55 protein-coding genes and 1 pseudogene (1 of these 56 only partly in view) are annotated in these 56946 nt (G+C 62.8%); 37 read left to right on the top strand and 19 right to left on the bottom strand.

Going from position 1 to position 56946, the window contains the following annotated elements; all coding sequences use genetic code 11:
• A pseudogene (locus tag BEMPMBAN_RS32525) lies at positions 1-47 on the bottom strand (alpha/beta hydrolase family protein); its annotated part reaches 77 nt to the left of the window's first position; the annotation flags it as partial.
• Positions 48-133: 86 nt separating this feature from the next.
• On the opposite strand from BEMPMBAN_RS32525, the gene BEMPMBAN_RS08050 reads away from it, so the two are divergent.
• Positions 134-742: a TetR/AcrR family transcriptional regulator gene (locus BEMPMBAN_RS08050; RefSeq protein ID WP_159229836.1), complete on the top strand. Its 609-nt coding sequence runs from the start codon at positions 134-136 to the stop codon at positions 740-742.
• Positions 743-987: 245 nt separating this feature from the next.
• Here BEMPMBAN_RS08050 and BEMPMBAN_RS08045 read toward each other — a convergent pair whose 3' ends face one another.
• Genes BEMPMBAN_RS08045 through BEMPMBAN_RS08035 form a run of 3 tightly spaced genes read right to left on the bottom strand, consistent with a single transcriptional unit; the run spans position 988 to position 2720 of the window.
• The gene (locus tag BEMPMBAN_RS08045; protein WP_200845914.1) at positions 988-1503 is read right to left on the bottom strand and encodes a CAP domain-containing protein; all 516 of its coding nucleotides are present in this window, start codon (positions 1501-1503) and stop codon (positions 988-990) included.
• A 22-nt stretch (positions 1504-1525) separates the two neighbouring features.
• Entirely contained in the window at positions 1526-2149 is a 624-nt protein-coding gene (locus tag BEMPMBAN_RS08040; RefSeq protein ID WP_159229835.1) for a hypothetical protein, read from the bottom strand.
• On the bottom strand, positions 2130-2720 hold the full coding sequence (locus tag BEMPMBAN_RS08035; protein ID WP_159229834.1) for an Rv1363c family protein: 591 nt from the start codon (positions 2718-2720) through the stop codon (positions 2130-2132). The genes BEMPMBAN_RS08040 and BEMPMBAN_RS08035 overlap by 20 nt, the downstream gene beginning before the upstream one ends.
• A gap of 365 nt (positions 2721-3085) precedes the next feature.
• Here BEMPMBAN_RS08035 and BEMPMBAN_RS08030 point away from each other — a divergent pair, with 365 nt between their 5' ends.
• From BEMPMBAN_RS08030 to BEMPMBAN_RS07970, 13 genes are all read left to right on the top strand, one after another.
• Entirely contained in the window at positions 3086-3844 is a 759-nt protein-coding gene (locus tag BEMPMBAN_RS08030; RefSeq protein WP_234897363.1) for an MlaE family ABC transporter permease, read from the top strand.
• The gene (locus BEMPMBAN_RS08025) at positions 3841-4695 is read left to right on the top strand and encodes an ABC transporter permease (RefSeq protein WP_425294945.1); all 855 of its coding nucleotides are present in this window, start codon (positions 3841-3843) and stop codon (positions 4693-4695) included. Before BEMPMBAN_RS08030 ends, BEMPMBAN_RS08025 begins: the two co-directional genes overlap by 4 nt.
• On the top strand, positions 4692-6143 hold the full coding sequence (locus tag BEMPMBAN_RS08020; RefSeq protein WP_159229833.1) for an MCE family protein: 1452 nt from the start codon (positions 4692-4694) through the stop codon (positions 6141-6143). Before BEMPMBAN_RS08025 ends, BEMPMBAN_RS08020 begins: the two co-directional genes overlap by 4 nt.
• Positions 6144-6183: 40 nt before the next feature.
• Positions 6184-7212: a virulence factor Mce family protein gene (locus tag BEMPMBAN_RS08015; RefSeq protein WP_159229832.1), complete on the top strand. Its 1029-nt coding sequence runs from the start codon at positions 6184-6186 to the stop codon at positions 7210-7212.
• A complete protein-coding gene (locus tag BEMPMBAN_RS08010; protein WP_159229891.1) occupies positions 7209-8507 on the top strand; it encodes an MCE family protein in 1299 nt (432 codons plus the stop codon). Before BEMPMBAN_RS08015 ends, BEMPMBAN_RS08010 begins: the two co-directional genes overlap by 4 nt.
• Positions 8507-9838: an MCE family protein gene (locus BEMPMBAN_RS08005; RefSeq protein ID WP_159229831.1), complete on the top strand. Its 1332-nt coding sequence runs from the start codon at positions 8507-8509 to the stop codon at positions 9836-9838. The genes BEMPMBAN_RS08010 and BEMPMBAN_RS08005 overlap by 1 nt, the downstream gene beginning before the upstream one ends.
• 2 nt (positions 9839-9840) lie before the next feature.
• Entirely contained in the window at positions 9841-10968 is a 1128-nt protein-coding gene (locus BEMPMBAN_RS08000) for a virulence factor Mce family protein (protein WP_159229890.1), read from the top strand.
• 1 nt (position 10969) lies between these two features.
• Entirely contained in the window at positions 10970-12469 is a 1500-nt protein-coding gene (locus BEMPMBAN_RS07995; RefSeq protein ID WP_159229830.1) for an MCE family protein, read from the top strand.
• A gap of 72 nt (positions 12470-12541) precedes the next feature.
• Positions 12542-13411: a haloalkane dehalogenase gene (locus BEMPMBAN_RS07990; protein WP_159229829.1), complete on the top strand. Its 870-nt coding sequence runs from the start codon at positions 12542-12544 to the stop codon at positions 13409-13411.
• 199 nt (positions 13412-13610) lie between these two features.
• Positions 13611-14822 (top strand): acetyl-CoA C-acetyltransferase, encoded by a 1212-nt coding sequence (locus BEMPMBAN_RS07985; RefSeq protein WP_159229828.1) that lies wholly within the window; start codon positions 13611-13613, stop codon positions 14820-14822.
• Positions 14823-14833: 11 nt separating this feature from the next.
• Positions 14834-16984, top strand: a complete 2151-nt coding sequence (locus BEMPMBAN_RS07980; protein WP_159229827.1) for a 3-hydroxyacyl-CoA dehydrogenase NAD-binding domain-containing protein — start codon at positions 14834-14836, stop codon at positions 16982-16984.
• A 23-nt stretch (positions 16985-17007) separates the two neighbouring features.
• The gene (locus BEMPMBAN_RS07975; protein WP_159229826.1) at positions 17008-18099 is read left to right on the top strand and encodes a CaiB/BaiF CoA transferase family protein; all 1092 of its coding nucleotides are present in this window, start codon (positions 17008-17010) and stop codon (positions 18097-18099) included.
• Between the two features lie 49 nt (positions 18100-18148).
• Positions 18149-18913 (top strand): 3-hydroxyacyl-CoA dehydrogenase, encoded by a 765-nt coding sequence (locus BEMPMBAN_RS07970; protein WP_159229825.1) that lies wholly within the window; start codon positions 18149-18151, stop codon positions 18911-18913.
• 102 nt (positions 18914-19015) lie between these two features.
• Here BEMPMBAN_RS07970 and BEMPMBAN_RS07965 read toward each other — a convergent pair whose 3' ends face one another.
• The 5 genes from BEMPMBAN_RS07965 to BEMPMBAN_RS07945 form a co-directional block, all read right to left on the bottom strand.
• On the bottom strand, positions 19016-19237 hold the full coding sequence (locus tag BEMPMBAN_RS07965; protein WP_159229824.1) for a cupin domain-containing protein: 222 nt from the start codon (positions 19235-19237) through the stop codon (positions 19016-19018).
• Positions 19238-19287: 50 nt separating this feature from the next.
• Positions 19288-19530, bottom strand: a complete 243-nt coding sequence (locus BEMPMBAN_RS07960) for a hypothetical protein (RefSeq protein WP_159229823.1) — start codon at positions 19528-19530, stop codon at positions 19288-19290.
• Positions 19531-19555: 25 nt separating this feature from the next.
• Positions 19556-20296 carry a cysteine hydrolase family protein gene (locus tag BEMPMBAN_RS07955; protein WP_159229822.1) on the bottom strand — a complete coding sequence of 247 codons (741 nt, stop codon included), beginning with the start codon at positions 20294-20296 and terminating at the stop codon, positions 19556-19558.
• A gap of 204 nt (positions 20297-20500) precedes the next feature.
• On the bottom strand, positions 20501-21301 hold the full coding sequence (locus BEMPMBAN_RS07950; RefSeq protein WP_159229821.1) for an SDR family oxidoreductase: 801 nt from the start codon (positions 21299-21301) through the stop codon (positions 20501-20503).
• A gap of 11 nt (positions 21302-21312) precedes the next feature.
• Positions 21313-22026 carry a TetR/AcrR family transcriptional regulator gene (locus BEMPMBAN_RS07945; protein ID WP_159229820.1) on the bottom strand — a complete coding sequence of 238 codons (714 nt, stop codon included), beginning with the start codon at positions 22024-22026 and terminating at the stop codon, positions 21313-21315.
• A 140-nt stretch (positions 22027-22166) separates the two neighbouring features.
• On the opposite strand from BEMPMBAN_RS07945, the gene BEMPMBAN_RS07940 reads away from it, so the two are divergent.
• The 18 genes from BEMPMBAN_RS07940 to lipA all read left to right on the top strand — a co-directional run bounded on the left by BEMPMBAN_RS07940 (position 22167) and on the right by lipA (position 41137).
• Positions 22167-22442, top strand: a complete 276-nt coding sequence (locus BEMPMBAN_RS07940) for a helix-turn-helix domain-containing protein (RefSeq protein ID WP_159229819.1) — start codon at positions 22167-22169, stop codon at positions 22440-22442.
• Between the two features lie 4 nt (positions 22443-22446).
• Positions 22447-23232: an IclR family transcriptional regulator gene (locus tag BEMPMBAN_RS07935; RefSeq protein ID WP_159229818.1), complete on the top strand. Its 786-nt coding sequence runs from the start codon at positions 22447-22449 to the stop codon at positions 23230-23232.
• Positions 23233-23427: 195 nt separating this feature from the next.
• Positions 23428-25029 carry an AMP-binding protein gene (locus tag BEMPMBAN_RS07930; protein ID WP_159229817.1) on the top strand — a complete coding sequence of 534 codons (1602 nt, stop codon included), beginning with the start codon at positions 23428-23430 and terminating at the stop codon, positions 25027-25029.
• Positions 25014-26237 carry a thiolase C-terminal domain-containing protein gene (locus tag BEMPMBAN_RS07925; protein WP_234897362.1) on the top strand — a complete coding sequence of 408 codons (1224 nt, stop codon included), beginning with the start codon at positions 25014-25016 and terminating at the stop codon, positions 26235-26237. The genes BEMPMBAN_RS07930 and BEMPMBAN_RS07925 overlap by 16 nt, the downstream gene beginning before the upstream one ends.
• A gap of 50 nt (positions 26238-26287) precedes the next feature.
• A complete protein-coding gene (locus tag BEMPMBAN_RS07920; protein WP_159229816.1) occupies positions 26288-27511 on the top strand; it encodes an acetyl-CoA acetyltransferase in 1224 nt (407 codons plus the stop codon).
• Between the two features lie 123 nt (positions 27512-27634).
• Complete coding sequence (locus BEMPMBAN_RS07915; protein ID WP_159229815.1) at positions 27635-28846, top strand: amidohydrolase family protein; 1212 nt, start codon at positions 27635-27637, stop codon at positions 28844-28846.
• 13 nt (positions 28847-28859) lie between these two features.
• Positions 28860-29294 (top strand): Zn-ribbon domain-containing OB-fold protein, encoded by a 435-nt coding sequence (locus BEMPMBAN_RS32925; RefSeq protein ID WP_159229888.1) that lies wholly within the window; start codon positions 28860-28862, stop codon positions 29292-29294.
• A gap of 178 nt (positions 29295-29472) precedes the next feature.
• Positions 29473-29901, top strand: a complete 429-nt coding sequence (locus BEMPMBAN_RS07905) for a limonene-1,2-epoxide hydrolase family protein (RefSeq protein ID WP_159229814.1) — start codon at positions 29473-29475, stop codon at positions 29899-29901.
• A gap of 126 nt (positions 29902-30027) precedes the next feature.
• On the top strand, positions 30028-31473 hold the full coding sequence (locus tag BEMPMBAN_RS07900) for an aldehyde dehydrogenase family protein (protein ID WP_159229887.1): 1446 nt from the start codon (positions 30028-30030) through the stop codon (positions 31471-31473).
• A 27-nt stretch (positions 31474-31500) separates the two neighbouring features.
• Complete coding sequence (locus BEMPMBAN_RS07895; protein ID WP_234897359.1) at positions 31501-33165, top strand: long-chain fatty acid--CoA ligase; 1665 nt, start codon at positions 31501-31503, stop codon at positions 33163-33165.
• 117 nt (positions 33166-33282) lie between these two features.
• A complete protein-coding gene (locus BEMPMBAN_RS07890) occupies positions 33283-34425 on the top strand; it encodes an acyl-CoA dehydrogenase family protein (RefSeq protein ID WP_159229812.1) in 1143 nt (380 codons plus the stop codon).
• A gap of 129 nt (positions 34426-34554) precedes the next feature.
• On the top strand, positions 34555-35772 hold the full coding sequence (locus BEMPMBAN_RS07885) for an amidohydrolase family protein (RefSeq protein WP_159229811.1): 1218 nt from the start codon (positions 34555-34557) through the stop codon (positions 35770-35772).
• Positions 35773-36104: 332 nt separating this feature from the next.
• On the top strand, positions 36105-37430 hold the full coding sequence (locus BEMPMBAN_RS07880) for an aromatic ring-hydroxylating oxygenase subunit alpha (RefSeq protein ID WP_159229810.1): 1326 nt from the start codon (positions 36105-36107) through the stop codon (positions 37428-37430).
• A 3-nt stretch (positions 37431-37433) separates the two neighbouring features.
• Entirely contained in the window at positions 37434-37781 is a 348-nt protein-coding gene (locus BEMPMBAN_RS07875) for a 2Fe-2S iron-sulfur cluster-binding protein (RefSeq protein ID WP_159229809.1), read from the top strand.
• Positions 37782-37914: 133 nt separating this feature from the next.
• Positions 37915-38889: a thiamine pyrophosphate-dependent dehydrogenase E1 component subunit alpha gene (locus tag BEMPMBAN_RS07870; RefSeq protein ID WP_159229808.1), complete on the top strand. Its 975-nt coding sequence runs from the start codon at positions 37915-37917 to the stop codon at positions 38887-38889.
• Positions 38890-38919: 30 nt separating this feature from the next.
• Positions 38920-39957 (top strand): alpha-ketoacid dehydrogenase subunit beta, encoded by a 1038-nt coding sequence (locus tag BEMPMBAN_RS07865; protein ID WP_159229807.1) that lies wholly within the window; start codon positions 38920-38922, stop codon positions 39955-39957.
• 7 nt (positions 39958-39964) lie between these two features.
• Positions 39965-40198: a biotin/lipoyl-containing protein gene (locus tag BEMPMBAN_RS07860; RefSeq protein ID WP_159229806.1), complete on the top strand. Its 234-nt coding sequence runs from the start codon at positions 39965-39967 to the stop codon at positions 40196-40198.
• Between the two features lie 6 nt (positions 40199-40204).
• Complete coding sequence (lipA, locus tag BEMPMBAN_RS07855) at positions 40205-41137, top strand: lipoyl synthase (protein ID WP_425294944.1); 933 nt, start codon at positions 40205-40207, stop codon at positions 41135-41137.
• A 35-nt stretch (positions 41138-41172) separates the two neighbouring features.
• Here the strand turns inward: lipA and BEMPMBAN_RS07850 are convergent, their stop codons facing one another.
• Together BEMPMBAN_RS07850 and BEMPMBAN_RS07845 are read right to left on the bottom strand one after the other, a co-directional pair.
• Entirely contained in the window at positions 41173-42651 is a 1479-nt protein-coding gene (locus BEMPMBAN_RS07850; protein WP_234897358.1) for a solute symporter family protein, read from the bottom strand.
• Positions 42652-42749: 98 nt separating this feature from the next.
• Positions 42750-43046, bottom strand: a complete 297-nt coding sequence (locus BEMPMBAN_RS07845) for a DUF485 domain-containing protein (RefSeq protein ID WP_159229803.1) — start codon at positions 43044-43046, stop codon at positions 42750-42752.
• Between the two features lie 420 nt (positions 43047-43466).
• Here BEMPMBAN_RS07845 and BEMPMBAN_RS07840 point away from each other — a divergent pair, with 420 nt between their 5' ends.
• Entirely contained in the window at positions 43467-44567 is a 1101-nt protein-coding gene (locus BEMPMBAN_RS07840) for an LLM class flavin-dependent oxidoreductase (RefSeq protein ID WP_159229802.1), read from the top strand.
• Positions 44568-44654: 87 nt separating this feature from the next.
• Here the strand turns inward: BEMPMBAN_RS07840 and BEMPMBAN_RS07835 are convergent, their stop codons facing one another.
• Positions 44655-45548, bottom strand: coding sequence for a helix-turn-helix transcriptional regulator (locus BEMPMBAN_RS07835; RefSeq protein ID WP_234897369.1), 894 nt, complete (start codon positions 45546-45548; stop codon positions 44655-44657).
• A 162-nt stretch (positions 45549-45710) separates the two neighbouring features.
• Here BEMPMBAN_RS07835 and BEMPMBAN_RS07830 point away from each other — a divergent pair, with 162 nt between their 5' ends.
• Positions 45711-46328: a TetR/AcrR family transcriptional regulator gene (locus BEMPMBAN_RS07830; RefSeq protein WP_159229800.1), complete on the top strand. Its 618-nt coding sequence runs from the start codon at positions 45711-45713 to the stop codon at positions 46326-46328.
• Between the two features lie 65 nt (positions 46329-46393).
• Here BEMPMBAN_RS07830 and BEMPMBAN_RS07825 read toward each other — a convergent pair whose 3' ends face one another.
• Together BEMPMBAN_RS07825 and BEMPMBAN_RS07820 are read right to left on the bottom strand one after the other, a co-directional pair.
• Positions 46394-48478: a carboxymuconolactone decarboxylase family protein gene (locus BEMPMBAN_RS07825; protein WP_159229799.1), complete on the bottom strand. Its 2085-nt coding sequence runs from the start codon at positions 48476-48478 to the stop codon at positions 46394-46396.
• A gap of 1136 nt (positions 48479-49614) precedes the next feature.
• A complete protein-coding gene (locus BEMPMBAN_RS07820) occupies positions 49615-49821 on the bottom strand; it encodes a hypothetical protein (protein WP_159229798.1) in 207 nt (68 codons plus the stop codon).
• 117 nt (positions 49822-49938) lie between these two features.
• Between BEMPMBAN_RS07820 and BEMPMBAN_RS07815 the strand changes: the two genes are divergently transcribed.
• Complete coding sequence (locus tag BEMPMBAN_RS07815; RefSeq protein WP_159229797.1) at positions 49939-50208, top strand: hypothetical protein; 270 nt, start codon at positions 49939-49941, stop codon at positions 50206-50208.
• Here BEMPMBAN_RS07815 and BEMPMBAN_RS07810 read toward each other — a convergent pair.
• Positions 50197-50736, bottom strand: coding sequence for a nuclear transport factor 2 family protein (locus BEMPMBAN_RS07810; RefSeq protein WP_234897357.1), 540 nt, complete (start codon positions 50734-50736; stop codon positions 50197-50199). The genes BEMPMBAN_RS07815 and BEMPMBAN_RS07810 overlap by 12 nt on opposite strands.
• 57 nt (positions 50737-50793) lie before the next feature.
• Between BEMPMBAN_RS07810 and BEMPMBAN_RS07805 the strand changes: the two genes are divergently transcribed.
• Entirely contained in the window at positions 50794-51873 is a 1080-nt protein-coding gene (locus BEMPMBAN_RS07805; RefSeq protein ID WP_159229795.1) for a Gfo/Idh/MocA family protein, read from the top strand.
• Positions 51874-51885: 12 nt separating this feature from the next.
• On the opposite strand, the gene BEMPMBAN_RS07800 is transcribed toward BEMPMBAN_RS07805, so the two are convergent.
• The 4 genes from BEMPMBAN_RS07800 to BEMPMBAN_RS07785 all read right to left on the bottom strand — a co-directional run bounded on the left by BEMPMBAN_RS07800 (position 51886) and on the right by BEMPMBAN_RS07785 (position 55097).
• Entirely contained in the window at positions 51886-52590 is a 705-nt protein-coding gene (locus BEMPMBAN_RS07800; protein WP_200845916.1) for a histidine phosphatase family protein, read from the bottom strand.
• A 400-nt stretch (positions 52591-52990) separates the two neighbouring features.
• Entirely contained in the window at positions 52991-53332 is a 342-nt protein-coding gene (locus BEMPMBAN_RS07795; RefSeq protein WP_159229794.1) for a hypothetical protein, read from the bottom strand.
• 146 nt (positions 53333-53478) lie between these two features.
• Positions 53479-54333, bottom strand: a complete 855-nt coding sequence (locus BEMPMBAN_RS07790; protein ID WP_159229793.1) for an ABC transporter permease — start codon at positions 54331-54333, stop codon at positions 53479-53481.
• A complete protein-coding gene (locus tag BEMPMBAN_RS07785; protein WP_159229792.1) occupies positions 54330-55097 on the bottom strand; it encodes an MlaE family ABC transporter permease in 768 nt (255 codons plus the stop codon). The genes BEMPMBAN_RS07790 and BEMPMBAN_RS07785 overlap by 4 nt, the downstream gene beginning before the upstream one ends.
• Positions 55098-55617: 520 nt before the next feature.
• Here BEMPMBAN_RS07785 and BEMPMBAN_RS07780 point away from each other — a divergent pair.
• On the top strand, positions 55618-56946 hold a 1329-nt coding region (locus tag BEMPMBAN_RS07780; protein ID WP_159229791.1), incomplete at its 3' end, for an MCE family protein.

Raw genomic sequence — 56946 nt, 5'->3', positions numbered from 1 at the left:
AGCGTCTCGAACGAGAAGGACTCGTCAGTGTCGGAAACGATCCGCATGGCGCTCCTCCTCTATCGCAACGCCGTGTTGCTATAGCATCAGGCTGCCACAGGACGATGGCTAAAGCAATTGAGAGAGGTATTAATTGGCAAATCGGCAGTTTAATCGGGGTGTGCGGACGGGCGGTCGTAGCGCGCGGGTCCGCGCAGCGATCCTTGCCGCCACTTTCGACGAGCTGCTTCAAGGCGGGTACGCAGGGCTGAGCGTGGAAGCGGTGGCGACCCGCGCCGGCGTGAACAAGACAACTGTCTATCGACGGTGGCCAACACTCGACGATCTACTGGTCGATGCGCTCACGGAGTGGTCGCTTGAGGCGCTGCCGGTGCCGGACACCGGCAGTATCGAGGCCGATCTCGTCACGCTCGGAAGGGAATTGGCCGACGTGCTGAACGAAGGAGTCGGACGCCAGATTGTCGCAATCGTGCTGACCGCAGGCCTGAAATCCGCTCGGCTCAGCGAAGCAACTCGACGCTACTTCGATCACCAGGCCCTGCGTGCACTTCCGACTGTAAATCAAGCGATCGGTCGGGGTGAGCTTCCTGCCACGTGCGATGCCAACGCATTGCTCACCGCCTTCCGAGCCCCCTTGTTCTATCGAATGGTCACGACCGGCGACCCCATCGACGAGGCCTTGATCACCCACGCCGTGCGAGTCGCCCTCAACGCGGCCCGCGCCGGGTTGCTGTCGAAGTGATGACGCGATCTACAAGCGAAAGCACCACCGGAATCGTGACACGGAGAGCATCAGCCAGTCCACCGTCTGTCTCACCGGACATCAAGTTTCGGGATAGACGGACTGCATGCCCAGTGCACACCCCAAATCGGGACACCGCCGACGTCGCGCGCTGCCCGGGCCTGTAGCTCGCCTTCGTGAAGGGGCGAGGCGCGACGTACATCGTGGTGAGCATCAATGGTGAACGAAGCCATCCGATCCCGACATCAGAAGGGTTGGCCGTAGACGGCGACCACCACAGTTCTGTCAAGTAGATTCTCCGACCACACACCTATTTCCGTGTTGGCACAGTTGCGCATGGTGGCGAGGTATCTGGGGTTCGCGTACCACCGGTTGATGAGCTCCATCCCGCTGATTGCGAGCGCGGGATTGATCGCGACGGTTTGCTCGACGTTGCCGTGGTAACCCGCTGCGGTAGCGCGGTCTTGTGGCGATGACCCGTCTGAACCCGCGTCCCCGTCGAGCCAGCGTTGGTTCAGCACGTCGATGGTGTGCCACTGCGCTGCCAGTTGCAGCTGGGGGTTGATCTTGATCGCGGTGGGGCAGCTTTCACGATACTGGACGATGGTGACCATCTGAACGACAGTGTTGTTGAGCCTGCTGTTGTCGGCATGGCTGTGAGGTGGGCCGGCCACTGCGGCCACCAGCGCAAGCGCGACGAGCAGCGCCACTGACCCGCTCGATCGGCCAAGGACAGATGCGGGGAAACTGAACGAACGCATAGACATTCACCTCTCGGTGCGATCAGAGGGGGGTGAAATCTGAGATGAGCCAGCGACCGTCGACGTTGTCCAGCGTGACCTTGACACTGGATGCGGTCTCTGTGGGCGGGTCATCTGCGACCGTTGTGGTCTGATTGACGAAGACGATGACCACGGCGTGGTGAGCGGTCGCTGAAATGGGAGCCGCTGCCGAAACAGCGGCGGTTGAGAAGATGCGTTGCTGTTTTGCTCCCGGGATGACGACATCGTCGGTCAGCGTGGTGAACGCGTCGAGAAAGCCACCGGTGAGATTCTGGCGTGCCGCTACCAGATCGGTGTCGACGGAGTCAGGTTCATAAGTGAGCAGTGCAACGGTCCCTTCGCTGGCTGCGCGCACCGACTCGTTGCTTGCCTTGAGTTCCGCCTGTGTCGACACCAGCTGCCATTTCAGGAATCCGGCGGCGGTTGCCAGTAGAAGAAGTACGACTGGCAGGACACCGAAAGTCAGCGCCCGGGTCACAGATCTGCGGCGTCGCCCCGCGCCGACGTCTGCGATGGCTTCGGCACCGTCGTCAGTCGGCGGAGCTGTGTCCTCGGACTCGTCGTCGGTCTCGAATGCGTCTCCTTCGGTCAGACGAGCCTCCCGGCTACGGAACGTACTGAACATTGGACACCTTCTCCCTTGACCCCACGCGCTGAACGCTGATCCGCATCCGCCACAGCCTTGCCGGCGCCTCGGTCCCCGCGAGCCACGTCTTCACCGATATCGCGACCAGCACATCGGCGTGGTCGCCGTCGACGGATTCCAATCCCGCTTCGATGACCGTCCCTTCTGTCCTGGACTGGGCACGTTTGACGGTCTCGACGAAGCCCGCCGAGCGCTGCTCGAAATCCTCGTGGAAGGGGCCGATCGACGATTCGAGGATCTTGGTCACCTCGGCGTCGGCATTGTCCGGGTTGATAGTCGTCAGATTCACCGCACCGTCACGTCCCGCCGCCAGGAACTGAGCTCGTTGATTCTGATCGCGCACTGCGTCATGGTTCTGCACACCCAGCCAGCCGACCAACACGGACAACGCCAGCAGGGCAGCCAGCCCGAACGTCACTGCCACTCGCGCGGTGTCACGGGGAGAACCGGCACTCGGAATACTGGCCGATTCGTGTGCTTCAGTGACAATTTCGGTATCGGAGATGCTTTCCCGCTCGGCTTCTCCGGAGCGGGTCTGGACCGCGGCCATACCGATTCCCTTCTCGTGAAGCATCTTCAACGACCCGAAGTGAGAAAACGCCGGATTCTGGACGGCGCCCTCATTCGTGGGATCTTCGTGCTCTGGCTACGCGAGGATTTGCTGCAACTACTCGACGAGCCTTCGTGAGGTGTTGCGTCACGTCAAGGTGGGTGTCTTCAAATGATGGAACCAGTGCGCTGGGCAGTACGGGTAGGCAACCCGAATACCTGCCAGCGGCACGTGCTCACCATATGAAATGACAGCGATTGTTGCTTGTCTCCCGCGGTGTTGGACTCTGCCCTAATGGTCACCGTAGTCCAACACGGCAACAAACCACCGTTGCTCGACCTCGAGAGGAGCGGTCGGTAGTAGTCATGGAAGCGTTTGCCAAACAGATGCGAGCCGTCGGTGGATTCTTTGCCACTGCGATCGACACGGCGGTAGTCGCACCGCGACCGCCGTTCGCATGGCGCGAGCTGATCTTCCAGATGTGGTTCGTCGCGCGAGTGTCCATTGCGCCGACGATCATGCTGGCACTGCCGTTCACTGTCCTGTCGGTGTTCATCTTCAACATCCTGCTCGTGGAGTTCGGTGCCGCGGACTATTCCGGCGCGGGCGCTGCGTTCGGCGCCGTCACGCAGATCGGCCCCATGGTCACCGTCCTCGTGGTCGCCGGCGCCGCAGCTACCGCAATGTGCGCCGACTTGGGGGCGCGCACCATCCGGGAAGAACTCGACGCGATGCGGGTGATGGGAATCAACCCGTTGCAGGCTCTGGTAGTACCGAGAGTCCTCGCCACGGTGGTCATTGCCCTGCTGTTGAACTCAGTCGTTGCCGTGGTCGGTGTCGTCGGTGGCTTCTTCTTCTCGGTGTTCGTTCAGAATGTGACGCCCGGGGCGTTCGTCGCCAGCATGACGCTGTTCACCGGGCTTCCCGAGATCATCATCTCGCTGGCCAAAGCGGCCTTGTTCGGTCTGGTGGCCGCGCTGATCGGTTGCTACAAGGGCATTTCCGTCGGCGGCGGGCCCGCCGGTGTGGGAACCGCGGTGAACGAGACCGTGGTGCTCTCATTCATGGCACTGTTCGTCATCAACGTCATCGTGACCGCAGTCGGCGTGAAGGCGACGATGTGACCGGCAATGCTCCGAGCACCCTGATGCCCAGGTTGCATCGCGCCGTCAAAGACTTCACCACGGGCTGGAACCGCGTCGGGGTCCAAACCCAGTTCTACGGAACGGCGATCAAGTCGATCGGTGACGCCGTCCTGCACTATCGCGGTGAGATTGCCCGCCAGATAGCCCAGATGAGCCTAGGTACCGGAGCACTGGCTGTGGTCGGGGGCACCATCGTGATCGTCGGATTCCTCACCCTTTCCACCGGTGCGCTCATCGCGGTCCAGGGTTACAACACGCTGGCAGGGGTTGGAGTGGAGGCGCTCACCGGCTTCACATCCGCGTATCTCAACGTTCGAATCATCGGTCCACTGACCACGGGTATCGGCCTGGCTGCGACCATCGGAGCGGGTGCCACCGCACAGCTGGGCGCCATGCGTATCGCCGAGGAGATCGACGCACTCGAGGTGATGGGAGTCCGTTCCATCGCGTACCTGGCATCGACCAGACTGCTCGCAGGAATGATCGTCGTCATCCCGCTCTACTGCGTCGCCGTACTGATGTCGTTCATCGCTGCCCGTGTCGGCACCACATTCATCTACGGCCAATCGACAGGTGTATACGACCACTACTTCAAGACATTCCTGAACCCGATGGACCTCGTGTGGTCTTTTGTGCAGGCCCTCGCCATGGCGGTGGCCGTGATGGTCATCCACACCTATTACGGGTTCACCGCGGCCGGCGGGCCCGCAGGCGTGGGAGAAGCCGTCGGGCGGGCAGTCCGCGCCTCGCTGATCGTCGTCGTGTTTGTGACCCTGGTCATCTCGCTGTCCGTCTACGGGCAGTCGGGCAACTTCAATCTTTCCGGATGACGACCGTGAAGCACCGCGATGAATCACGCATCCACCCCGCCTGGTGGACAGCCATCCTCATCCTCGTCCTCTTCATGGTCGTGGTGATGACCGCCGCGTCGTTCAGTGGCTGGTTTCGCTCAACGGTTCCCGTGACGCTGACCTCTGACCGCGCGGGGCTGGTCATGGATCCCGGTGGGAAGGTCAAGATGCGCGGACTGCTGGTGGGCCGCGTCGGAGAGGTCAGCCACGATCAAGGTGAAGCGGTCCTGCAACTGGACATCGACCCGGAGTACCTCGACTACATCCCGGCGAACGTTGTCGCCGAGATCGATGCAGCGACAGCGTTCGGCGCCAAGTACGTAGAACTCATCTACCCCGACGAGCCATCCGCCGAGCGGCTGAGCGCCGGTCAGTCACTGCAGTCGCGCAACGTCACCGCCGAGGTCAACACGGTGTTCCAGAGTTTGGTCGGTCTCCTCGACAAGATCGATCCGGCGAAGCTCAATTCGATTGTCTCTGCGATCGCCCAGGGCCTGCGCGGACAGGGCACCGCCATCGGTGAGGCCACCACGGCCACCAACGAAGTGCTGCTCGCACTCAATCCGCGTGCCGACTCCATCCGGGCCGATTTCCGATCCCTGAAGGGATTCAGCGACGCCTATGGAGTTGCCGCCGAGGACATCCTGCAGACCCTTGATTCGCTCAGCACGACCGCGACGACGATCAGCGACCGGGAATCCTCACTGGACGCATTGCTGGTCAACGTGATCGGCCTGGGAGACAGCGGCATCAACCTCGTCGCGGCAAGTAAGGACGACTTCGTCCACACCGTCAACACGCTGGAACCGACGACAGCGGTGGTCAACAAGTACAACCCGATGCTGACCTGCCTGTTGGTCGGCGCCAAGTGGTTCATCGACAACGGCGGTGCCGAGTCCATGGGCGGTAACGGCTATTCGATCGAACTCGACGCCGCACTGGCGTGGGGACAGGACCCCTATCGCTACCCGGACCACGTACCCATCGTCGGCGCCAAGGGAGGGCCTGGCGGAAGACCGGGATGCGGATCGTTGCCGGATGTCACCCAACAGTTCCCGGTGCGACAGCTGATCACGAACACCGGTTGGGGCACCGGCAACGACATCCGCGTGAACCCGGGGGTGGGCTTCCCGGGATGGGCGAACTACTTCCCGGTGACGCGCGCCGTTCCCGAGCCACCGAGCATCCGCAACTTCAACGGCCCGGCACCCGGTCCGATCCCCTACCCGGGTGCACCGCCGTACGGAGCCCCGTTGTATGCACCGGACGGCACGCCGTTGTATCCGGGGCTCCCACCCGCACCACCGCCCGGGGCTCCGCGCGAACCCGGGCCGTCGCCGGGATCTGAGCCCTTCGTGCCCCCGATCCCGGCCCAGATGCAACCGACACCGCTGCCGCATGCGCCACCGGCATCTGCTCAGCCATGACGTGCGCACCGCCAAATCGACCCATTACTAGGAGGTCCTGATGAGAAGCAACCTCAGCGCAGTGGTCTGGCGGCTCATGATCTTCGCAGCAGTCTGCCTACTCGGGCTGTTCGTACTGGTGGCGGTTTTCGCCCAGCTGCGGTTCGGTCCCAAACACGAATATGTCGCGGAGTTCACCAACATCGGGGGACTCAAGAACGGCGACATCGTCCGAATCGCAGGCGTGGAAGTGGGCAAGGTAGCTGACATCGCCATCCGGTCCGACGCATCGGTGGCAGTCGATTTCAACGTGGACGACACCGTGCAGCTCACGGAGACGAGTCGGGCCGTCATCCGGTTCGACAATCTCTACGGGGATCGGTACCTGACGCTGGAAGCTGGTGACGGCGGTGGTAAGCCACTACCACCGGGGTCGACCATTCCCATATCGCGCACCGCCCCGGCGCTGGATCTTGACACGTTGATCGGCGGCTTCCGCCCGCTCTTTCGTGCGCTTGATCCCGAACAGGTCAACGCGTTGTCGTCGCAGCTGATACAAGCATTCCAGGGGCAGGGCGACGCGATCGGATCAGTACTGACGCAGTCGGCAGCACTGACCAACACCCTGGCCGACCGCGATGAGCTGATCGGACAGCTCATCACCAACCTCAACACAGTGCTCGGCACACTCGGTGACAGCAACGAGGAGTTCGGACAGGCGATCACCGAGATCGCCTTGACCACAGAGGTATTAGCAGAAAGACGGGTCGACATCAGCAATTCCATCGCATACGCGGACAACGCCGCGTCCAACGTTGCCGACCTGCTGGCCCGCTCGCGTCCGGCGTTGCAGAAGATCACGAACGAAACCGATCGCGTGGGAACTATCGTGCTCAACGAGCACGACTACTTCGACGACCTGCTCAATACTCTGCCGGACGCGTACAAGATGCTCGGTCGCCAAGGGCTTTACGGAGACTGGTTCGCGTTCTACATCTGTGAGGCGATCATCAAAGTGAATGGCAAGGGTGGTCAACCGGTCTATATCAAGGCTGCGGGGCAGACTTCGGGTAGGTGCACGCCGAAATGAAACCCATGAGCGAACGAAACCTGATCGTAGTCGGCACGATCGGTTGTTCTTTGGTAGCGGCAGCGCTGATCGGTGCCCTCAACTACGACAAGCTCCCCTTCATCGATGGAAATCGCCACTATGCAGCGTATTTCGAGGATGCGGCCGGTCTGCGGCCGGATTCACCGGTGGAAGTATCCGGATTCCGGGTGGGACAGGTCTCCCGAATCACGCTCGACGGCAACCGGGTCTTGGTGAACTTCAATCTCGACGACGGTATCCATGTCGGCGACCGAAGTGAAGCAGCGATCAAGACCAAAACCCTCCTCGGTGCGAAGTTCGTCGAGATCACCCCGCGGGGTGAGGGCCAACAATCAGCACCGATACCCATGGAGCGCACGACTTCCCCGTACCAGCTTGCCGATACGTTGGGTGACCTGTCGATGACCATCAATGACCTCAACACAGACGAACTCTCGCAATCACTGTCCACCTTGGCCGAGACCTTCTCGAACACGCCGCCGGATCTGAAAGTGGCGGTGCAGGGTGTTTCACGCTTCGCGGACACCCTCGCGCGGCGTGATCAACAGTTGCGTTCGCTGCTGGTGAGCGTCAACGAGGTTTCGGGCGTGCTGTCTGAGCGCAGCGAACAGATTGTCAGGATCATCACCAACGCCAACGCCTTTCTGGCGCAGTTACGTAACCAAAGCCGGGCGCTCGATCAGATATCGGGCAACATATCTGCGATCAGTCAACAGTTGCGTGGCTTCATCGATGACAACAGCCAAACGTTCAAACCCGCGTTGGACAAACTCAACGGTGTGCTGACGATTCTCGACAACCGCAAGGCCAAGATTCAGGAGGCGGTGGTACGCCTCAACGCCTACTCGATGTCGCTGGGCGAGTCGGTCTCGTCCGGTCCGTTCTTCAAGGGTTACGTCGTGAACCTACCGCCAGGGCAGTACATCCAGCCGTTCGTCGACGCTGCTTTCTCCGATCTGGGGCTTGACCCGAATGTACTCATGCCATCGCAGATCAACGATCCGCCGACCGGTCAGCCCGCGACGCCGGCTCTGCCGACACCGTTTCCCCGGACCGGGCAGGGGGGTGAACCGCGGATGACGCTGCCCGACGCCATCACCGGCAAACCGGGAGACCCGCGCTATCCCTATCGGGAGCCGGTGCCCGCCCCTCCGCCGGGGGGACCGCCCCCCGGCCCGCCCGAAGGCTTGCAGGCGCCGCCCAAACACGGCCCGGTGTCCGTCCCGGCACCGGGTGAATCGCCCGCTGAGCCGCATCTGACAGGACAACAGTGATGACCAAACGCAGGTGGATGACCGGTCTGGCTGTGGCATTCGTGTTGATCCTCGTCGCAGGCGGGGTCTTGCTGTTCAGAACCTTCGAAAGGGCGGATCGCACCTATGCCACCGCCTACTTCGCGAACAGCACCGGCCTGTATCCCGGGGACGACATCCGCATACTGGGTGTGCGGGTCGGTGGAGTCGAAACCATCGAGGCCCAGCCCCAACAGGTCAAGATCACGTTCTGGGTCGACGACCAGTACAAGGTGCCGGCTGACGCCCAAGCGGTGATTCTGTCTCCGTCGCTGGTGTCGGCGCGTGCGATCCAGCTCGTTCCCGCCTACACGGAGGGGCCGCAGATGAAGAACGACGCAGTGATCCCGCAGACTCGGACGGCGGTGCCCGTTGAATGGGACGACCTGCGTGAACAACTCACGAAACTCGTCGAGGCGCTGCAACCTGTCGAGCCCGGCGAGGTGAGCACGCTGGGCGCGTTCGTCAATACCGCGGCGGACAACCTCCGCGGCGAAGGTGCCAATATCCACCACACCTTGGTCAAGCTGTCGCAGGCCTTTTCGGCGCTGGGCGACCACAGCGGTGACATGTTCGGCGCGATCAGGAACATCTCGCTCGTGGTATCGGCGTTGCAGGACAGTACCGATGTGATGCGCAGTCTCAATCGCAACCTGGCCGCCACCACAACGTTGCTCACAGACCAGCCCAATGAAGTGCGTCAGGCGCTTGCCGATATGAACGCTGTCGCCCGGGAAGTGACGGGTTTCGTCGCCGAGAATCGGGAGCCGGTCGGTATCACCGCCGACAAGCTCGCCTCTATCAGTGGTGCCCTTGATGAGAGTCTTGGCGATTTGGAGCAAACACTGCACCTCGCACCGACCCAGTTGTCGAATTTCGTCAACATCTACCCGCCGGCGATCGGCGGGTTTGCCGGTGCGTTCAGCCTCAACAACTTCGCCAATCCCATCCAATTCCTCTGTGGCGCAATCGAGGCTGCGTCTCGTCTCGGTTCCGAGCAGGCAGCGAAGCTGTGTGTCCAGTACCTCGCACCGATCGTGAAGAATCGGCAGTACAACTTCCCGCCGCTGGGTGTGAACCCCGTGGTCGGCGCCTATGCCCGGCCAAACGAGATCACCTACAGCGAGGATTGGCTGCGGCCCGACTACATCCCGCCCGGTCCGCCGCCGCCGGACACCGGTCCGGTGCCCGCGGGCATGCCCTCGCAGACCCCACCAATGCCTGACGGTGGAGCTGCGCTGCCAGCCGAGGCGCCGGAAGTCGGTTCCACAGACCTTCACGACATGATGGTGCCTGCTGGAGCCGGTTCATGAGGATGTCCCGGGCCGGCGCATGCGCGGCAGCGCTCATCGTGACGGTGGTCTCCCTGTCCGGTTGCGAATGGCGAGGCGCGAACTCCCTTCCACTGCCAGGAACCAGGGGCGGAGATCCCGATTCGTACACGATTCAGGCGCAACTCCCCGATATCGGCAATATCCAGCGGAATTCGAGGGTCCAGGTCGGTGACGTCAACGTGGGCACGGTCACCAAGATCGAGCGCCAAGGCTGGCATGCCCTGTTGACCATGACGATTGACGGCGATGTTGACCTGCCGGCGAACGCCACCGCCACCATCGGCCAGACCAGCCTGCTCGGCACCCTCCACGTCGAGCTGGAAGGCCCGAAGGTGGACCCGCCCAAGGGCAGGTTGCGCGACGGATCTGTGATCCCGCTGTCGTCCGGCCGCTCGTACCCGACCACCGAGCAGACGCTGGCGAGCGTCTCGATGCTTCTCAACGGCGGGGGGATCGGTCAGATTCAAGACATCACACAGTCGCTGAGTACGGCATTCGCGGGACGCGAGGACGATATTCGAAGCCTGATACAGCAACTGGATCTCTTCATCGGCAACGTCAACGAGCAGACCGAAGACATCATCGGCGCCACCGACAGCGTGAACAACCTGATGGGCCAGATCGCAGATCAGAAGCCGGTCGTGGACCAGGCGTTGGACACCATCCCGCAGGCGCTGACCGTGCTGTCCGAGCAGCGCCACAACCTCGCCGAAGCGCTGGACAAGGTCGGCAAGCTGAGCGCACTGGCGACGGATTCCGTGACGCAGACCAAGGAGAATCTGATCAAGGAGTTCGAGGACCTCGCGCCGGTTCTGGAATCGCTGGCCAACGCCGGACCGGCCATGGTCCGGTCTCTGAGCTACCTGTCGACATTCCCCTTCGTCAAGGAGAACATCGGCAAATTTTTCCGCGGGGACTTCGTCAACCTCACCGGCATCTTTGATCTGACACTCAGTCGGATCGACGCGGGTTTCTTCACCGGGACGAGGTGGGAAGGCCACCTGACCGAACTGGAGATGCAATGGGGTCGTACCTTCGGCCAGATGCCCAGCCCCTATACCGGCGGCAACCCACTCATGGTGCCGTACAAGGTGGATCAGGGCCGCTGAGATGAGATTGTCGAGGCGGGTAATGCTCCAACTCCTGGTTTTCACAGTGGTCTCGGTGATAGCGGGCATGGTGATGGCGGTCGGCTACATGGGTCTGCCGAGCTTGTTGTTCGGCGTCGGACGTTACTCAGTGGCAATGGAGCTTCCGGCCACGGGGGGACTCTACAAATCAGGAAATGTGTCCTACCGCGGTCAGGAAGTGGGCCGGGTCGTCGATGTGCGCATGACGGACACGGGTATCGAGGCTGAGCTGTCTCTGGACTCCGAGGTGGGCATTCCGGCCGATCTCGATGCCCAGGTACACAGTCGTTCGGCCATCGGGGAGCAGTATGTCGATCTGATCCCGCGGACCGATGCCGGTGCGACACTTCTGAAGGACGGTGACGTCATACCGCTGGATCGGACATCCGTACCTCCGGATATCGCCACGATTCTCGATGACACCAACCGCGGACTGAGCGCCATACCGCAAGAAAACCTCGAAATCGTGCTCGACGAGGGTGCCGCGGCAGTCGGCGGACTGGGCCCCGATCTCGCCCGTCTGGTGACCGGGTCCACCACGCTGGCCATCGACGCGAGAGCCAACCTGGATCCGCTGACGGACCTCATCGATCAGTCAGGGCCGATACTCGATTCACAGAGTAAGACGTCGGATTCGATCGCCTCCTGGGCGGCGAACATGGCGAATCTCACTGAGCAGATCAAACAAGGCGACGCGGATGTCCGAGGCCTTTTCGCGGACGCCCCGGCGGCAGCAGCAGAAGCCAGACAGCTCTTCGACCGGTTGCAGCCCTCACTGCCCATCATGCTGGCCAATCTGACAGGCGTGGCGGACGTCGCGCTGACCTACCACGCCGGAATCGAACAGGTTCTGGTCCTGTTGCCACAGGCCATCGCGATCCTGGACAGCTCGCTGGTGCCCGACCTCGGCCTCAAGACGGCTTACAAGGGACCCTTCGTGACATTCGACCTCAACCTCAACATCCCGCCGCCATGCATGACCGGGTATCTGCCGCCGAGTCAGCAGCGTTCTCCAGCTTACGAAGACTACCCGGATCGTCCGGCCGGCGATCTGTACTGTCGCGTGCCTCAAGACTCGCCGTTCAATGTCCGCGGAGCGCGAAATCTGCCCTGCGCCACCAAGCCGGGCAAGCGTGCACCTACCGCAGAGATGTGCAAGAGCGACGAGGTCTATGTGCCGCTCAACGATGGCTACAACTGGAAGGGTGACCCCAACGCGACGCTGTCGGGGCAGGACGTCCCCCAGGTGCGTCCAGGGGCGCCGCCGGCATCCGCGGCTCAACCCGCACCGGCTCAGCCGCCCTCAACGACGGTGCCGAATGCCGAACCGGCCGCACCACCAATAGCATTCGCCGAGTACGACCCGGCGACCGGCAGTTACGTCGGCCCGGACGGTCAGCTATACACACAATCGAACCTGGCCGATGACGGCAAGGATCAGACGTGGCAGTCCATGCTCGTGCCCCCGGGTGTCGGCTGAGGGTTGCCGATGTGCCGCGAGAACCTGCCGAAGAGTTGTTGAACCGAAGGCACCGAAAGAGGAGATGCGAGCGTGAACAGTGAGGCAACGTCGATCCAGGCCAAGCGGACTGTAGATGTCCTGGACTCCTTCATGGCATATCAGGAGGTTGGTGAGGGAGATCCGATCGTCTTCCTGCATGGCAATCCGATGAGTTCATTCCTGTGGCGCAACATCATTCCGCATGTCCAAGACCTAGGGCGTTGTATCGCACCCGATCTGATCGGCATGGGCGATTCCGGGCGTCCGGCGTCAGGAGACTATCGCTACGCGACTCACCGAGCGTATCTGGAGTCGTTCTGCGAGGTGCTGGACATCCGCGAGCGGGTGGTGCTCGTTGGTCACGACTGGGGTGGAGCGCTCGGGTTTGACTGGGCACGAAGCCATCCCGCAGCGATACGTGGCATCGCGTACGGAGAAACCCTTGTCCACCCGACAGTCGGCGATGAGCCTGCGGAGCGCACGGAACTCGTGAAGTTCTGCCGATCGGACGAGGGTGAGGAAGCAATCCTGTTCGGAGATTTCCTGCTCGACATCTTCCTCCGGCAAAGCACGCTCCTGCCGGTGGCCGCGGACGTGGAGCAGGAATACCGAAGGCCTTGGCTGGAAGTCGGGGAAGGCCGTCGTCCGATACTGACCTGGGTACAGGAAGTGCCCACCTTCGGCGACCCTGTGGACGTCTATAGAGTTATCGATCGTTATGCCGCATGGATGGCATCCTCATCCGTGCCCAAACTGCTCATCGTCTCGACCGAGGGGCAGCTTGCGGGCCGCCATCTCGAATTGTGCAGAACCTGGCCCAACCAGTCAGAGATCACCGTCGAGGCAAAGCACTTCTTTCAGGAAGATGCTGCCCAGATGGTTGGTCCCGCATTGCGTCGTTGGATACAGGGATTGGATTGATCCGTCGCCTTCGCTGCGCGGGCGAAGCTGAAACCATCTGCTGTAAGTCAGTTTTCAGATAGCGACTCGGGCATGCCCTCAGCTTGACACGCCCGACGGCGGCTGGCGATCCTGAACCCATCGAGGTACCGGGCGGCACTGTGCGCAGCCCGGATGGGGTCCGTGGGTTCCCATCACCCCTGGAATGAAAGGCAATGTCATGCCGAACGACGTTTTTGTGTACGACGCGCTGCGCACTCCACGCGGTAAGAATCGCGGTGGCGCGTTGCACGGAGTCAAGCCCGTGAGTCTCGTCACGGGACTGCTGCAGGCACTGACGCAACGCAATCCTGGCCTCGATCCCAGCCGTATCGACGACATCGTATTGGGATGTGTCACACCGCTGGGTGATCAAGGCGCGGATATCGCGAGGATCGCAGCGATCGCCGCCGGGTATCCCGACACGGTTGCCGGTGTGCAACTCAACCGATTCTGCGCATCGGGACTGGAGGCGGTGAACGTCGCTGCCCAGAAGATCGCCTCCGGTTGGGAATCGTTGGTGCTCGCTGGTGGCGTGGAGAGCATGTCCAGGGTTCCGATGGGTACCGACGGGGGAGCATGGGCGAATGACCCCGAGACCAACCTGAGAACCGGATTCGTCCCGCAGGGCATCGGTGCGGACCTCATTGCCACGCTGGAGGGCTTCAGCCGGCACGATGTCGACTCCTACGCTGTTGAATCACAGGCCAGAGCCGCAAAGGCCTGGGCCAATGGATCTTTCGAACGGTCAGTGGTGCCGGTGCTCGACCGAAACGGTCTGACGATCCTGGAGCGTGACGAGCACCTGCGCCCCGGCACCACCGTGGAGATGTTGGGCAAGCTCAAGCCGGCATTCGCCACCCTGGGCGGCCAGGCAGGGTTTGATGCGGTGGCGTTGCAGAAGTATCACTGGATCGAGAGGATCGACCACGTCCACACGGGGGGAAACAGCTCCGGAATCGTCGACGGTGCCGCACTTGTCCTGGTGGGCAGCGAGCGGATCGGTCGCGACCTGGGACTGCAGCCCCGCGCACGTATCGTGGCTACCGCCGTGAGTGGTTCAGATCCCACCATCATGCTGACTGGTCCTACCCCGGCCACCCAGAAGGCACTTCACCTTGCCGGGCTGGGTATCTCGGATATCGACCTGGTGGAGATCAACGAAGCGTTCGCCTCGGTGGTGTTGCGCTTCATGAAGGACCTCGGTGTGCCACACGAAATCGTCAACGTCAACGGTGGCGCGATCGCGCTCGGACACCCCCTGGGTGCGACGGGTGCCATGCTCGTCTCGACGCTCGTCGATGAGTTGGAACGCCGCGACCAACGGCGCGGGCTCATCACACTCTGCGTCGGCGGCGGTATGGGTATCGCCACGATCGTTGAACGGGTCTGAAAGGAAAATTCGTGACCGGCAACACTATTGAATGGGCCGAGGACTCTGGCATCGTCACCTTGACGTTCAACGATCCCGCACAGTCCGTCAACACCATGAATCTCGCATACGTCAGTTCGTTCGGCGAGGCGCTCGACCGACTCGCGGCGATGGGCGACACGCTGTCCGGGGTGGTCATCAGTTCGGGGAAGAAGACGTTCTTCGCCGGTGGTGATCTCCACGACCTGCTAGCAGCGACCCCGGCCGACAGTGCCGAGTTCAGCGCCCTCACCACGACCATCAAGAGCCAGCTGCGCTCACTCGAAAGTCTCGGCGTGCCGGTCGTCGCCGCCATCAACGGCACCGCTCTCGGGGGAGGTCTGGAGCTGGCGTTGGCCTGTCATCATCGGATCGCACTGGACAATCCCCGGATCCGGATCGGGTTGCCCGAGGTCACACTCGGACTGCTGCCCGGTGCCGGCGGCATCGTGCGTACCGTCCGGATGCTCGGCCTCGACACCGCACTGACGAAGGTGCTCCTATCGGGTAGCACCTACCGTCCGACAGACGCCGTCGCGCTCGGACTCATCGACGAACTGGCCTCCAGTGCAGAAGAACTGCACGCCAAGGCGCGCGTCTGGATTGCCGCCAACCCGCAGGCACGTCAAACCTGGGACGATGCCGATGCCATCCCCGGCGGCCGCGCGGATGACCCGGCCGTCCAGGCCGCCCTGCCCTCGCGGGCGGCCGCGCTGCGCGCCCACCACAAGGGCGCGCCGATGCCGGCGCCGGCAGCCATTCTGTCGGCGGCAGTCGAGAGCACCCAGGTCGACATCGACACCGCACTGGCTGTGGAGACGCGGTACTTCGTCGAGCTGGCCACCGGGCAGATCGCCACCAACATCATCCAGGGGACCTTCTTCGACCGGCAGACCGTGCTTCAGGGCGCCAGCCGTCCCGACGGTTTTCCGCAACACCGGGCCGAATCGGTGGCGGTCCTGGGTGCGGGGATGATGGGAGCCGGTATCGCTTTGTCGAGCGCGCTCTCGGGTTTGCGGGTGGCGCTGAAGGATGTCGATCTGGCACGCGCCGAAAAGGGAAAGGCCCACGCGGAGAGGGCACTCCGCAAGGAGTCTGACAAAGGTAGGCGCACCCAGGCGGAGGTCGACGAGATCCTCGACCGCATCACGCCGACCGCCGAAGTCGCCGACCTGGCTGGCTGTGATCTGGTGATCGAGGCCGTCTTCGAAGACCCGGACCTGAAGGCCGAGGTCTTCGGCGAGATCCTCGACGCGCTGGCACCGAATGCGGTGTTGGCGTCGAACACCTCGACACTGCCGATCACCGGTCTAGCCCGGGCCGTCGGCAGGCCAACCGATTTCATCGGTATGCACTTCTTTTCACCGGTCGAGCGCATGGATCTTGTCGAGATCATTGTCGGTGAGCAGACCAGTGAGCAGACGCTGGCCAAGGCATTCGACATCGCTGTGCAGCTGGGTAAGACCCCGATCGTCGTCGGCGACGGTCGGGGGTTCTTCACCAGCCGAGTCATCCTGTCCCGATTGCTGGAGGCAGCAGCCATGCTCGGCGAGGGCATTGCGCCGGCATCGATAGAGCAGGCATCGCTGCAGGCGGGATACCCGGTGGGCACCCTCGCGCTGATCGATGAGCTCACAGTGACGTTGCCCCACAAGATTTTCAGCCAGTTCCGGGCGGAGGCCCAGGTCAGCGGCACCTCGTTCGCCGATCACCCAGGCGATGCGGTGCTGGCGACGTTGATCGACGCGCAGCGCACCGGCCGGGCTGCCGGCGCCGGGTTCTACGAATACGACGATGCGCGGAGAGTGGGGCTGTGGAAGGGCCTGGAGGCACACTTCGGGCCCGGACAGCCGGCAGATGATCTGCAGGAACTCATCGACCGGTTGCTGTTTGCCGAGGCACTGGACACCGCGCGCTGCTTGGACAGCGGCCTGTTGCGATCCACCGCCGACGCCAATGTCGGGTCCATGCTGGGCATCGGTTTCCCGGTGTGGACGGGTGGCGCGGCACAGTTCATCGCCGGCTACCCAGGCGGCCGCACCGCGTTCGTCGCGCGCGCGACCGAGTTACAGGACAAGTACGGGCCGCGCTTCACACCGCCGGAATCGCTGTGCTCCGGTGATTTGCTGCTCACTGGCGCGTGACCGACATCACGCGAGGAGTGCACATGGCGGGACCCTTGCAGGGCTTGCGTGTCGTGGAACTTGCCGGGATCGGTCCCGGACCGCATGCCGGGATGGTGCTCGGTGATTTGGGCGCGGATGTAGCGCGCATCGAACGGCCCGGGGACAGCGTCGGTATCCCGGTCAACAAGCGCGATGCCACGCTGCGGAACCGGCGGTCGGTGGTCGCTGATCTGAAATCCGAGGAGGGACGCGAGTTCGTGCTCGACTTGATCGCCCACGCCGACGTTCTCATCGAAGGATTCCGCCCCGGCGTCACCGAACGTCTCGGCCTGGGACCCGGGGACTGCGCGAAGGTCAACGAGACGCTGATCTACGCCCGGATGACCGGGTGGGGGCAGGACGGTCCCCGTGCAACGCAGGCCGGACACGACATCAATTACATCTCGCTCAACGGTGTTCTACACGCGATCGGCCGACGTGGTGAGCGACCGGTGCCGCCGCTCAACCTGGCCGGGGATTTCGGCGGTGGGTCGATGTTCCTGCTCGTAGGAATCCTGGCCGCGCTCTACGAACGTCACACCTCGGGTAAGGGACAGGTGGTCGACGCCGCCATGGTGGACGGATCCAGCGTGCTGATCCAGGCGATGTGGAGTTTCCGGGCCAACGGCCTGTGGTCGGATGAACGCGGCACCAACCTGCTGGACACCGGCGCCCCCTACTACGACACCTATGTGTGTGCCGATGGCCGATATGTTGCGGTGGGGGCGATCGAGCCGAAGTTCTACGGGGTGCTGTTGCAGGGTCTGGATCTGGCCGACGCGGATCTGCCGGGCCAGAACGATATCGAGCGCTGGCCGGAGTTGCGCGCGCGATTCACGGAGAGGTTCGCCACCCGAGATCGTGACCATTGGGCCGGTGTGTTCGCCGCTGCTGATGCCTGTGTGACCCCGGTGCTGTCCTTCGGAGAGGTTCTCACCGAACCGCACATCGTGGAGCGCAACACCTTCTATGACGACGAGGGTCAGCTGCAGCCCGCGCCCGCACCCCGGTTCTCCCGCAGTGCGACCGGCCCACCGCGGCCGCCACGTCGACGCGGCGCAGACACCGACTCCGTCCTGCACGACTGGACATAGACCCGTCATCAGGTCGGCCGGGGCGGCCACCTGGAAAGGAGTACGGCACGTGGAGATCAAAGACGCGGTAGCAGTCGTCACCGGGGGCGCATCCGGGCTCGGACTGGCTACCACAAAGCGACTACTCGCAGCTGGCGCTCATGTGGTGGTGATCGACCTCAAGGGTGATGCGGTGGTCACCGGATTGGGCGAACGCGCCCGCTTCGTCGCCGCCAACGTGACCGACGAGCGCGGTGTGTGCGACGCGCTCGACCTCGCGGAGTCGCTTGGTCCGGTGCGCATCAACGTCAACTGTGCTGGTATCGGCAATGCCATCAAGACGCTGAGCAAGAACGGGCCGTTCCCGCTGGACGGCTTTCGCAAGGTGGTCGAGATCAACCTGATCGGCACCTTCAATGTGCTGCGGCTGGCGGCTGAGCGGATCGCGCGCACTACGCCCCTCGACGGTGGCAATTCACCGGAGCGCGGCGTCATCATCAACACGGCCTCGGCGGCCGCGTTCGACGGCCAAGTCGGCCAGGCCGCCTACGCGGCGTCCAAGAGCGGCATCGTCGGTATGACTCTGCCGATCGCGCGAGACCTGTCACGAGAACTGATCCGCGTCGTGACCATCGCGCCGGGGTTGTTCAGAACCCCGCTGTTGGGTTCGCTTCCCGAGGAAGCGCAGCAGTCACTCGGAGCGCAGGTCCCGCATCCCGCCAGGCTGGGTGACCCCGACGAATTCGGGGCTCTGGTAACCCATATCGTTGAGAATCCGATGCTCAACGGCGAGGTGATCCGCCTCGACGGCGCCATCCGCATGGCTCCCCGCTGAGGACCGACGGCTCGGTTTCGCCCTTGCTGCAGACGGTTACGCCAAGTTCTTCAACCTCTTCTTCCACAGTACGAAGGCAGCCGTGTTCCTGCAGGGACGCGGTCAGACCGGTTTCTCGGGGTGGGTGAGAAAAACGAGTGGAATGTTTCCTTCGGCCACCGCCGCGAGACGGTCGACGCCGGCGGTGTCGCGTGCCAGCACGATATCCCCGGTTTTGAGATGTATTGTCGCGCCGTTGCTTGCGTGGATTTCGACATGTCCGCTGAAGCGCCACGGGGCATTGGTGGCAGCGGACTCCGGGTCCGCCGCCGACGGCGGGGCCATGCGCACGTCAACCTCTGGTAGAGGGCATTCGCCGTCATCGCTGCCCGGCCTCACCGGCTGGTGCACAACGGTTTCCGTGCGGCGAGCATACGCTGCACCGTGACCAGCAGCTCCCGGTCCTCATCAGCCAGAACAGACGCCCGCGCCTGCAGTGATGCGATGATGTCCCTGAAGCGTTGGTCGAACTGGGGGAAGGTCAACCCGAATAGGGGAAGTATCTCGTCCTGCGGTGGACCACCGAACGGAGCCCACGACCGGACGTACTGAACGATCTGTCGATCGAATGAATCCATGGTCAGTCCCGCTGATTTGTCGTGGTCAGTTGCCGGAACGTGAGCCGGTCCCGTTGTAGAGGGGACTGCTCGCGAGGCGGGAGTGCAGATCGCTGGCGGTGACGATCTCGGCTTGACTCGGCAGGATACGGTCGAGGATGAGGTGGTGTAGGTCCCGGTCATGGTCGAGGACGCCATCGGACAGCACCAGCACCCGGTAGTCGCGGTCAGCGGCCTCGCGAACGGTCGAGAGGATGGCACCGCTGGTGTGGGCACCGGCCAGAATGAGCGTGGTGATGCCGAGGTTCGTCAATCGCTCATCGAGGTCCGTCGTGGAGAACGCGCTCAGGCGGGTCTTCCGCACGACGGTGTCCTCGGGATCGGTTGCCAGACCCGGGTGCAGTCCCGTCGCCAGAGCGCCGTTCTGAAAACGGCGTTCACGAGCTACCTCGGAGAATTCCCGGCTTGTCGACGGTACGAAGCGATAATCCAGATCGTCGAATGCTGTTCGGACGAAGCAGATATGGCCGCCATGGCGGCGGAACGTCCCGATCGCGGAGTTCACACTGAAGATCAGTGAATCTGAATGATCAAGGGTGCCTGTAACTTCTGGCTCGAGATCAATGGCCACGAGCGCGCATTGCTTCGGTTCGATCGCGCCATTCGCCTCAGCAGATCCGACCCGGAACTCCTTGGGCACTCGTTGATGCCCGCGGATCCATGCCAGCCGGTTCTGCGCGAGCGGCCATTGTGGGAAATGCATCCGTCGCGGCCAGTTCCGCCACACGGGACTATTGTGCATGTGACTCTCCTAGTGCATCGGTATTGTGATTTCGCCGCTGCTCTCATTTCACCGGGTATTGCTCCCGCGTTCAAGTGGCCATACTTCATATGGCGAGTTGCGTTGTCGCAGAAAGTTTCGGTGTCAATGGCGAATTGTGTTCAGCTGCACACTGTCCGGTGACTGAAACGAAACCGGTCCGAAGCACTACTAGCGCGCAGTCCAACCGCCATCGACAGCCAAGACCTGACCGGTGATGAAGGACCCGGCATCGCTAGCGAGCAGGAGCAGTGCTCCGGAGAGTTCGCCGTCGCGTCCGGCCCGTGCCATCGGTGTGTTGCGGCGAATGTAGGAGCTACCGGCGTCGTCATCCAGCAGTTCGGCGGTCGCTTCACTGGGGAAGAAGCCGGGCGCCAACGCGTTGACACGGATCCCGTGCCGGGCCCATTGGACCGCCAGTTCCCGGGTCAGGTTGATCAGCCCGCCCTTGGAGGCGCAATATGCGGCCTGCCGGTTCGGTGCTGCGGCAACGAGTCCGAGGATGGAGGCCACATTGATGATGTTGCCGCCGCCGCGCTCGATCATCCGTCGTCCTACGAGCTGCGTCAGCCGGAACGCGCCGACGAGGTTGACGTCCATGACGTATCGGAAGTCGGACAGGTCCTCGTCCTCGGCCCTTGCGGGGATACTGGTACCGGCGTTGTTCACCAGGATGTCGATCGGGCCGACCCGCTCCTCGATCGCCCGGTGTACGGCTTCTGCTGAATCGAGATCGGCGATATCGCAGGGCATGGCGACCAATTCGGGATGAGTGGCACACAGGGACTCGAGCCGATCCATGCGGCGCGCAGCGACGACTACTTTTGCGCCTGCTGCCTGCAGAGTGAGGGCGAACTGGACGCCCAGACCGCTGGACGCGCCTGTCACCAGCGCGGTACGCCCGCTGAGGTCGAAAATCTGATCGGGTGCCAGTCCTACAGCCGGCTCGGCATCCAAGGTGTCGGACGTCATCGTGTGGATGCTCACCTTTCGGTTTCTGAGACGATGTCGATCCACGTCTGTACCGGCAGACCTGCGAGCGCGACCGTGGATTCGCCGGGTCTGCCAGTGAGGGCGGCCCGACCCATGACCAGTGCACGGGTAGCACAAGCCGCGTCGTCTGCGGCGATGGCGAGTGCATCGGGGGAGTCGCTGAATGTGCCACCTGGCAGGAACGCTGCGTAGCCATGCGCTACGGCGGCGGCGGCGACCGCGAGGTTGCTGGCATGTGTGCCGGTTACGCCGGGGATCTCGGATGCAGGAATGAGAAATGCTTCGACGAGGGGACGGACCGGTTCGGTCAGCTTGGCGTTGCCACCAACGAACACGTCCTTGGTGTAGAGAACTTCGAACAATGCGGGGTTCATCGCCGCGAACTCGACGTAGGCCCGTGCCGCGCGGACGAGACGTTCGGTGGGATCGGTTTCACCGTCGACGACCCTGGCGATGTGCGCAGCGAGAACCTCGCAGGATCTGATCGCGATCGCAGTCAGTAAATCCTCGCGATCGGTGAAGTGGCGATAGGGGGCGCCGGGACTGACCTCGAGTCGCCGACATGCCTCGGCGATCGAGAACGTCGCGACGCCATCTCGTGCGATGAGCTCGACCGACACCTCGACCAGGGCGTCGCGCAGGTTCCCATGGTGGTATGAGCGCCGCTTGAGCGCACCCGATCTCACGGATTCCTGACTGGCCACTCTTCAGATGTTAAGGGTTTTAACATTGCTACTGCAAGTCGCCGAGCCCTGGGCCGCCAGGTGTCTTGCATCACATGTAAATGTCACTTACTATCCACATGTAAGTAGCTGTTACATGTAGCCCAGTAGGAGTTTCACCGATGGCTTCCCCTGAGAAGACGCTGGTCAGGTCGTTGCAGCGCGGCCTGCAGATCATCAATGTTGTCGCTGCGGAGGGCCCCATCCATGCCAAGCTCGTCGCCCGGGCGGTGAAGTTGCCGCTGCCCACCGCCTATCACCTGCTGCGCACCCTCGTCCACGACGACTACCTCGTACGACTGGATGACGGTTCATACGTTCTCGGTAAGAGTTGCCGCGCAGCGGCCGCTCTCGCGCCCGACACGCGGGAGCTGCAATGTCTCGCCGGGTTGAACTAGCGGCATGCACACCGAGTCGGTCGCATCGCCGACCCTGATTCAGAGTCTTCAGCGGGGGATGAGGCTGGTGGAGGCGGTCACCCGGTGGGGACCGTTGACCGCACGTGAACTGAGCAACCGAACCGGCATCGTGCTGCCAACGACGTACCACCTCGTCCGCACTCTGGTCCATGAGGGCTACCTGCGCCGACTGGCCGACGGGCGCTACTCGCTGGGCTATCAGATGGCTTCCGTCAATCAACTGGAGTTCCGGGCAAGGAGTCTGCGATTGATCCGAGAGGGCATCGCCGCCCTCGCCGCCGAGGCACGCGTCACTGTCAGCATCGGTGAACTATGCGACGGCGACATCGTGGTGACCCAGTTCGTCACGCACGCCTCCACACCGAGATTCGAATGTTGGCGAGGCATGACGATCCCCGGACATGCCACTGCCGTCGGCAAGGACATCCTGCGCCGGATGTCGACGCCGCAACGAGCCGCCTACGTGGCGAAGCACCCGTTCGAAGCCCGCACCACCCACACGGTCACGACAGCCGCGAGGCTAGAACATGAGATGGCTGATAATGAGGTCGCGCGCAGCGACCAAGAGTTCGCATACGGGATATCTTGTGTCGCAGTGTCTTTAATCGGGGGAGAAAGGCTGATGGCGTTGGGGGCAGCCTTCCCGTCGAGCCGAACTCCACGAGTCAGGGAGCAGACGGAAGCTACCGTCTCCCAGACAGCGGCACGGATATCGGACGCCATCGGTATCGCGTCGGCCAGCGCGGCAGACACCGGCTCACGGAAGTAGCGGTCGCGCGGCGTCTCACCGAATCGATCAGACCCCTCCGCATCAGCGTGCACATCGGCCGGTGGCTATCTGAAATGCACTCGCTTGTTGTTGCCGTGGGCGCTGTATTCACTTGATACAGAGCGGCGGTGGTAACGGTTGCGCCGGAACGGGACAACGAGTAGAGGGTGGAAGCACAGACCGATGTGGGACAAGATGGCCGGGACTGAGTGCGGCGTCGTGGAGCTGCTTGCCAGCTGTGTCGAGAAGCATCCGGACGCCACGTTCCTGGATTTTGCCGGGGAGGTGCACACCTATGCAGATGTCTGGGAGCGTGCGCGGGACCTTGCGGGAGCTTTGAACGCCCTCGGTGTGCGCAAGGGGCAGACAGTGGTCAGCTTGCAGGACACCCACATCGATGCGGTCGCGTCGTGGATTGGCGCCAATATGCTCGGTGCGGTATGGGTGGGCACCAACACAGCCCTGCGCGGCGAGTTCCTTCGTCACGTTGTCACCGATACCGGGGCGGCCGTGGTGATAGCCGAACCCGATTTGGTGGAACGGCTGGTAGCGATCGATGACCGACTGTCTCATGTCGAAATCGTCCTGCACAGGGGGACAGAACGATTCGATGGCCCGAGCCGGATCCGGATCGAGCAGCTCGACGACTACCGGAACAGGACGGCACCCGCTCCGGTCGCCGCCGAAGCGGATGACCTGATGTGCCTGACGTACACGGGCGGCACGACGGGTCCGTCCAAGGGCTGCATGATCAGCCATGGTTACGCGATGAACATCGCCCGGTGCGGACTCGTGCAGACGCAACGGCAGCCAGACGAACTCAACTGGAGTCCATTGCCGATGTTCCATCTCAACGTGCTGTCCATGACGTTGATCGGAACCATGATGCTCGGGGGCACCGCTGCGCTCGCACAGCGCTTCTCGGCATCCGGTTTCTGGCCGGAGATCGAGCGAACCGGAGCGCGCGTCGTCAACCTCATCGGCGGACTTCCGGCGATTGTCGCCCAGGGCCCCGATACGCCCGAGATGAAGCGTTGTTACGGACAGATCAGGATGGTGCACGCCGTGCCATTCCCTGAGCCGCTACAACAGGTGTGGCGCCAACGATTCGGTGTGAAGACACCCGGAGCCAAGGGGTACGGGATGACGGAAGTTTTTCCGATCACCCTGCAAGCACCCGAGGAATCGGCACCAGCGGAATCTGCCGGCAAGTTCAACTCCGACGATCTCGAAGTTCGGATCGTCGATGACCAGGACAACGATGTTCCCGTCGGCGATGTGGGCGAGGTCATCTGTCGGCCGCGCCGGAACAACGTGATGTTCCAGGGCTATTGGCGTCGACCGGAAGCAACAGTGGAGGCGACGCGGAACCTGTGGTTCCACACCGGAGACCTCGGCAGAGTCGATGCCGCGGGGCATTTCTATTTCGCCGATCGCAAGAACGACTATATGAGGCGCCGTGGTGAGAACATCTCCAGCCAGGAGCTGGAGAACACGTATATGGGGCACCCGGATATCGCCCAGGTCGCGGTACATGCGGTCGCGTCCGAAGTCACCGAGGACGATGTGAAGGTCACGGCGGTGCTGCACCCGCAATCCGCGCTGGCACCGACCGAGCTGTTCGAATGGTCGAAGGACCGAATGCCCTATTTCGCCTTGCCGCGCTACATCGAGTTCCGGACGGAGCTACCGGTGAGCCCGCTGGGGCGGATCCACAAGTACCTGCTCCGCGAGCAAGGCTGTACGCCGGCCACCTGGGACCGCGAACAGAGCGCCGTGTCATGGGAACGTCGATGACCGCGAATCAAGTCACGGTACTGACCTCCTCACGAGAGATGAACCGAGATCGTTGCGCCATCATCGGCGTCGGGACTACCGATTTCAGCTTCAACTCCGGACGTTCGACGCTGACCCTCGCCGCACAGGCCGCCAGTCAGGCAATCACCGATGCAGGCCTGCAGCCGGCCGAGGTCGACGGCATCGTGCGATGCGAGATGGACGAGGTGCTGCACGCCGATCTCGCTGCGACGCTGGGGTTGTCGAACGTCAACTTCTGGGCGGCGGGAAGCTGGGCGGGGGCTGCGCCGTGCGGCATGGTCGGCCTGGCAGTCAGCGCAGTCCTGTCAGGCCAGGCTAAGAACATCCTGGTCTTTCGGGCACTCAACGGCAGATCCGGCCGGAGATTCGGGCGAGACTGGACCAGCGGGCGGACGGTCGGCGGCGCCGGCAGCTACCTCGAGTTCCTCTCGCCCTACGGCCTGCAATCTCCGGGCATGGCATATGCGCTTTTCGCGCGCAAGCATATGGCCGATTACCACACCACAAGTGAGCAACTCGGGCATATCGCCGTGACCTGCCACAGCCGAGCCAACGAGAATCCGACAGCGCAGCGGTACGGCAATCCGCTGACGATGGAGAAGTATCTCGACTCCCGAATGATTGCAGATCCGTTGCGGCGTTATGACTTCTGCCTGGAAACAGATGGGGCGGCGGCAGTGGTCGTGTCGTCAGTCGAGCGAGCTCACGACACCGACAAGCCAGCCATCCTGATCCGTGCTGTGGCTCAGGGCGACGAAGCCGTTCCTCGCCAAGGCGGACTGTGGGGCAACCTGCTGACGGGACCGCTCACTAACAGCAGTAGCGCACTGGCCCGACGGCTTTACCGCCTCGCGGGGCTGGGGCCGGAGGATATCGATGTAGCGCAGATCTATGACTGCTTCACCATCACCGTTCTGATGCAGCTCGAAGACTACGGATTCTGTAAGCGCGGCGAAGGCGGGCCCTTTGCGGCCAGCGGCGCCCTGGATCTCGACGGGTCGCTACCGATCAACACCTCGGGAGGCAACCTGGCGGACGGGTATATCCACGGGCTCAGTCACATTGTCGAGGGCGTACGCCAGCTGCGCGGAGAATCGACGGCGACAGTCGCCGGTGCGCAGACCTGCCTGGTCACCTCCGGCATGCCGGGCCCCGGAAGCAGTGCCCTCATCCTTCGCCGTGAGTGACAGCACGGTGCTACCCCAACAATTTCGGATCACCCGCTGAGGAGAACACCATGACGGAGGCGACCTACATACTGGGCGGCTGGCAATCCGATTTTGCAGAGAAGGCGCCCGCGGGCGACATCTTCCCGCTCATCGAATCCGCAGTGGTCGGAGCGCTCGACGACGCCCGGATGGAGGCGGACAACGTCGATGTGATTCACGTCGGCAACTTCGCCGGAGAGATCTTCAATGGGCAGGGCCAACTCGGCGGCCTCGTCGCCGCGGTCGACCCGCGCCTTGCCGGCAAGCCCGCGTCGCGTCACGAAGCCGCCTGCGCATCGGGCAGCATGGCCGCCTTGGCCGCGATGGCCGATATCGAGAGCGGACGATACGACGCCGCTTTGGTTGTCGGCGTGGAAGTGCTTCGCAACATCGGTGGACAGGAGGCCGGACGCAGGCTGGGCTGTGCAGCGTGGGCGGGCCGTGAGGTAATCGACGAGCCGTACCCATGGCCGGTCATGTTTGGCCGTATCGCGGATGAGTATGAGCGCCGTTACGGCATCGACCACCGGCACCTGGGCCGCATTGCTGAGATCAACATCTCCAATGCGCGTCGGAATCCGCGCGCTCAGACCAGGGACTGGCAGCTGACCAGTGAGTCATTCTATGAAGACGATATCCAGAACCCGGTTGTGGCCGGGTGGTTACGTCGTCAGGACTGCAGTCGCATCACCGACGGTTCGGCGGCGGTGATCCTTGCGTCACGACGTTACGCCGCGAGTTGGGCACGGCATCACAAGGTTTCGCTGGACAGCGTGCCACGCATCCTGGGGTGGGGGCACCGCACGGGGACCATGCTTCTGGAAGACAAGTTCGCCGCGAGCGCGGAGGACGAGTACGTGTTCCCACACCTTCGTCGGGCGATCCTGGACGCCTACGACCGAGCCGGCTGCAGCGGCCCGACAGAGCTGGACCTGGTGGAGACCCATGACTGCTTCTCGGTGTCGGAGTACGCCGCGATCGACCACTTCGGCATCACGCCTCCGGGCAAGTCGTGGCAGGCCATCGAGGACGGCGTCGTCGATCATGACGGAGGTCTGCCGATCAACCCCAGCGGCGGTCTGCTCGGACTCGGCCATCCAGTCGGCGCCACCGGAGTACGAATGTTGCTCGACGGTGCCCGGCAGGTCACGGGAACGGCCGGGGAGTATCAGGTACCCAACGCCCGAAAAGCAGGGCTGCTCAACATCGGTGGATCCGCGACCACCGTGGCGGCCTTTGTCGTCGGCACGTGATCGCGCACTCCGGCCGAGAAGCTCACCATCTGAAGACGAACCCATTGCCGGGATGAGCCCTCACAGGGAATCCTTCGAGTATCGACCACATCTCGCCGACTACACGGTTCAACTGGAGGAAATATGGCTGCTTCGACGTTGATTATCGATACTGACACCCACATTACCGAGCCACCCGATCTCTGGACCAGCAGGATGTCCAAGAAGCGCTGGGGCAACCTTGTGCCACAGGTCAAGTGGATCGAAGAGCGCAAGGGCGAGTTCTGGTGCATGAACGATCAGCCCGTGTTCACCGTGGGCACCTGCATCATGGTGCCGGGTGAGGATGGCAAGCCGATGCGGTCGCCGAGGTTCCCCGATTACGCCGATCGGTTCTCCTCTATGCACCCTTCGGCATTCGATGCCAAGGCGCGGTTGCAGGTCATGGACGACTACGGAATTCAGGCGGCCGCATTGTTCCCCAACCTCGGGTTCGTCGGGCCGAACATCTTCGCCGCGGCCGGTCCGGACGCCCTCGATTTCCAAACAGCCGCGTTGCAGGCATATAACGACTTCCTGCTGGACTGGAGCTCCGTTGCCCCGGATCGCCTTCTTCCCCTGGCGCTGATTCCCTACTGGGACGTGAACGCCGCAGTCGCCGAGATCGAACGTTGCGCCGCTGCCGGCCACAAGGGACTCGTGTCGACGGGTAAGCCGCACCAGCACGGGCAACCCCTGCTGGCTGACCGGCACTGGGATCCGATGTGGGCTGCCGCGGAGGCTTCTGGACTGTCCATCAGCTTCCACGTCGGTGGTGGGGATCTGGGCACGCATATGAACGACGAGCGCACCAGGGTAGAGGGGTGGCGCGCTACCCTTGCCCGCCTCACGACGTCCTTCTTCCTGGAGAGCGGTATCACGCTGGCGGATCTGCTGATGTCGGGTGTACCGGCGCGGTACCCGAAGCTGCGGTTCGTCTCGGTGGAAAGTGCGATCGGTTGGATTCCGTTTCTGCTGGAGTCCTTGGACTTCCACTTCAAGAAGTACGAACCGTGGCTCGAGCGCCCGGAGTTCCACAAGGACGGAATGCTGCCCAGCGACTACTTCCGCCGCCAGATCTATGCGAACTACTGGTACGAGGATCTCCAGTCGTGGCATATCGATGCCATCGGCGAGGACAACCTGATGTTCGAGACCGACTATCCGCACCAAACATGCTTGGACAAGTCCGAGATCGAGCACTCCATCGAGGTGGGGCTGAAGAGCGTCAGCGACGTGACCAAGGAGAAGATCCTGTGGCGGAGCGCCGCCTCACTGTTCAACATGGACATCACCAAGCTCGAACAGCTCACCTGATCCCGTGAGCAGCATGGCACCGTTGCCGGTGACCAATGACCCGGACACGGCAGGATTCTGGCTCGCCGCACAACGAGGTGAGGTGGCCGTCTGTGCCTGCGCCAATTGTGGTGTTGTACTGCACCTGCCGCGGTCGTACTGTCATTCGTGTCGGTCGTGGGCGACCGAATGGAAGGTGGTTGCACCGTGGGCTCGATTGGTGTCCTGGACCGTGGCCGAACATCAGGTGCACGCCGCTTTCCCGGTGCCGTACACGTTCGTCCTGGTCGAGCTCGACGCAGCCCCGGGAGTCCGCCTCGGGGGCTACATTGCAGGACGTCCGGACCTGAGAGTTGGTACTCGAATGCGGGCGCATTTCGTGACGCCGTCAGAGGACGTCACACTTGTGAACTGGATACCCGACGATGGATCCATATCCGGTGAAGCAGTGATGCAACGCACCATTTGAACTAACGCCCCTTACGTCGCCACTCCGGCAGACACAAACTGGTGGCGACCAGGTTGATGTTGAAATGCCAGACAGCTCTGCGTATCTCGCCCCAACTCAGTAGTAGAGGCGCAGAGTCGCAACTTCCAGCGTGGTCGAATCCGTCCGCAACCAACACCCTGATAATGGAGTAGATGACATGAGCAATGAGGCCGTCGTCCGCGCTTTCCTCAAAGGCATGGAACAGCCGCTGTCCAAGGTACCCGCACACCTGCGGGCGTCGATGACCGATGACGCGGTGTGGGGAAACTCGGGTTTTCCGCCCTGCGTGGGGATCGAGGACATCGTGTCCAAACACGAGATGAGTGGCGAGGTGTTCGGCGACTACGTACTTACCGCGGAGGTGTTCCACCTTGCCGAGGGACCTGACGGCGTGGTGTTCACCGAACGCGTCGACGTCGGACGTACTCAAGCGGGTGAGGAGATCCTGACAGTGCAGGTGGTCGGGGTGTTCGAGGTGCGCGACGGCAAGATCGCCAGGTGGACCGACTACTTCGACCCACGCGGCCTTCTGGCGGGACTTTCGGAGCTGCCCGACGTGGAGGCCTATTTCACCGGCAAGAAATAGTCACGAGCGAGTCCTGATGTGGCCGCCCACGGTGATGTCGTCGGTTGCTGACGACATCACCGTGCGTGACCGGACTCGCCGTACGGATCGAAACACCCGCGCACGCAAGGAGGATGGAGGATGCCCATGGCGCATCTGTTGATCAACGGTGTGCTGCGTGAGGCAGCCGACGGGCGAACCTTCCCGAATGTCAATCCCGCGACCGAAGAGAGCATCGGGGTTGCGCCGGACGCCGGTCGGGAGGATGCAGACGCTGCGATCGCGGCAGCGCGGCATACCTTTGACAACACCACGTGGTCACAGGATCATCAGTTCCGCGCCCATTGTCTCCGGCAGCTCAGGGACGGGTTGTATGCCGAACAGGAGAACTTGCGACAGATCCTGGTGCAGGAAGCCGGCGTTCCGGTCGCGCTGACCCATTCGATCTGGCTCGACACCATCCTCGATGCGGTCTCCTACTGGGCGGACCTGGCGACCAGCTATCCCTATGAAGTACAGATGTCGTCGCGCGCCACGCTGGCTGGCGTGACATCTCAACGCACGGTCCTTCGGGAGCCCATCGGTGTCGTCGCGGCGATCACGCCGTGGAACTATCCACTGCCGTTGAATGTGTTCAAACTCGCGGCGGCACTGGCGGCCGGATGCACGGCCATCCTCAAACCGGCCCCCGACACGCCCTGGAGTGGTACGGCACTGGGGCGCATCATCGCTGAGCGAACGGATATACCGGCCGGTGTCGTCAACGTGGTGACGGGTGCTGCTCCGCGACTCGGGGAAGTCCTGGTGCAGGATCCGAGGGTCGACATGATCACCTTCACCGGGTCGACCGGTGTCGGAAAGCGCATCATGGCCGCCGCAGCCGACAATGTCACCCGGGTGTGCCTTGAACTGGGAGGCAAATCCGCGAACATCATCCTGGACGACGCCGACCTGCCGTCGTTGGCCGCACAGATCGCCGGAGTCTGCGCACATGCAGGTCAGGGGTGTGCTTTGACCACCCGACTTCTGTTGCCGCGCAGCAGGTACGACGAGGGTCTGGCCATCACCCAAGCCGCTTTCGAGTCGCTGCGCTGCGGCGATCCTTCTGACCCGGACGTGATCGTAGGACCGGTGATGAACGCCACGCAACGTGACAGGATCCTGAGCCTCATCGACAAAGGCAAGCAGGAAGCTCGGCTGGTCGTCGGGGGCGGCAGGCCAGGTTACATGCCGGTGGGGTTCTACGTCGAGCCGACGCTCTTCGCCGACGTCAGCCCCGACGCTGTCATCGCCCAGGAAGAGATCTTCGGTCCCGTTCTTGTGGTGATCCCCTACGACAACGACGAGGACGCAGTCCGGATCGCCAACAACAGTGTGTTCGGACTGTCGGCAGCCGTGCACAGCCCGGACACTGGTCGAGCCCTGTCCGTCGCACGGAGACTGCGTACCGGCACCGTGGGTATCAACGGTGCTGTCTGGCTGGCCGCCGACACACCCTTCGGTGGTTACAAGCAGAGCGGACTTGGTCGTGAGCTCGGTGCAGACGGGTTTGCCGAATTCCTCGAGACGAAATCCATTGCGGTACCAGGCTGATACCCGAAGGTCCCGTTCCTTTGGAAAATGGAAGGACACGCCGTGCTTGGACTGATGCAGAATCGTGCGCTGGTGTTACCAAACATATTTCATCGCGCCGAGCGATACTTCGGACACAAGCCCGTCGTCACGGCCACGGCCGGAGACACGGTGTCGACATCCACCATCGCCGATGTGTGTGGACAGGTCCGGCGGCTCGCGACCGCCCTCGATGCACTGGGTATCGGTGATGACGCACGGGTGGGAACCTTCTGCTGGAACACCGAACAGCATCTGGCCCTGTACTTCGCAGCCCCGTGCACCGGCCGGGTTCTGCACACGGTGAACATCCGCTTGTTCACCGAGCAGATCGTCTTCGTCGTGAACCATGCCCGGGACGAGATCATGTTCGTCGATCGTTCTCTGCTCCCGGTGTTATGGCCGCTGGCAGAGAAGCTGTCGACGGTGAAGTACTTCGTGGTCATCGACGACGGGTCCGCTGACAGCGTCCCCGACGATTCCCGGGTACTGCGGTACGAACAGCTGCTGTCGGACAACGAACCCTATGAGGGCGAGTTCGACGTCCGGGACGAAAACACCGCCGCAGCGATGTGTTACACCTCCGGAACGACAGGTAATCCGAAGGGGGTCGTCTACTCGCACCGGTCCACCGTGCTGCAGGCACTGGCCACACTCGCCGCTGATGTGCTTGGGTTGTCCGAACGTGATGTAGTGATGCCAATCGTTCCGATGTTCCATGTGAATTCGTGGGGCCTGCCCTACGCAGCACTGCTCACTGGGTCCGGCCTCGTACTGCCCGGGCCGAATATGACGCCCAAGGCGCTCGTGACTCTGCTGGCCGACCACAAAGTCACCGTTACCGCCGGCGTGCCGACGATATGGATGGGCATCGCACCATTGCTGGGTGACTACGATCTGTCTGGTTTGCGCATCATTCTCAGCGGCGGTTCCGCCGTTCCGACGGCGCTCTCGCAGCGGTATCTACGGGCGATCGGGGTGCCGATCACCCAGATCTGGGGGATGACCGAAACCAGCCCGGTGGCCACGCTGTGCACACCGCGAACCCACCATGAAGGCCTGAGCGAGGATGAGCGGTTGCGCGTCCAGGCACGTCAGGGGCCACCGGTACCGCTCGTCCAACTACGCGTCTGCGATCCGGCAACCGGGGCGGAGGTTCCGTGGGACAACAGCAGCACCGGGGAAGTACAGGCTGCGGGACCGTGGATCGCCAGCGCGTACTACGAGTCGACCGACCACGAGACGTCCTTCACCGACGACGGCTGGCTTCGTACTGGAGATGTCGCGGTGTGCGACGAGTACGGGTCCGTGTTGCTGGTCGACCGGACGAAAGATCTTGTGAAGTCCGGCGGTGAGTGGATCAGCTCAGTGCACCTCGAAAACGAAATCATGGCGCATCCCAAAGTTTCTGAAGCTGCGGTAATCGCCATCCCGCATGAACGATGGGTCGAGCGCCCCCTGGCGTGCGTCGTGGTGAAAGCAGGAGAATCGTTGACCGCCGAAGAGGTCATAGAGCACCTGGAACCAAGGGTGGCCAAGTGGTGGTTGCCCGAGGCCGTCGAGTTCATCGATGCCGTACCCAAGACAAGTGTCGGAAAGTTCAGCAAGAAGACCCTTCGGGCCCAGTTCGAGAACTACCGGCTCGCTGAAGGCGGTTCGTCAGGCATGCAGTGATGCCGAGCCCGGCAGACGACGCTCACCACCGGGGTGTCGTCTCTGCCTGCAATCAGTGTTGAACAACTCATGGAGAGTCCGTCGTCCCCGTGGCGTACCGGAGAGAGAGCTAGAACAATGAAGCGGTTGATCTTCGACGTCGAACATGAGCAGTTGCGGCAAACCGCCGCCCACTTCATCGCGCGGGAGGTCGCGCCGAACGCCGAGAAGTGGGAGCGAAACAAGATCGTCGACCGGGCTGCGTACGTCGCCGCTGCGAACTACGGCCTGATCGGATTCAACATGCCCGAGGAGTACGGGGGAGGCGGATCCGATGACTTCCGGTTCAATGCCGTGGTGGTCGAGGAACTCGCCAAGTTCGGCTTCCTCACGCCCGCGTTGAGTGTCCACAACGACATCGTCGGACCGTACTTCAAGGATCTGGCCACCGCTGAACAGAAGCAACGCTGGCTGCCCGGCTTCGTCTCCGGTGAACTGATCGGCGCCATCGCAATGAGTGAGCCGGGCGCCGGCAGTGACCTGGCGGGCATTCGCACCAGCGCCGTGCGCTCAGGCGACGACTGGATCCTCAATGGATCAAAGACATTCATCTCGGCCGGCATCAACAGTGACCTCGTCATCGTGGTCGCCCGTACCGACCCCTCGGCCGGGCACAAAGGCCTGTCATTGCTGGTGGTGGAACGTGGCATGGAGGGCTTCGAGCGGGGCCGCAAGCTCGACAAGGTAGGCCAGCCCGCGCAGGACACCGCGGAGCTGAGCTTCACCGATGTTCACGTACCCGGCAGCAATCTCCTCGGTGAACAGAACCGGGGCTTCTATCACCTCATGGCCAATCTGCCGTCCGAACGGTTGTCGATCGCGATCGCCGCGATCGCGGGCGCACGAGAGACCTTCCGCCAAACACTGCAGTATGTGAAGGATCGCAGCGCATTCGGGCAGAGCATCGGCAGTTTCCAGCACAACAGGTTTGTCCTTGCGGAGCTGGACACCGAGCTCGATATCGCCGAACAGTACGTTGACCGTTGCCTGCGAGGCGTATTGGACAACGAGTGCACAGCCGTGGATGCGGCCAAAGCGAAGTGGTGGTGCACGGAGCTGGCGAACCGTGTGGTCGATGCATGCCTTCAGCTTCATGGCGGATACGGGTACATGAACGAATACAAGGTGGCCAAGGACTTCGTCGATACCCGCGTTCAGACGATCTACGGCGGGACCACCGAGATCATGAAGGACCTCATCGGCCGCAGCATGGGATTCTGAATCGCCCGTGCGGTGGAGATTCGCGCCATCTGAATTTCAGGCCGTGTCGCACCTGAGAACGTCGAACTACCTTGGGATCAACACATCAGCCCCATACACCGTGCGGCACAGACAAAATGGAGGGCCACCGTGATCTTTGACTTCGATCAGCATCTGTTCGAGTACCCGGAGATGTGGATGGATCATTGCGATCCCGACAAACGGCATCTCGCACTGGAGCTCACGCGCGATGAGCTGGGCTATCCGTGGCTGTACTCGAGGACCACCAACCAGCTGATGTGGATCTACGGAAAGACAGTCCCCGAAGACGGTTTCGTATCATTCTTCGGCCCGTGGCAGAATTGGAAAGACCGGAAGCCTGCCGAGATCGACTACGTCGCAGACATGCCCATGTCCTGCACCAACGCGAAGGCGCGGGTCGAGCAGCTCGACGAGCTCGGTGTCGACAAGACGATTCTGTATCCGCACTTCGGCGCCGTATGGGGACGCTACGTGTACAACCGGCTGGACATCATCCGCGCGAACTTCACTGCCTGGAACCGCTGGGCGGTAGCCGTACGGCAGGAGGGGGCCGGGCGTCTGGAGCCGACGGGCCACGTCACCCTCAGGGGCGGCGATCTGGGCTGGCTCGAACAGGAACTCGCGTACCTGGGCAACAACGGAATCAAGGCTGCGTTGGTCTCGTACGGTCTGGTCGACGGCCGCCGGATGTCTCACCCCGACCACGACAGGGCATGGAAGGCGTTCGTAGACAACGGAATCGTTCCGATCTTCCATATTCAGGATGCCGATGTGCGTGCGAGCTGCCTCGACGAAGGCTGGTTCGTGGACGCCGGTGATCCGTTGTTCACGGCCCTCGATATGACCTTCTCCCATCTCGGGGTCCAGGTCGCTGCTGCAGATCTCATTCTCAACGGTGTGTTCGACAGGTTCCCGGATCTGAGGTTCGCGACGGTTGAACTCACCGCAGGCTGGATCAACGGGCTCATCGGGATGAGTGCTGAAGGTATCCCGGGCAGTACCGGCAACGTCATCAACGGGCCCGGCCTGGATATCTCGTATCGTTACGAGGCGGTTGCGCGGCGGCATACCGTCGACCTCAAACGACAGCCCAGCGAGTACCTGCTCGATCACTTCCGCAGCACCGTCAATCCGATGGAGCCCATCGCCAGCTACATCACCGAGACGGGACTCGAGAACAACGTCATGTTCGGCAGTGACTGGCCGCACAGCGAGGGCTTTGCGCACCCGCTGACGACATTCGGTGCAGTGCTCGACGACATCACGTCAGAACAGAAAGCGAAGTTCTACGGTGGCACGGCAGCTGAGCTCTTGGGCGTTTCCTGAGAGCGCGCGGCTCGCGGACGGGAACGCACGAGGGCGCGTCCGGAGTGGACTGTCGATCTACATCTATGGACCGTGCAGTCGAAGTTGGATTGTGTGCGTTGTCCCGACGGCGGCTGGCCGGTGGCGCCTCTGTTACGAAAAGGAACCGAAGTTGACTGATCCACTGCAGGGCCGTTGTTTCCACGATTGACCGTTACTTTGGTGGCCATCTGAGAACTGGGTCGTAGTGAGATGGCCGCCGATCCGACCGAACAAGTTAGTCAAAAGGATGGCTGATCGAAGTGCCTCGGTGAGACACGGGAATCGGCGATCGATCCAGAAGGGTGGTTTCGATGACCTCGACTGCAGAGTCCAGGACCAGTACCGGCTACCGCAGTACCGGCCCGGAGTTCGGGATACGAGACCGTTACATCTCGCCGGAGTTCGCCCGGATGGAGAACGAGAAACTCTGGCCGCGCGTCTGGCAGGTCGCGTGCCGGGTGGAGGAGGTTGAAAATCCCGGCGACTACTGTGAGTACACGATTGCCGACCAGTCGATTCTTCTGGTGCGCAGCGAAGATGGTGAGATCAAGGCTTTCCACAACGCGTGCCAGCACCGGGGCATGCGGCTGAAGGAAGGCCGGGGATCTTGTGCAGAGTTGCGCTGTCGCTCCCACGCCTGGTGCTGGAATCTCGACGGGTCATTGAATGAGGTCGTCGATCCGCAGGATTTCGACCCCGACGCCATCTCAGCAGAAGCGCTGCGACTGCCCGAGTGCCAGGCTGCAGTATGGGCAGGGTTCGTATTCATCAACATGGACCTCGAGGCGCCCTCGCTTGACGAGTTCCTCGGACCGGTGCGCAGTCGTGTCGAACACTACGGAATCGACAAGATGACGTGTACCCGGATACGTACCACGGTCATCGATGCAAACTGGAAGCTGTGCCATGAGGCGTTCGTCGAGACTTACCACGCGGTGGGTACCCACCCGCAGGCCCTGAGATATCTCGACGACACGGGCATGATCTATGCGCAGCACGGTGACCACGGGATGCATCGCATCCGGCCGGGAAACATGGGTAAACCGAGCGCCCGGCTCGAGGACGACGGCAGCGACCGCACTGATGTGCTGATGGCGTTGCTCGCGGACCTGGGTGAATTCGACTACTACAACGAGCAAGATGTCGAAATGGCGAGCTCGTTGATGGAGACCGTCAAGGCGTTGCCCGACGACGTGTCGCTGGGCTCGTTCTTTGCGGGCATCCGACGCCAGCAGTCGGCCGCCGAGGGGGTGGACCTCAGCCGGTACGACGACTCTGAGCTGCTGGCCGGCGAACTGTGGAATGTCTTCCCGAACTTTTCCATTCCCTGCAACGCCGGCAACGCACTGATCCTGAGATTTCGGCCCAACGGGCTCAACCACGAGCAGTCCCTCTTGGATGTCTATTACCTCAAGTTGGTACCGGACGGCGCGGAGAGGCCGCCGCTGGAAAGCGAGTACTACCAGGACTGGCGCGATACCAAATTGTGGGGCACGGTCATGATGCAAGACTTCACCAACTTGCCGATATGGCAGCGCGGCGTGCACTCGATCGGCTACCGCGGACCCGTGTGGGGACGTCCTGACGGGAACGTCGCCAATCTGCACCGCGCGTTGGCCGAGTACCTTTCGAAGTAGGAGATGCTCGCCGACAAGCATTCGATCACCGTTGAACCGAGCGGTATCGAGCTTGAGGTCCATGACGGTGAAACGATCATGGGGGCCGCCCTGCGTGCCGGCTACCGCTGGCCGTCGCTGTGCGGCGGAGACGGCACGTGCTCCATCTGTTGGGTTGAAGTGCTCTCCGGTGGCCGACGGCTCTCGGAAGCCGGCCCAGCCGAACGGGACACCCTGGAGCTCGTCCCCGCGCTGGTGCGTCGAACGCGCGTAGTCCGGCTGGCCTGCCAGGCCCGTGTGCAGGGTGACGTCAGGGTGCGCAAAACCGGTGTGAAACCGAGAACGAGCGGTGTCAGCGAAGCGCCGGACTGATACCTGACAGGCGCAATCGGACTGTGCGTACCCACCGTGCCGGCAGTACTCGAGTATCTGAAATAACGGTCGTTGCAGTGGGTCCCGTGCATCACAAGGGTGTACTGAGGTGACAACGCTGAGGAGAGTGGCTATGGACAGTGCCGTGAAGATCGAGCTTTATCGGATGATGTACATGATCCGGGTCTACGAGGAGGCCATCCTCCGCGAATACCACGCGGATAAGAAGCCCAGCTTCGATATCGCCAAGGGGCAGATTCCGGGTGAGATGCACCTTTCGACCGGCCAGGAACCAGTCCCTGCCGGCTTCTATCCGTATCTACGGCGGGACGACGCCGTGACAGGTCCCCACCGTCCGCATGGCTGGGCACTGGCCAAAGACGTGCACCTGGAGAGGATGACCGCCGAAATCTTCGGCCGCATCGACGGTCTCGGCAGGGGTCGGGGCGGACATATGCACTTGTTCGATCAGGATGCGCACTTTTCGTGTTCCGGAATCATCGCCGAAGGATTGCCGACTGCGGTGGGAATGGGGATGGTGTTCAAACGCCAGGGGACTGGGCGAGTGGCCGTTGCGGTGTGCGGCGAAGGTGCGGCAAACCAAGGCGCCTTTCATGAGTCGCTGAACCTCGCGGCGCTCTGGAACCTCCCGGTGATCTTTGTCGTGGAGGACAACGGTTGGGGTGTGTCAGTCGCGAAGGCTCAATCGACGTGTGTGGCGTCCAACGCCGAACGCGCGGTCGCCTACGGGATTCCGGGTGTTCTGGTCAAAGACAATGACGTGGAGACCGTCTACGAGGTCGCCGGCGAAGCCATCGACCGTGCACGAACGGGCGGTGGCCCAACCCTGATCGAGGTGGAGACGCTCCGCCTGTGGGGACATTTCGAGGGTGATCCGCAACTCTACCGGCCGGATCTCGACGGGCTTGCAGCGCTGGATCCGGTACCGAACTATGAGCGCCGGTTGCGTGATGCGGGGGTACTCGACGACGAAATGGTCGCAGCGACCAGGTCCTGGGCGGTTGATCGGGTGGAAAGTGCGATCGCGTATGCAAAACAGTCTCCGCAGCCCGATCCCGCGACGGCGCGCGATTACCAGTTCGTTTAGACCACAGACAAATCCCACAGGAAGTCGATCATGACCACCAGTACAGAAACAACGGCGCGTGCCACTCGGAAGCTGACCGTCTCCAAGGCCATCGTCGAAGCGATTTCAGCAGAAATGGACGACGATCCGGCGGTTTTCGTGATGGGCGAGGACATCGGTAAATTCGGCGGGGTGTGGGACGAGACCACCGGACTGCTGGAGAAGTACGGCGCGGACCGCATCATTGACACTCCGATTTCGGAGACCGCCTTCATCGGCGCTGCAGTCGGCGCCGCCGTGGAAGGGATGCGTCCGATTGTCGACCTCATGTTCGTCGACTTCTTCGGTGTGTGCATGGACCAGATCTACAACCACATGGCCAAGATCCCGTTCCTCTCGGGTGGGAATGTCAAGGTGCCAGTCGTTCTGATGGCCGGGGTGGGTGGAGGATATTCTGACGGCGCACAGCATTCACAGTGTCTGTGGGGCACCTTCGCGCATCTGCCCGGAATGAAAGTCGTCGTCCCCAGCTCACCGGAAGACGCCAAGGGCATGATGACTGCCGCGATCAGGGACGACAACCCGGTGGTCTACCTGTTCCACAAGGGCATCATGGGCTTGTCGTGGATGTCCAAGTCACGTCGGTCGATCGGACCGGTGCCGCGCGAGCCCTATGAGATCGAGTTGGGCAAGGCCAAGGTCGTTCGTTCCGGCGCCGACGTCTCCATCGTGACGCTCTCGCTTTCGGTGCACCACGCGCTGGATGTGGCCGATGAACTCGCCGATCAAGGGATCGACTGCGAAGTTGTTGACCTTCGCAGTGTGGTTCCCCTGGACACCGAGACCATCATTGAGTCGGTCACGAAAACCGGTCGGCTCATCGTTGTCGACGAGGACTATGAATCCTTCGGGCTATCAGGCGAAATCATCGCCCGGGTCACTGAGCGCGACCCATCGTTGTTCCGAGTCCCGCCCGTGCGGGTCGCTGTTCCAGATGTTTCGCTGCCTTATGCACGTCCGTTGGAGACGGCAGTCCTGCCCACACCCGAGCGCATTCGCGCGGCCATCACAGAAATGCTGAGGAAGTAAGAGACACATGGCAGAAATCCTGTTCCCCGCGATGTCTGAGAACGATCCTGACGCCGAGGGGGTGGTATCCACGTGGTTCGTCGCCGAAGGTGACGTCGTTGAGGAGGGCGACCTCATCGCCGAGGTCGCGGTCGACAAGGCCGACATGGAGATCGTTGCGTCGCAGGCGGGCACCATCTCCCTGTTGGTCGCGGAAGACGAAGGCGTCAAACAAAATGCACCCATCGCTACGATCAACTGACCGTTGATGGTCGACCCCGGCGGCCGAAGACTACTTCGCCTAGAGGTTCGCAACGCCCAGAAGCCCATCGAGTCGAAACCATCGTGGATCAAGGTTCGCGCTCGGACGGGCCCGGAGTACACAGAGCTGAAGTCCCTGGTGCAACGTGAAGGTCTGCACACTGTGTGCGAGGAGGCCGGATGCCCGAACATCTATGAATGCTGGGAGGACCGGGAGGCGACATTTCTGATCGGCGGGGAACAGTGCACCCGCCGCTGCGACTTCTGTCAGATCGACACCGGCAAGCCCGCTGAGTTGGATCGTGACGAGCCGCGTCGTGTCGCCGAAAGTGTCGCAGCAATGGGGCTGCGGTACTCCACGGTTACCGGCGTGGCCCGTGATGACCTACCCGATGGCGGCGCCTGGCTGTACGCAGAGACCGTGCGCGCGATCAGGGCTCTGAACCCGAACACCGGCGTCGAGCTGTTGGCGCCGGACTTCAACGCGATCCCCGAGCAGCTCGACGAGGTCTTCGAATCGCGTCCAGAAGCCTTTGCGCACAACCTTGAAACGGTTCCGCGGATCTTCAGGCGTATCCGCCCGGCGTTCAGCTATGAGCGCAGCTTGGGCGTACTGACGGCTGCGCGGGACTTCGGGTTGACCACGAAGTCGAATCTGATCCTCGGGATGGGGGAGACGCCGGCTGAAATAAGGATGGCATTGGGAGATCTGTTCGCGGCCGGCTGTGAGATCGTGACCATCACCCAGTACCTGCGCCCATCCGTTCGGCATCATCCCGTGGAGCGCTGGGTAGACCCTGAAGAGTTCGACGAGCACGCGGCTTTTGCTGAAGAACTTGGCTTTCCCGGCGTGCTGGCAGGTCCACTGGTGCGTTCGTCGTACCGAGCGGGACGGCTGTACGCGCAGGCGCTCGCGCGGCGATCGGGGACTCACGTTTGACCGCTTGGATCGACGGTCTAACCAGAAGGGGGCGCTCACTTGGCCGCGCCTTCGACATCTCGACGTTGCTCGGGGTCTGGGCGGATGTCGCTCTGGTGGCGGGGAGCCGAGCCGGTGACGGCCTGGTACCGCATCGCTTCGAACGCTTCATCCGCGAGCTCGGCGGCGCGGCCCGTCGGCCTGGTCAACCGCGATACAAGGATGACTGCCGCGACGGCCAGGGGCAGAGCCACGATCGCGGGATTGACCAAGGGTATCGGTGCGCCAGCTCCGTGCACCGTGGGACTCAACCCGATCATCACGACTGCGGAAAGCAGGCCGGCCAAGAGTCCACTGGTCAGACCGGCGGCAGTGACGCGCCGCGCGTAGATCGTGAACATGAGCGCCGGGAAATTGCTGCATGCCGCGAGAGCAATCGCCAAAGATGCAAGGACAGCGATGTTTTGATCCCTCGCAGTGAGCGCGATGGCTGTAGCGATGGCGCCGGTCGCCAGCACGGTGAGCCGGGCGACCAGTAGCTCGGTGTGTGGCGAGGCGATGCCCGACTTGATGACTTGACCGTAGATGTCGTGTGCGACCGCTCCGGTAGTGGCGATCACCATCCCGGCCAGTGAGGCCAGGATCGTCGATACGGCTACCGCGGAAACGAAGGCCAGTAAGGCATCGCCACCGAGGAGCTTGGCCAGCAGCGGAACTGCCAGATTCCCGGCGGCCGAGGGCTCCTGAATCGACTCGGCGCCGAGAAGTGCGGCGGCTGCATAGGCGATGACGGGGAAGGTCATCAGTAGCGCACTGACGACCCACACGCAGGTGATGGCGGAAGTGCGCGCGGTCTGTGCATCCTTGACGGTGAGATAGCGGATCAGGACATGCGGAAGGCCGATCACGCCGAAGATCAGGCCGACCGAGAGTGAGATCTGGTCGATGCTTTCTACGACACCGCTGCGGATCGGCTCGACCAGCGCGCCTTCATCGATCTCGGAAGCCGACGAGAATACCTGCAGCAGGCTCCAGCCGAACTTGGGCAGCAGCAACAGAATAAGCAGACTGACACATGTCAGCAACATGATCGCCTTCACGATCTGAATCCAAGTCGCTGCCAGCATGCCGCCGACGAGTGCATACAGCGAAGTCAAGACGGTGATGATCAGGATGGAGGCCCAGTAGTCGATCCCGAACAACAACTTGACCAGCAAGCCGCCAGCGACATACTGCGCCACGATGTAGAGCACGCTGATTGAAGCGGTGCCGGTGGCCAGTGCCGTGCGGATTGGTCGACCCGCGAACCGGACGGCAGCAACGTCGGCGAGTGTGAAACGACCGAGGTTTCGTAACGGCTCTGCCACGAGCAGCATGGCCAACACAAAGGCGATCGGTGCAAACGCGGCGAGAAACACGTAATTGAACCCGGACAGCGCGATGGCGCCGATCGTCCCCAGGAACGTCGACGCCGATACAGCGTCACCGACTATCGCCAACCCGTTCTGGCGCCCGCCGATGCGACCGCCGGCCACGAGGTGGTCGTCGACCGACTTGTTTCGTCGGCCTGCCCAGAACGTGATACCGAGGGTGATCCCGATCAGACTCAGGAACAACACGATTCCGGTGGAGCTCATCTGTCGAGCCTGGGTGATGCAGAGCTGTTGTCTGCGAATGTGCGCTCGATCGCACCGATCCGGTTCCGGTAGACGATGGTGACGATGACTGCGACGACAAACTGTGAGTACGTCACCACGTACGCCCAGGTGATTGTCCCGACAGCCGCCCCATCGAGAATTGATGTGAAGTTCACACACGTGACTGTGGCGAAGTAGTAGCCGAGCACCAGCGTTACCAGGCTGATCTGTAGGCGGTGTCGCCTTCTGGCTGTCTCCCGGTACGCCGACTCCGGCGAGGTGGCATCAGGCATATCTGATAGTCCGTTCTCGAACGTCGCCGACCGCCAGTGGTTGAATTCACCTACGCCGGTGGATAGTCGGCGGACTCCGAACTGAAAACCGCGGGCAGAGGGACATTAACGACAATGGTGCTCCGACTCACACTGCGCCAGCGGGCGGATTTCAGATGGCGAATGCGACATCGAACCAGAGCACTCAATCATCTGAAATTCACCAGCTTGAAGATTCGATGCCCTTGATGCTGAATCGATCTTGTCGAGGGTCGTCCATGATCACATGGCTCCGGTGAGTGGACTGATGCGTAGCGGCCGAGGCATTCTCGCCGCGCGACGACCACGATGCCAAACGCAATGAGCGGCGAGACTCGGAGGCACCACGTGGCGCGATCCATCGAGACGGTATTCATGGTCAATCCCCTTCGATCCTCACCGGTGGGCATCGATGAGGGGATCGGGCGAATTCTGGAAGAGTCAGGCGTTGTCGATTATGTCGCGATGACCGACGTACTGGGCGCCGCGAGTTTCGTCCCCGCGCAGTTCGGCCCGGAGAATCCGGGCGACGCTCCAGACGCCGGTTCATGGTTTGATCCCGGGATCGCGTTGGGCGTGATGGCCACGCGCCATCCGAATCTCGGGGTCCTGTACGGGGGTATCCCCGCATTGCGACGCGGACCCGCTGAACTGTTTCGGGCGGGTCTGACCCTGGCGAGCCTGACGGAAGGAAAGGCACTCTGCTGGATCGGCGTCGGTGAGCGTTACAACACGGTTCCCTTCGGTTATGACCGTGCAGAAGGTCTGGGCCGCATCGAGGATCATTTCCGGCTCTACAAGCTGCTGTGGGAATCTGATGCCCCGTTCGACTTCGAAGGGAACTTCTGGAAGTACGAGCGTGCTTTCCTCGGCCACGAGCGCACGCACAGGCCCGAGTTCTGGGCACTTGGCGGCGGTCCGAAGCTGATCGAACTCGCGGCCAGCCATGCGGACGGTTGGATGACGGTGATTCCGGCCGCGGCACCGAGCCCGGAGGCGTACGCCAAGCGTGTCACCGCGGTGCGGGAGGACGTCGAGCGCGCAGGTCGAGACCCTGACGCCTTCGGTTTCGGGATCCAGCCGTTGCTGATGATGCATGAGGACCCCGATGTCATCGAAGCAGGCCTGCAAAGCCCGGTCGTGCGCCTGTTGGCCAGCATGTGGGGTCGCTTTCCGCATGCGTCTTGGCGTGACGAAGGCGTCGATACCGTCTTCCCGGACGGTTGGGATTATTCGCTGCACTGGGACGCCCTGCGGCTCTCACATGCTGAGGTCGACTTCTTGCTGCAACGCATTCCAGATGAAATGGTGCGGCGGTCGTTTCTGATCGGGACCCCGAGCGAGGTCACAGACGTCGTACAGGCCTATGTGGACGCGGGCGCGACGCAGGTCGCACCCTTCGACCTGCTCGGTTCCTGGGGCGGCTCGGAGGTGACCCTCGACGCGTGGACGCCCGACACGGTGAGGTGGCAGCTCGAGATGTTCCGCGAACTCAAGGGCTAGGCACCCGAAAAGGGTGCCATCGCGACGTCGGGGTGGTCAGGGGCTCAGTGTCGAATTGACTGCGCCACAACGAGTTGAGCCGCGCACTCAGTGCGCAAGAAGCCGATTGGCGCGTGCCCTCGATTCATCGTCGTCGAGCATGTGGACCAGCAACATCAGGTGTGGGTGCTCGAGCGGTCGCAGCTTGACGACGCTGACCCGGATAGCGCCGACGTCTGGGTGTTCGATCGTCTTCACACGATCTTCGAAGCCCTGTACCTCATGGCGCCCCCAAATGTCCCGGAAGAAGTCACTATCGTTTGTGAGCCTGCCGATGATGCGGCCGAAGTGAGGATCACCCGGATACTTGGCAGCTTCGGCTCGAAACCGCCCGACGGCGATCTGGGTTTCACCTTCCCAGTTGACCAGGCGGTGCCGTACCTCAGGACACATGGCCTGGATCCACAACGCATTACGATCCTCTTCCGGCAATATCGATGGATCGACGAAGATGCGGGCGTAGGCACGGTTCCAGGTGATCAAGTCGGTGGCGGGGAGCATGAGTTGAGCAGGGTTCGGCAACAAGCTGTCGACGAGGTTGACGAGGCTGTCGCCGACCTGCGGCCGCCGGGGTTGAATTGCTTTCGGGATGACGCCGGCGAGACGACGGAGATAGCTGTGCTCGCTGTCGTCCAGCTGTAGTGCGCGAGCCAGGGCCTCGATGACTTGGGGGGTGGCGTGGATGTCACGGCCCTGCTCCAGCCACGTGTACCAGGTGACGCTCATCGCCGCAGCATCGGCAACCTCATGTCGGCGTAGCCCTCTGACGCGGCGTCGGCCACGTCTGGGGATACCGATGTCCTCCGGTTGCAAGGACTCTCGACGTGCCCGAAGAAAGTCCGCGAGTGCCCCGCGTCGGGCCTTGTCCCCGGATGAGGTCGACCGGCTGTCGTCGTCGGGGGTGACTGGACCGTCCGGCACGGGCGTAGGGGTGTGTCGCATGGGATCGCGGCGCGATGCCGCGCCGTCGGAGGACAGGGTCTGCTGCCGTGGGACCCGACACGCCGTGTCCCCGGTGGGAGCGTCCTTGCCCATGGGGAGCAAACTACACTGCACCGACTAGTTTGGTTTCACTTTTGATTGATGAGCCGAAAGGATGCGGGAATGACGACCGCCACCGGAGTACGTCGGCGTGGACGCTCGCTTCAGAAGCGCCTGGCGATTCTCGAGGCTGCCCGGGCACTCTTCATCAGCGACGGCTATGAGCTCACGAGCGTTGATGCCATTGCGGCGAGGGCCGGAGTGTCCAAGCGGACGGTGTATGACCATTTCGGTGACAAGGAAGGGATTCATGCCGCGGTGTTGGAGGGTGTCACCGCGACGCTCACGGTGGCCGTCCAAGCTGCATTGGAAGAGGAGTTGGCCGTGGGCTGTGACCTGCGTGCAGGGCTGCTGGCGTTCGCTCGCCGCGTCGCTACGGAGGCGCTTCCTTCCTCGGATTACGCCGACTACCGGAATCTGACCACCCGTCGTCCACCGTCACAACAGAATCCACGGTCCGTCGGGAACGCGCCCGGCGAGCTCTTCGAGCAGCGCATGCGGGTGTTCGCCGATGAGGGGGTCATCCGTACCGAAAACCCGCGTCGCGCGGCCCAGCACTTCGTGGCGCTGACCTTCCAGCTGGCACTCGACACCCTGGATCCCACGCAGACCGGCGCGTGGGACGCCGTCGATGAAATCCTCGTCGATGGCGTCGATGTGTTCGTCCGCAGCTACACCTGACAGCACAGAGGAACCCCCGCTCCTCGTCGGATGGAGCGGGGGCACCTGCTGGTGGTGGGTGCTTATCAGCTGTTGCTGTTGGTTGTCGTCGAGTCGGGCGGAACGGGAATCTCGAATGCGTTCAGTACCAACGACGCACCCAGGTACGTGCCTGCGAGGTTGATGATGTCGACCAGCCCCTCGTGCCCGAACGCCGCCTCGGCGGCGTGGTACAGCTCATCGTTGACCCGATAGGTCGAGACGAGCTCTTGCACGAACTGGGCGGCGATCAGCTCTTTGTCGGTCAGACCCGCGCCGATCGGCGCTTGTCCGCTCGCCAGCAGCGCAATCGCGTCCTGGGGAACGTTGTAAAGGCCGGCCACCAACTCATGCGCATAGACCTCGTACGCCGAGCCCCAGAGCCCGCCCACCGAAAGGATCACGATCTCCTTGACCTGGGGTGTGAGGGAAGCCGATGCGAAGGAGTTACCGACGCCGAAGAGCGCCTCGCCGATTGTCGGGTTGTATAGGTACGCATTGAGCGGGCCGATGAGCTGTCCCTCGGGGCTCACGAGCTGGATGCCGGTGGCCGCCTGTGTCGGAACGGCGACTGCCAGCATCGCCTCGGCCAGCGCCACCTGTTGGGGAGTTGCGGTGGTCAGATCGAGCAGAGGCAACCGACCGCCCAGGCCGTTGGGACCGTCCGCCGGGAACGGCGGGGGGTTGGGCGTTGGCAGCACACCTGGCCCCGCCGACTCTGGGCCCTGTAGCTCAAGTGCGTTCAGCAGCAACGACACTCCCAGGTAGGTGCCCGTGACGTTGACCAGGTCGACGACACCCGTCAGCCCGAACGCATCTACCGCGGCCTCGTAGAGCGCATCACTGACCCGGTAGGTCGAGGTGAGTTCTTGTACGAACTGAGCGGCAAGCAGATCCTCTCCGGTAAGCCCCACCGGGGTCTGTCCGTTCGCCAACGACTCAATCGCGTCCTGGGGAACTCCGTAGAGGGCCGCCACGAGCTTGTGGGCATAGAGCTCGTATTCAGAACCCCACAGCCCGCCTGACGCCAGGATCGCGATCTCCCGGATAGAGGGGGATAGAGATGCCGATGCGAGGGTATTGCCGACCCCGAACAGTGCCGTACCGATTGTCGCGTTGTAGATGTAGGCATTGAGCGGACCGATGAGCCGGCCATCTGCATCCAGGAGCTGGATGCCCGTGGCTGCCTGTGTCGGGATGGCGATCGCCAGGATCTCGTTGTACAGCGCCAGCTGTTCCGGGGTAGCGCTGTCCAGATCAAAATATGGGAGCCGACCCCCCAAGCCCCCCGCCCCGCCGGCGTCGCCATCGCCGCCCGTACTGCCGGTCGCGCCGCTGACTCCGGCCGCCCCTGGTCGGCCGAGCAGGCCACCGGAACCGCCTCTGCCCCCGGCGCCCGCCAGGCCGGCGGCGCCACCGAGGCCGGCCGCACCGCCGACGGCACCGCTGTCGACGATAGACCCGTCGGGCAAGGTGATGACGGTTGCGCCCCCGGTGCCCCCGTAGCCGCCGGCACCACCGAGACCTGCCGCGCCGCCGTTGCCGCCGGCACCACCGCGGCCAAGCAACAGTGAACCGTGTCCGCCGGCACCACCGATACCGCCAGCACCGCCGGCGCCGCCCTCACCGCCGGGACCGCCGTTGTCTTCACTGTTCAGAGCAGCGTCCACACCGTGGGCACCGGCACCACCGATACCTCCGGCACCGCCGGCGCCGCCGGTACCGCCGACACCGAACAGCAGCGCACCGTGACCGCCGGCACCACCGTTGCCGCCCGCGGTTCCATCACCGCCCCGACCACCGTTGACTCCGGTCGTACCCACTTGGCCATTCACGCCGGCGCCGCCTGCGCCACCATCTCCACCCCGCCCGGCCAGCAGACCGGCGTTGCCGCCCCTGCCGCCGGCGGCGCCCAGGCCGCCGGTGCCACCGATACCGCCATCGCCCGACAGCAGCCCGCCGTGGCCACCGTTGCCGCCGGCAACCCCTGCCAGGGTGCTCGACCAGCCGTCGCCACCGTTGCCCACCAACCAGCCACCACTGACGCCGTTGACGTGGGCAGCAGTACCGTCGGCCCCGTCGCAGATCAGGCCGCAGCGACCGCCGAAGGCGAACAGCGAGTTGATCGGCACGAACAGTCCGGTACCGACCGTCGGCGAGGCGGGATTGGCAGGCGGGATGCTGTCGATTTCCCGGACCGCTAGTGAGAGAGCGCCGGCCAGCTGTCCGACCGGTGCGACCGGCGCGGGACTGTTGGTCGGGCGTGCACCTGTTTCGGTGGGGTTGCGAGGCGCCTGAACTGGGCGCACGTTCCGCGCCGGGGTGTTACTCGTCGGATCTGACGAGTCGCTTGCCTCCGGTGCTTCCGGTGCTTCCGGTGCCTCCGGGGCGACGGGGGTGGAGGCATCGGTGTCGGCGTCGCTCGATGCGTCGACCTGTTCGTCGTCGGGGTCATCAGCGACGGTGTCAGAGTCGCCCGCGGAGCCACCAGGTCTGTCGGCGCGCTCTTCGCCGTTGCCGCCCTTGCGGTCCGAAATCGTGGAGTCGTTTTCCTGCGTCAGAGTTCGGGATGACCTGGTGCCAGATTTAGTGTTGCTCGAGGATGCGGGGCTGTCAGTATCAGTATCGCCGGCTCCGTCTTGTCGGGCCGATGCCGGCGAGTGTCGCTTCTGCGATCGAGACGTCGACTCAGTGGACCGGGGGCCCGACCTCTCCGACGACGATGCCGAACTGCCTGATGATTCGGACCCGGCGTCCGAGGAGTCGGCGGAAGCGACACCGTGTCCCGTCGTGATGGCGACGCCCAACCCGAAGGCCACGGCACCCGCCCGGAGCCATTGAGTACGCGCGTCGCCGTGAGGGTGAAGACGCCCTGTAGAGGTCGAAGAGGTGCTGGTGCGACCCGCATCCGCGACCTTGTTTGTCGCTTCAGATGCGGTGTCTGCCCGTGCTTCGCCACGGGTGCGTCGGTCGGTGTGGCTCAGTGGCCCGGGCGTCGTAGAAATGTCACTCAACTCCTCGCTGATTCGCCTAGTCATCGAATTGTTGCGTCGGTCACAAACTGACAGGCCCGCTGTTTATAAGCGGGAGATCCGCGGAGGGTCAATGAATGTGAGGGGTGCAGAGGGGTGCTAGTTATACCCGTATACCGACTGGCTCCCGAGGAGCTCCGGGTGCTGGCGAATCGCTGCTGACGCCCCAATTTATGATGGTATTGCGGGCGCCCCCATAATCACTCCCCGCGTAGGGGGGTACCCACAGAGCATCTTCATCGTCGCGAAAATTTCGATTGCTCAATGGATTTGGCGAGCGATGGCTTGACGTGCCAGGACACGCCGATGATTGTCGATGATGACCGGGTCGCCGCGACGCTTGCTCCAGTCGGTGCCAGGTCCACGCTCACCGATCCGGCGACGCCGACCAGCACGACGAAAACTGTGCGAAGGGTGTAGCGCATCGCTGCCGGGGAGATCACCGCGCGGATCCGGCCGCGTCGGGCCAGGAAGGGCGACGCAGCGCAGGCCAAGATGGGCGCCGCTGCGTCGGCCGCCGGGGTGTCCGAGAGTCGACCGCCCGAGTGTGCGTGAAAAACATGGCCACACCGCGGAACCGGTTTGACATCACGATCAATGCGGCGAACAGCAGCGGCATCGCCGCCGTGGTGTGCCCGCTGGGCAGTGTGTTGTCGGCGAACGCGCCGTTGATCGCGACCAGTTCGGGGCGCGACAACACGTGGTACTTCAGCACTTGGGTGACGGCCTGTCCGTCGGATAACCCCGGGCTTCATCGCGGCAGTACGGTCTTCGTTGTCGAAGAACGAGATCCCGGCCGCGGCGAAGGAACGCCAACCTTAGTCGGCTAGCCGCCGCGGCAAATGATCCAGATAGCTCACGTCTGTATGGTCGCGCGCCCCCCGCACGAAACCCTGCGGTTGCTCGGCCAAACTCAACATCGGCTGACGTAACCGCCACTCCGCCACGACGATTCGATGCGCAATTCGCCAGCCGACACCCGGGCGGTTCTCAAACCTATCGACGTAGCGGCAGGCGAATACGTCCATCAGGAGTTCATCGTTGCCGGTGTCGCGCACATGATGGGCTACACAGTAACTTTCGGCCTGGGCGCGGTCGTCGTCGTCGATGTCGACGAGGATGTTGTGAAGAGTGTGCATCGAGCTTTCGAAGTGCAGTAAATGATCCATCACCCACGCGACATACTCGTCCGGGCCTCCGATGAAAGAACCGCCGTGGTCGTCGATGGCGTCATCGTGGTACACCGATCGCACCAACTCGCTGTCGCGACGATCGATGCCCCGGCAGTAGGCGACGATGATACGTTCGATCTCGCGCTCACTGGCGATGCGCTGAAGTAGCGACTTCTGACCCTTCACGAATTCAGTACAACAGTCTAGTAATAAATAATCAAGCAACAGACTAAACTGGGCAGTATGTCTGAAACCATTCGAGTCGGGGTCATTGGGCTGAGCGCGTCGGGCGGGTGGGCCGCGCAGGCCCATCTGCCGGCGTTGCGACATCTGGGCGGCTTCGAACTGACAGGTCTCTCGGCGAGCTCGCCGCAGGCGGCGCGCGCCGCTTCGGAGGCATACGGGGTGCCTCATGCTTTCGACAGCGCTGCGGAGCTGGCATCCTCCGATGACATTGACATGGTGGTCGTGACCGTGAAAGTGCCCGAGCATCATGAGCTTCTAACACCGGCACTTCACGCCGGAAAGATCGTCCTCTGCGAATGGCCGCTGGCGGTCGATGCTGTAGAAGCAGCGGCTCTGGCCGAGGCTGCGAGGGCTCCCGCGTTTGTCGGGCTTCAGGCCCGATCAGCTCCGGCGATCAGATACCTGCGCGATCTGGTGGCCGACGGCTATGTCGGCACAGTGCTTTCTACGACGATGGTCGGTTCAGGTGGAACCTGGGGCGCGACGGTGGATCCGCGCAATGTCTACACACTCGATCCCGCCAATGGCGCCACGATGTTGACCATCCCTTTCGGCCACGCGACAGACGCTTTGACATTCGTCTTGGGCGACTTTGCAGCCGTGCATTCCACGGTGGCAACGCGCCGGGGGGAGGTGGCCGTGAAGGGAAGTGACGCGGTCGCCCCGATGACCGCCCCCGACCAGGTCGCAGTCACCGGTCGGCTCGCCGACGGCGCGGTGGCAACGGTGCATTATCGCGGTGGAGTGTGCGCCGGTACGAATTTCTCCTGGGAGATCAACGGCACCGAAGGGGATCTGCTGGTGAACGCCGTCGGCTCCGGTCATGTCCAGTTGGAATCGCTCAGCCTGTACGGTAGCCGTACTGGTGTTCCTCTCGACGCATTGGCTGTTCCGGATCACTACCTATGCGTGTCTGAGGCCTTCGCTCGCAAGAGTCCGCGCGCGTACAACGTCGCGTGCGCCTACGAACACATCCGTTCTGATGTCGCCGAAAACACCGGATTGGCACCGACTTTCGCGGATGCTGGGCGTCACCACCGCTTCCTCGATGCCGTTGCGGCACAGCCGATGCCGTAGGCGGATGGCCCTCTACGGCACCTGGGTACCGTTCCAGTCCACTAGCTTCCAGTCGCCTGGTTTGCCGTCAAGGACAACGTATCCTGTGTTCGGCAGAGGCGCGGTCTTCATCAAGTCTGGTCGAGAATTCTCGGCGTTCATCGTGGCCCAGGCTGCGATCGCAGCCCCGTGGGAGTACACGATCGGGCGTAAGACCCCGGTTGCATAGATCTCATCGATCGCGCGATCGAAGCGGTCGTCGAACTCGTTGCCGTCGATGGAGCCGGGTATTCGGAGGTCCCGGTTCCCGATGGTCCAGTCGACGATGTCGCCGTAATAGGTCTTCACCGCATACGCCTCCGGCTGTCCTTCGAAAACTCCCGCTTCGATCTCCTGAAGACCCTCGACGGCGGTGACCATCTCGCCACATCGATGGGCCATGGGTTCAGCGGTCTGTTGAGTGCGGATCATGGTCGATGCGAAGATTCCGTCATAGCGATTGTCGGACAGTCGATTAGCGATCATGACTGCCTGCTCCGACCCAAGGTCTGTCAGCGGGGGTCCCGGCACCGACGTGTCCATCCGCCCGGATAGATTGCCTTCTGACTGGCCGTGCCGCACCAGGGTCAGGGTGATCGCGCGATCCATGTCCACTGGATTCGGGGCGGTGCAGCCTGTCATGCCGGCCAGTGCGAGGATGGCTGCAAACATCACGGCGAGCCAACGCCGCTCAGTCATGGCCACGTCCCAGAAAGCACTCCTGTGCGACGGTGCACAGGAGTGCTCACCGCTGCTCTGACACGTTGCGGCTGCGCTCATTCCGCGACATCCCGAGGTGTTGGGGAATTTCCAATCGCGTGGTCGATGGAGGTGACACCGGAGCCGCGGTTTGTTGGTGCCGTGGCAATCACAACCGGATTGAGCGGTTGAGGTCGCTGGCGTACGTCAGCAGAGCTCGGGCCGTCCACGGACCGCCGAACATGCGCGATCCCGCGTTTACCGATTGACCACCGCGATAGGAGGCAGATCCCATCGGCTCGAGGTGGAGAAGGCGGATAACGGCGCGAATTGGGCCGGCTTCCTGGATATCCGACCCAGAGCTGCGCAACTCGGCCGGCGGGCCGGGCAGCGCCGGCGGTCATCGGTGATGGGCGGGCAGCCGAGAGATCACCGGCCGAAGTGAAGTTTCGTGGGATGTGCCCGCGTAGCCGTCAAGCCAGCGGGACAATTTGGCTTTCAGGCCGTCCGACAGTGCCATCTTGTTGCGGCCGACGAAGGCCAGCATTTGGACGATAGCGTCGAAGTTGTCACCACACCCCAGAGCTAGATAGATCGCGGCTCGCTCCATACGACTGCAATGGTCTGTGACTTCGGCGGCGGCCTGCCAAGCGATCTCGCCGTCGTTCAGTGACGGCGAGATCGCGGAGACCGCGGTTGAGAGTGCGGGCGCGACCCCGCCCGAAGGATCACTGACGAGCATGCGGCGAACGGGGGTAGACCCTGTAGCAGAACTACGTTTCCAGGCACGATGGACCGAAGCGGAAAGCACCGGCATCCTCCAATGATCGATAGTCTATTACTAGACTAGGTTACCTGCGGTGCAGTTTCGGCGCTAGTGGTCGCGCCTTAACCGGATAAGTAGAAGCCGCCCGACTGGCCGTACACGGCGAGCGCGATCCCGACGATGACGAAGACTGAGGCGATGAGCGACGTGCGCACAGCGCGGCCCACGGCTTCGCCCACGCCGGCGGGTCCGCCTCGAGCGTTGAAGCCGTAGTAGGTATGGATGAGCATGATGACGAACGCCATCGTCACCGCTTGGACGAAGGACCACATGACGTCCGCCGGCCGGAGGAAGGTCCGGAAGTAGTGGTCGTACACCCCCGTCGACTGGCCGTAGATCATCGTGGTCCCGAACCGCGCCGCCAGGAAGGACATGAGAATGGCGATGCCGTAGAGGGGGAGCACGACGATCAATCCCGCGATGACCCGTGTCGACGCCAGGTAGGCGACCGCCCTCACCGCCATCGCCTCGAGTGCATCGATCTCCTCGTTGATGCGCATCGCGCCCAACTGGGCCGTGGCGCCGGCGCCGATGGTGGCGGCGAGGGCGATGGCCGCGGTGACCGGCGCGATGATACGAACGTTCACATAGGCCGATGCGAAGCCGGTCAGCGCTTCGACGCCGACCCCGGCCAGTTGGTTGTACCCCTGTACGGCGATCAGTGCACCCGTCGACATCGTGAGAAATCCGACGACGACGACAGTCCCACCAATGACCGCGAGAGCGCCTGTACCCAGGCTCATTTGAGCGATCAGTCGCAGGATCTCTTTATAGTTTGAGCGAAGCGCGTGGCCGACGTTGACGACGGTCTGACCGTAGAACTCGGTCTGCTGCCCCAACTGGAACCAACCGTTGAGGAGTCGTCGTGTGGCAATCGAGGTTCGTGGAAACCTCTTGCTCGGAACTACCGCGGTCATCCTGCCGCCTTCACACCTACGGCGGTCGCCAGCACGTTAATGAAGAACAGAGCCATGAAAGAGAACACCACGGTCTCATTTACTGCGTTACCGACACCGGCCGGTCCCCCGGACGCCGATGTCCCCTTGTAGCAGGCGATCAGGCTCGCCGCCAGTCCGAACAATGCAGCCTTCACCAAGGCGATGACGACGTCGGGGAGTCCGACAAGCACCGTCAACCCCGCCACGAAGGCGCCTGGCGTCACGTGTTGGATAAACACCGCGAACGCAAACGCTCCTGTCAGGCCGACCAGCATGACCAAGCCCGAGAGAAGGAGGGCCACGACGGTGGCGGCCAGGATACGTGGGACAACGAGAGCCTGGACCGGGTTTATGCCGAGGACTTTCATGGCGTCGAGTTCCTCTCGAATGGTGCGCGCGCCGAGGTCTGCGCACATCGCGGTAGCTCCGGCGCCGGCGACTACCAGGACCGTCACGATCGGCGAGAGCTGCGTGATGATCGACACCGCGCTGGCCGTGCCCGATAAGTCGGCCGCACCGATCTCGACCAACAAAATGTTGAATATGAAGACGACGAGGACTGTCAGCGGCATCGCGAGGAAAAGCGCAGGCGCGATGGACACTCGCGTGACGAACCAGCACTGCAAAGCCAGCTCGCGCCACGCGAATGGCGGACGAAACATCAGCACCAGCGCGTCGAGCGACATCGCGAAGAACCCGCCGACAGCGCCTAGCGGTTTGCCGCTGCGCTGGAGCAGAGTCATTTGGCCAACCTCCGGGGCAGGCCGACGATGCTGCCGGTCGTGTCGCCCGTGCGGAGACGACGGAGGGGTCGCGGTGCTCGGCCGAACGTTCGCGCGACCGTGACTGGTTCGCAACGTGTCACACGGGGCTCCTCGGCATCGGTGGTGATGGGCGTCACCAAGTTAAACAAAAAAACTCGAGAACTCAATAACTGATCCATCAGTCTTCTGTACGGTCGCGTCCGCCCCAGAGGGGTTCGAGTCTGGTTTAGGCCAGTTCAGGGCATGCGACAACTGCGCGGCGCGCGTTCGGGGCGCCGATCTTTAACTCGTGTCATAAATGGTCTATCACTTGACTGTCCAGTGATGGAGTTTCTACAGTGATGCGCATCGTGGTGGTTGTGACCCGCACCACAGCATTCGGCTTGGAAGGAGTTCGTGTGGTGTCAGCGCATCTCTACCGTGTACTCCCGCCGGTAACGCCACCACTGCCCGCGGCGCCCGCGGCGCACCGGGCGCTGAAAGTCGCGCGGAGTTGCCGATGAGCGCGCACTCAGCCTCCCTGTCGAGGCGTTACGGCTGGTGGGCCGCCGGCCTGGTGATTACCGTCGTAATGCTCGCCTTGATCGCAGCTGCACTCTTCGCCGGTACCTTCCGCAGGTTTGTTCCCGTCACGCTTACCTCGGAACGGTCTGGTCTGGTGATGGAGCCAGGGGCGAAGGTCAAACTGAGGGGGGCCGAGGTCGGTCGGGTCGGGTCCCTGAGGTCAACGGGTGACGCTGCATCGCTGACCCTGGAGATCGCGCCGGATCAGATCCGGTACATCCCTGCCAATGTCGAAGCGGAGATCAAGGCCACCACCGCGTTCGGCGCGAAGTACGTCGACCTCATCGTGCCCGGAGAGCCCACCGCACAACGATTGGAGCGAGGGGCAGTCCTGCAGTCGCGCAACGTCAGTACCGAGGTGAACACGGTGTTCGAAAACCTCGTCGGCATCCTCGACAAGATCGACATCAGCAAGCTCAACGGCACCCTGACCGCCCTAGCTGAGGGGCTGCGGGGGCAGGGTGAACGCATCGGACAAGCCACCACGGATGCCAACCGTGTGCTGTCTGCGATCAACCCGCGAATGGACACTCTCCGCGAAGACTTCCGATCGACGGCCAAATTCGCTGACGCCTACAGTGCGGCGGCTCAGGACATCATCACGGTTCTCGACGCGGCGAGTACGTCGAGTGAAACCGTCTCCAGGCAGGCGTCGGATCTCGATGCGTTGTTGCTCAACACGATCGGATTCGCGAACGCCGGCATCGACTTGCTGGCGCCGAACCGGGACAATGCCATCCGCGCAATCAACGTGCTCGAACCGACCACGAACCTGTTGTTCAACTACGACCCCATGTTGACCTGCACTCTGATGGGTGCCAAGTGGTACCTGGACAACGGCGCCCACGAGGCGGTGGGCGGAAACGGTCGGACCCTCGTCGTCGACGCCGGCCTGCACTTCGGCGACGATCCTTACAAGTACCCGCAGCACCTGCCGATCGTGGCGGCCAGAGGCGGGCCGGGCGGAAAGCCGAGTTGTGGCTCACTCCCCGACGCCTCCAAGATGTTCCCCGTCCGGCAGTTGATCACCAACACCGGTTGGGGTACGGGCTTGGACATCCGACCGAATCCCGGTATCGGACACCCCTTCTTGGAGAATCTCTTCCCTGTCACGAAGGCGATACCGGAACCGCCGCGGGTCTGGCTCGATGGGCCACCTGCCATCGGACCGGTGCCCTATCCGGGTGCTCCACCATATGGCGCTCCTCTGTATGGGCCGGGTGGAACTCCGCTGTACCCCGGCGTCCCCCCGGCACCCCCGCAG

The sequence above is a fragment of the Mycolicibacterium austroafricanum genome, from assembly GCF_902705885.1.
In the GTDB taxonomy this organism is placed as follows: Bacteria; Actinomycetota; Actinomycetes; order Mycobacteriales; family Mycobacteriaceae; genus Mycobacterium; species Mycobacterium vanbaalenii_A.
The sequence above is the reverse complement of the archived record's forward strand: the minus strand, read 5'-3'. Positions and strand labels throughout refer to the sequence as shown.

Excerpts from the sequence above, each read along its gene's own strand:
- BEMPMBAN_RS07925 (WP_234897362.1), top strand. The coding sequence starts at position 25,014 with ATGGGAACGTCGATGACCGCGAATCAAGTCACGGTACTGACCTCCTCA.
- BEMPMBAN_RS07830 (WP_159229800.1), top strand. The coding sequence starts at position 45,711 with ATGACGACCGCCACCGGAGTACGTCGGCGTGGACGCTCGCTTCAGAAG.
- BEMPMBAN_RS07975 (WP_159229826.1), top strand. The coding sequence starts at position 17,008 with ATGGCGGGACCCTTGCAGGGCTTGCGTGTCGTGGAACTTGCCGGGATC.
- BEMPMBAN_RS07985 (WP_159229828.1), top strand. The coding sequence starts at position 13,611 with ATGCCGAACGACGTTTTTGTGTACGACGCGCTGCGCACTCCACGCGGT.
- BEMPMBAN_RS07940 (WP_159229819.1), top strand. The coding sequence starts at position 22,167 with ATGGCTTCCCCTGAGAAGACGCTGGTCAGGTCGTTGCAGCGCGGCCTG.
- BEMPMBAN_RS07805 (WP_159229795.1), top strand. The coding sequence starts at position 50,794 with ATGTCTGAAACCATTCGAGTCGGGGTCATTGGGCTGAGCGCGTCGGGC.
- BEMPMBAN_RS08045 (WP_200845914.1), bottom strand. The coding sequence starts at position 1,503 with ATGCGTTCGTTCAGTTTCCCCGCATCTGTCCTTGGCCGATCGAGCGGG.
- BEMPMBAN_RS07930 (WP_159229817.1), top strand. The coding sequence starts at position 23,428 with ATGGCCGGGACTGAGTGCGGCGTCGTGGAGCTGCTTGCCAGCTGTGTC.
- lipA (WP_425294944.1), top strand. The coding sequence starts at position 40,205 with ATGGTCGACCCCGGCGGCCGAAGACTACTTCGCCTAGAGGTTCGCAAC.
- BEMPMBAN_RS07965 (WP_159229824.1), bottom strand. The coding sequence starts at position 19,237 with ATGGCCCCGCCGTCGGCGGCGGACCCGGAGTCCGCTGCCACCAATGCC.
- BEMPMBAN_RS07905 (WP_159229814.1), top strand. The coding sequence starts at position 29,473 with ATGAGCAATGAGGCCGTCGTCCGCGCTTTCCTCAAAGGCATGGAACAG.
- BEMPMBAN_RS08015 (WP_159229832.1), top strand. The coding sequence starts at position 6,184 with ATGAGAAGCAACCTCAGCGCAGTGGTCTGGCGGCTCATGATCTTCGCA.
- BEMPMBAN_RS07875 (WP_159229809.1), top strand. The coding sequence starts at position 37,434 with ATGCTCGCCGACAAGCATTCGATCACCGTTGAACCGAGCGGTATCGAG.
- BEMPMBAN_RS08000 (WP_159229890.1), top strand. The coding sequence starts at position 9,841 with ATGTCCCGGGCCGGCGCATGCGCGGCAGCGCTCATCGTGACGGTGGTC.
- BEMPMBAN_RS07900 (WP_159229887.1), top strand. The coding sequence starts at position 30,028 with ATGGCGCATCTGTTGATCAACGGTGTGCTGCGTGAGGCAGCCGACGGG.
- BEMPMBAN_RS07935 (WP_159229818.1), top strand. The coding sequence starts at position 22,447 with ATGCACACCGAGTCGGTCGCATCGCCGACCCTGATTCAGAGTCTTCAG.
- BEMPMBAN_RS07890 (WP_159229812.1), top strand. The coding sequence starts at position 33,283 with ATGAAGCGGTTGATCTTCGACGTCGAACATGAGCAGTTGCGGCAAACC.
- BEMPMBAN_RS08035 (WP_159229834.1), bottom strand. The coding sequence starts at position 2,720 with ATGGCCGCGGTCCAGACCCGCTCCGGAGAAGCCGAGCGGGAAAGCATC.
- BEMPMBAN_RS07800 (WP_200845916.1), bottom strand. The coding sequence starts at position 52,590 with ATGACTGAGCGGCGTTGGCTCGCCGTGATGTTTGCAGCCATCCTCGCA.
- BEMPMBAN_RS32925 (WP_159229888.1), top strand. The coding sequence starts at position 28,860 with ATGGCACCGTTGCCGGTGACCAATGACCCGGACACGGCAGGATTCTGG.
- BEMPMBAN_RS07835 (WP_234897369.1), bottom strand. The coding sequence starts at position 45,548 with ATGCGACACACCCCTACGCCCGTGCCGGACGGTCCAGTCACCCCCGAC.
- BEMPMBAN_RS08005 (WP_159229831.1), top strand. The coding sequence starts at position 8,507 with ATGACCAAACGCAGGTGGATGACCGGTCTGGCTGTGGCATTCGTGTTG.
- BEMPMBAN_RS08030 (WP_234897363.1), top strand. The coding sequence starts at position 3,086 with ATGGAAGCGTTTGCCAAACAGATGCGAGCCGTCGGTGGATTCTTTGCC.
- BEMPMBAN_RS07870 (WP_159229808.1), top strand. The coding sequence starts at position 37,915 with ATGGACAGTGCCGTGAAGATCGAGCTTTATCGGATGATGTACATGATC.
- BEMPMBAN_RS07790 (WP_159229793.1), bottom strand. The coding sequence starts at position 54,333 with ATGACCGCGGTAGTTCCGAGCAAGAGGTTTCCACGAACCTCGATTGCC.
- BEMPMBAN_RS07880 (WP_159229810.1), top strand. The coding sequence starts at position 36,105 with ATGACCTCGACTGCAGAGTCCAGGACCAGTACCGGCTACCGCAGTACC.
- BEMPMBAN_RS07815 (WP_159229797.1), top strand. The coding sequence starts at position 49,939 with ATGGCCACACCGCGGAACCGGTTTGACATCACGATCAATGCGGCGAAC.
- BEMPMBAN_RS07795 (WP_159229794.1), bottom strand. The coding sequence starts at position 53,332 with ATGCTCGTCAGTGATCCTTCGGGCGGGGTCGCGCCCGCACTCTCAACC.
- BEMPMBAN_RS08020 (WP_159229833.1), top strand. The coding sequence starts at position 4,692 with ATGACGACCGTGAAGCACCGCGATGAATCACGCATCCACCCCGCCTGG.
- BEMPMBAN_RS07860 (WP_159229806.1), top strand. The coding sequence starts at position 39,965 with ATGGCAGAAATCCTGTTCCCCGCGATGTCTGAGAACGATCCTGACGCC.
- BEMPMBAN_RS07895 (WP_234897359.1), top strand. The coding sequence starts at position 31,501 with ATGGAAGGACACGCCGTGCTTGGACTGATGCAGAATCGTGCGCTGGTG.
- BEMPMBAN_RS07915 (WP_159229815.1), top strand. The coding sequence starts at position 27,635 with ATGGCTGCTTCGACGTTGATTATCGATACTGACACCCACATTACCGAG.
- BEMPMBAN_RS07845 (WP_159229803.1), bottom strand. The coding sequence starts at position 43,046 with ATGCCTGATGCCACCTCGCCGGAGTCGGCGTACCGGGAGACAGCCAGA.
- BEMPMBAN_RS08010 (WP_159229891.1), top strand. The coding sequence starts at position 7,209 with ATGAAACCCATGAGCGAACGAAACCTGATCGTAGTCGGCACGATCGGT.
- BEMPMBAN_RS07995 (WP_159229830.1), top strand. The coding sequence starts at position 10,970 with ATGAGATTGTCGAGGCGGGTAATGCTCCAACTCCTGGTTTTCACAGTG.
- BEMPMBAN_RS07785 (WP_159229792.1), bottom strand. The coding sequence starts at position 55,097 with ATGACTCTGCTCCAGCGCAGCGGCAAACCGCTAGGCGCTGTCGGCGGG.
- BEMPMBAN_RS08040 (WP_159229835.1), bottom strand. The coding sequence starts at position 2,149 with ATGTTCAGTACGTTCCGTAGCCGGGAGGCTCGTCTGACCGAAGGAGAC.
- BEMPMBAN_RS07960 (WP_159229823.1), bottom strand. The coding sequence starts at position 19,530 with ATGGATTCATTCGATCGACAGATCGTTCAGTACGTCCGGTCGTGGGCT.
- BEMPMBAN_RS07950 (WP_159229821.1), bottom strand. The coding sequence starts at position 21,301 with ATGACGTCCGACACCTTGGATGCCGAGCCGGCTGTAGGACTGGCACCC.
- BEMPMBAN_RS07920 (WP_159229816.1), top strand. The coding sequence starts at position 26,288 with ATGACGGAGGCGACCTACATACTGGGCGGCTGGCAATCCGATTTTGCA.
- BEMPMBAN_RS07865 (WP_159229807.1), top strand. The coding sequence starts at position 38,920 with ATGACCACCAGTACAGAAACAACGGCGCGTGCCACTCGGAAGCTGACC.